Origin of the sequence: Stenotrophomonas maltophilia, assembly GCF_047497515.2 — a bacterium.
Taxonomy (GTDB): domain Bacteria; phylum Pseudomonadota; class Gammaproteobacteria; order Xanthomonadales; family Xanthomonadaceae; genus Stenotrophomonas.
Genome location: NZ_JAXAXL020000016.1, coordinates 62,200 through 119,870 on the forward strand (window position 1 = coordinate 62,200; position 57,671 = coordinate 119,870).

Annotated in this window: 46 protein-coding genes (1 of these 46 running past the window's edge); 9 read left to right on the plus strand and 37 right to left on the minus strand. The window is 66.1% G+C overall.

Annotated elements, in window-relative coordinates; genetic code table 11:
- Positions 1–101 precede the first annotated feature (101 nt).
- The 7 genes from ACMZPQ_RS18510 to ACMZPQ_RS18540 all read right to left on the minus strand — a co-directional run bounded on the left by ACMZPQ_RS18510 (position 102) and on the right by ACMZPQ_RS18540 (position 6,881).
- Positions 102–1,751 carry an MFS transporter gene (locus tag ACMZPQ_RS18510; RefSeq protein WP_197581715.1) on the minus strand — a complete coding sequence of 550 codons (1,650 nt, stop codon included), beginning with the start codon at positions 1,749–1,751 and terminating at the stop codon, positions 102–104.
- Positions 1,745–3,028 carry an alginate export family protein gene (locus tag ACMZPQ_RS18515; protein ID WP_197581717.1) on the minus strand — a complete coding sequence of 428 codons (1,284 nt, stop codon included), beginning with the start codon at positions 3,026–3,028 and terminating at the stop codon, positions 1,745–1,747. The genes ACMZPQ_RS18510 and ACMZPQ_RS18515 overlap by 7 nt, the downstream gene beginning before the upstream one ends.
- The gene (locus tag ACMZPQ_RS18520) at positions 3,007–4,854 is read right to left on the minus strand and encodes an amidohydrolase family protein (protein WP_197581768.1); all 1,848 of its coding nucleotides are present in this window, start codon (positions 4,852–4,854) and stop codon (positions 3,007–3,009) included. The genes ACMZPQ_RS18515 and ACMZPQ_RS18520 overlap by 22 nt, the downstream gene beginning before the upstream one ends.
- A gap of 119 nt (positions 4,855–4,973) precedes the next feature.
- Complete coding sequence (locus ACMZPQ_RS18525) at positions 4,974–5,399, minus strand: DoxX family protein (protein ID WP_197581719.1); 426 nt, start codon at positions 5,397–5,399, stop codon at positions 4,974–4,976.
- A 2-nt stretch (positions 5,400–5,401) separates the two neighbouring features.
- Positions 5,402–6,058: a hydrolase gene (locus ACMZPQ_RS18530; RefSeq protein WP_197581720.1), complete on the minus strand. Its 657-nt coding sequence runs from the start codon at positions 6,056–6,058 to the stop codon at positions 5,402–5,404.
- Positions 6,055–6,471, minus strand: coding sequence for a helix-turn-helix transcriptional regulator (locus tag ACMZPQ_RS18535; RefSeq protein WP_312648085.1), 417 nt, complete (start codon positions 6,469–6,471; stop codon positions 6,055–6,057). Before ACMZPQ_RS18535 ends, ACMZPQ_RS18530 begins: the two co-directional genes overlap by 4 nt.
- Before the next feature lie 77 nt (positions 6,472–6,548).
- Complete coding sequence (locus tag ACMZPQ_RS18540) at positions 6,549–6,881, minus strand: hypothetical protein (protein ID WP_197581724.1); 333 nt, start codon at positions 6,879–6,881, stop codon at positions 6,549–6,551.
- A gap of 96 nt (positions 6,882–6,977) precedes the next feature.
- On the opposite strand from ACMZPQ_RS18540, the gene ACMZPQ_RS18545 reads away from it, so the two are divergent.
- Both ACMZPQ_RS18545 and ACMZPQ_RS18550 read left to right on the plus strand, forming a co-directional pair.
- Positions 6,978–10,001 (plus strand): sensor histidine kinase, encoded by a 3,024-nt coding sequence (locus tag ACMZPQ_RS18545; RefSeq protein ID WP_197581726.1) that lies wholly within the window; start codon positions 6,978–6,980, stop codon positions 9,999–10,001.
- Positions 9,998–10,651 (plus strand): response regulator, encoded by a 654-nt coding sequence (locus ACMZPQ_RS18550; RefSeq protein WP_197581728.1) that lies wholly within the window; start codon positions 9,998–10,000, stop codon positions 10,649–10,651. The genes ACMZPQ_RS18545 and ACMZPQ_RS18550 overlap by 4 nt, the downstream gene beginning before the upstream one ends.
- 55 nt (positions 10,652–10,706) lie before the next feature.
- Here ACMZPQ_RS18550 and ACMZPQ_RS18555 read toward each other — a convergent pair whose 3' ends face one another.
- From ACMZPQ_RS18555 to ACMZPQ_RS18575, 5 genes are all read right to left on the minus strand, one after another.
- Positions 10,707–12,038, minus strand: a complete 1,332-nt coding sequence (locus ACMZPQ_RS18555) for an acyl-CoA thioesterase/BAAT N-terminal domain-containing protein (protein ID WP_197581730.1) — start codon at positions 12,036–12,038, stop codon at positions 10,707–10,709.
- 107 nt (positions 12,039–12,145) lie between these two features.
- The gene (locus ACMZPQ_RS18560; RefSeq protein WP_197581732.1) at positions 12,146–12,868 is read right to left on the minus strand and encodes a LytTR family transcriptional regulator DNA-binding domain-containing protein; all 723 of its coding nucleotides are present in this window, start codon (positions 12,866–12,868) and stop codon (positions 12,146–12,148) included.
- Positions 12,865–13,920 (minus strand): sensor histidine kinase, encoded by a 1,056-nt coding sequence (locus tag ACMZPQ_RS18565; RefSeq protein ID WP_312646931.1) that lies wholly within the window; start codon positions 13,918–13,920, stop codon positions 12,865–12,867. Before ACMZPQ_RS18565 ends, ACMZPQ_RS18560 begins: the two co-directional genes overlap by 4 nt.
- A 143-nt stretch (positions 13,921–14,063) precedes the next feature.
- Complete coding sequence (locus ACMZPQ_RS18570) at positions 14,064–15,521, minus strand: amidohydrolase family protein (protein WP_197581736.1); 1,458 nt, start codon at positions 15,519–15,521, stop codon at positions 14,064–14,066.
- 51 nt (positions 15,522–15,572) lie between these two features.
- The gene (locus ACMZPQ_RS18575) at positions 15,573–16,274 is read right to left on the minus strand and encodes an ankyrin repeat domain-containing protein (protein WP_197581738.1); all 702 of its coding nucleotides are present in this window, start codon (positions 16,272–16,274) and stop codon (positions 15,573–15,575) included.
- Between the two features lie 122 nt (positions 16,275–16,396).
- Here ACMZPQ_RS18575 and ACMZPQ_RS18580 point away from each other — a divergent pair, with 122 nt between their 5' ends.
- Together ACMZPQ_RS18580 and ACMZPQ_RS18585 are read left to right on the plus strand one after the other, a co-directional pair.
- Positions 16,397–17,278, plus strand: coding sequence for a LysR substrate-binding domain-containing protein (locus ACMZPQ_RS18580; RefSeq protein ID WP_197581740.1), 882 nt, complete (start codon positions 16,397–16,399; stop codon positions 17,276–17,278).
- 114 nt (positions 17,279–17,392) lie between these two features.
- Entirely contained in the window at positions 17,393–17,830 is a 438-nt protein-coding gene (locus ACMZPQ_RS18585) for a DUF3806 domain-containing protein (protein ID WP_197581742.1), read from the plus strand.
- A gap of 369 nt (positions 17,831–18,199) precedes the next feature.
- On the opposite strand, the gene ACMZPQ_RS18590 is transcribed toward ACMZPQ_RS18585, so the two are convergent.
- On the minus strand, positions 18,200–19,360 hold the full coding sequence (locus ACMZPQ_RS18590; RefSeq protein WP_197581744.1) for an amidohydrolase family protein: 1,161 nt from the start codon (positions 19,358–19,360) through the stop codon (positions 18,200–18,202).
- Between the two features lie 186 nt (positions 19,361–19,546).
- Here ACMZPQ_RS18590 and ACMZPQ_RS18595 point away from each other — a divergent pair, with 186 nt between their 5' ends.
- The gene (locus tag ACMZPQ_RS18595) at positions 19,547–20,191 is read left to right on the plus strand and encodes a hypothetical protein (protein WP_197581746.1); all 645 of its coding nucleotides are present in this window, start codon (positions 19,547–19,549) and stop codon (positions 20,189–20,191) included.
- Between the two features lie 80 nt (positions 20,192–20,271).
- On the opposite strand, the gene ACMZPQ_RS18600 is transcribed toward ACMZPQ_RS18595, so the two are convergent.
- Positions 20,272–22,998: a TonB-dependent receptor domain-containing protein gene (locus tag ACMZPQ_RS18600; protein WP_197581748.1), complete on the minus strand. Its 2,727-nt coding sequence runs from the start codon at positions 22,996–22,998 to the stop codon at positions 20,272–20,274.
- A 206-nt stretch (positions 22,999–23,204) separates the two neighbouring features.
- Here ACMZPQ_RS18600 and ACMZPQ_RS18605 point away from each other — a divergent pair, with 206 nt between their 5' ends.
- Entirely contained in the window at positions 23,205–23,804 is a 600-nt protein-coding gene (locus ACMZPQ_RS18605) for a GNAT family N-acetyltransferase (protein WP_312647138.1), read from the plus strand.
- Here ACMZPQ_RS18605 and ACMZPQ_RS18610 read toward each other — a convergent pair.
- The 11 genes from ACMZPQ_RS18610 to ACMZPQ_RS18660 all read right to left on the minus strand — a co-directional run bounded on the left by ACMZPQ_RS18610 (position 23,801) and on the right by ACMZPQ_RS18660 (position 38,078).
- Positions 23,801–24,580, minus strand: a complete 780-nt coding sequence (locus ACMZPQ_RS18610) for a CDP-diacylglycerol diphosphatase (protein WP_197581752.1) — start codon at positions 24,578–24,580, stop codon at positions 23,801–23,803. The genes ACMZPQ_RS18605 and ACMZPQ_RS18610 overlap by 4 nt on opposite strands.
- A 56-nt stretch (positions 24,581–24,636) precedes the next feature.
- Positions 24,637–26,334 carry a T6SS phospholipase effector Tle1-like catalytic domain-containing protein gene (locus ACMZPQ_RS18615; RefSeq protein ID WP_197581754.1) on the minus strand — a complete coding sequence of 566 codons (1,698 nt, stop codon included), beginning with the start codon at positions 26,332–26,334 and terminating at the stop codon, positions 24,637–24,639.
- On the minus strand, positions 26,321–26,818 hold the full coding sequence (locus tag ACMZPQ_RS18620; protein ID WP_197581756.1) for a hypothetical protein: 498 nt from the start codon (positions 26,816–26,818) through the stop codon (positions 26,321–26,323). Before ACMZPQ_RS18620 ends, ACMZPQ_RS18615 begins: the two co-directional genes overlap by 14 nt.
- Before the next feature lie 19 nt (positions 26,819–26,837).
- A complete protein-coding gene (locus tag ACMZPQ_RS18625) occupies positions 26,838–27,701 on the minus strand; it encodes a DUF4123 domain-containing protein (protein WP_197581758.1) in 864 nt (287 codons plus the stop codon).
- Positions 27,702–27,703: 2 nt separating this feature from the next.
- Positions 27,704–30,478: a type VI secretion system Vgr family protein gene (locus ACMZPQ_RS18630; protein WP_197581760.1), complete on the minus strand. Its 2,775-nt coding sequence runs from the start codon at positions 30,476–30,478 to the stop codon at positions 27,704–27,706.
- Between the two features lie 120 nt (positions 30,479–30,598).
- Complete coding sequence (locus ACMZPQ_RS18635; RefSeq protein ID WP_197581762.1) at positions 30,599–31,207, minus strand: decarboxylase; 609 nt, start codon at positions 31,205–31,207, stop codon at positions 30,599–30,601.
- 165 nt (positions 31,208–31,372) lie between these two features.
- Positions 31,373–33,205 (minus strand): T6SS phospholipase effector Tle1-like catalytic domain-containing protein, encoded by a 1,833-nt coding sequence (locus tag ACMZPQ_RS18640; protein ID WP_312646531.1) that lies wholly within the window; start codon positions 33,203–33,205, stop codon positions 31,373–31,375.
- A gap of 90 nt (positions 33,206–33,295) precedes the next feature.
- Positions 33,296–33,799, minus strand: coding sequence for a DUF3304 domain-containing protein (locus ACMZPQ_RS18645; RefSeq protein ID WP_258011022.1), 504 nt, complete (start codon positions 33,797–33,799; stop codon positions 33,296–33,298).
- 124 nt (positions 33,800–33,923) lie between these two features.
- Positions 33,924–34,403 carry a DUF3304 domain-containing protein gene (locus ACMZPQ_RS18650; RefSeq protein WP_230078895.1) on the minus strand — a complete coding sequence of 160 codons (480 nt, stop codon included), beginning with the start codon at positions 34,401–34,403 and terminating at the stop codon, positions 33,924–33,926.
- A gap of 10 nt (positions 34,404–34,413) precedes the next feature.
- Positions 34,414–35,295, minus strand: a complete 882-nt coding sequence (locus tag ACMZPQ_RS18655; protein ID WP_197581764.1) for a DUF4123 domain-containing protein — start codon at positions 35,293–35,295, stop codon at positions 34,414–34,416.
- The gene (locus tag ACMZPQ_RS18660) at positions 35,295–38,078 is read right to left on the minus strand and encodes a type VI secretion system Vgr family protein (RefSeq protein ID WP_312646527.1); all 2,784 of its coding nucleotides are present in this window, start codon (positions 38,076–38,078) and stop codon (positions 35,295–35,297) included. Before ACMZPQ_RS18660 ends, ACMZPQ_RS18655 begins: the two co-directional genes overlap by 1 nt.
- Before the next feature lie 234 nt (positions 38,079–38,312).
- Between ACMZPQ_RS18660 and tssA the strand changes: the two genes are divergently transcribed.
- Positions 38,313–39,377 (plus strand): type VI secretion system protein TssA, encoded by a 1,065-nt coding sequence (gene tssA, locus ACMZPQ_RS18665; protein WP_312646525.1) that lies wholly within the window; start codon positions 38,313–38,315, stop codon positions 39,375–39,377.
- Between the two features lie 54 nt (positions 39,378–39,431).
- Here the strand turns inward: tssA and ACMZPQ_RS18670 are convergent, their stop codons facing one another.
- The 6 genes from ACMZPQ_RS18670 to ACMZPQ_RS18695 all read right to left on the minus strand — a co-directional run bounded on the left by ACMZPQ_RS18670 (position 39,432) and on the right by ACMZPQ_RS18695 (position 47,647).
- Complete coding sequence (locus tag ACMZPQ_RS18670) at positions 39,432–40,211, minus strand: OmpA family protein (RefSeq protein ID WP_312646524.1); 780 nt, start codon at positions 40,209–40,211, stop codon at positions 39,432–39,434.
- Between the two features lie 2 nt (positions 40,212–40,213).
- On the minus strand, positions 40,214–41,197 hold the full coding sequence (tagF, locus tag ACMZPQ_RS18675) for a type VI secretion system-associated protein TagF (protein WP_197583212.1): 984 nt from the start codon (positions 41,195–41,197) through the stop codon (positions 40,214–40,216).
- Positions 41,194–44,910: a type VI secretion system membrane subunit TssM gene (gene tssM, locus ACMZPQ_RS18680; RefSeq protein WP_197583213.1), complete on the minus strand. Its 3,717-nt coding sequence runs from the start codon at positions 44,908–44,910 to the stop codon at positions 41,194–41,196. The genes tagF and tssM overlap by 4 nt, the downstream gene beginning before the upstream one ends.
- 15 nt (positions 44,911–44,925) lie before the next feature.
- Positions 44,926–46,362, minus strand: a complete 1,437-nt coding sequence (locus ACMZPQ_RS18685) for a hypothetical protein (protein WP_197583214.1) — start codon at positions 46,360–46,362, stop codon at positions 44,926–44,928.
- 42 nt (positions 46,363–46,404) lie between these two features.
- Positions 46,405–46,665, minus strand: a complete 261-nt coding sequence (locus ACMZPQ_RS18690) for a PAAR domain-containing protein (protein WP_197583215.1) — start codon at positions 46,663–46,665, stop codon at positions 46,405–46,407.
- A 100-nt stretch (positions 46,666–46,765) separates the two neighbouring features.
- The gene (locus ACMZPQ_RS18695; protein ID WP_312648032.1) at positions 46,766–47,647 is read right to left on the minus strand and encodes a M15 family metallopeptidase; all 882 of its coding nucleotides are present in this window, start codon (positions 47,645–47,647) and stop codon (positions 46,766–46,768) included.
- A 284-nt stretch (positions 47,648–47,931) separates the two neighbouring features.
- Between ACMZPQ_RS18695 and ACMZPQ_RS18700 the strand changes: the two genes are divergently transcribed.
- Positions 47,932–48,618 (plus strand): hypothetical protein, encoded by a 687-nt coding sequence (locus ACMZPQ_RS18700; protein WP_197583216.1) that lies wholly within the window; start codon positions 47,932–47,934, stop codon positions 48,616–48,618.
- Positions 48,619–48,706: 88 nt separating this feature from the next.
- Here ACMZPQ_RS18700 and ACMZPQ_RS18705 read toward each other — a convergent pair whose 3' ends face one another.
- From ACMZPQ_RS18705 to ACMZPQ_RS18715, 3 genes are all read right to left on the minus strand, one after another.
- Complete coding sequence (locus ACMZPQ_RS18705) at positions 48,707–49,756, minus strand: DUF6708 domain-containing protein (RefSeq protein WP_197583217.1); 1,050 nt, start codon at positions 49,754–49,756, stop codon at positions 48,707–48,709.
- Between the two features lie 76 nt (positions 49,757–49,832).
- Complete coding sequence (locus tag ACMZPQ_RS18710; protein ID WP_197583218.1) at positions 49,833–50,795, minus strand: DUF6708 domain-containing protein; 963 nt, start codon at positions 50,793–50,795, stop codon at positions 49,833–49,835.
- Positions 50,796–51,225: 430 nt separating this feature from the next.
- Positions 51,226–52,365, minus strand: coding sequence for a hypothetical protein (locus ACMZPQ_RS18715; RefSeq protein WP_197583219.1), 1,140 nt, complete (start codon positions 52,363–52,365; stop codon positions 51,226–51,228).
- 367 nt (positions 52,366–52,732) lie between these two features.
- Here ACMZPQ_RS18715 and ACMZPQ_RS18720 point away from each other — a divergent pair, with 367 nt between their 5' ends.
- Positions 52,733–53,644, plus strand: a complete 912-nt coding sequence (locus tag ACMZPQ_RS18720; RefSeq protein WP_312647131.1) for a formylglycine-generating enzyme family protein — start codon at positions 52,733–52,735, stop codon at positions 53,642–53,644.
- A gap of 63 nt (positions 53,645–53,707) precedes the next feature.
- Here the strand turns inward: ACMZPQ_RS18720 and ACMZPQ_RS18725 are convergent, their stop codons facing one another.
- The 3 genes in view from ACMZPQ_RS18725 to ACMZPQ_RS18735 are tightly spaced (at most 36 nt apart) and all read right to left on the minus strand, a layout consistent with a single transcriptional unit that may run on beyond the window.
- Positions 53,708–54,526 (minus strand): hypothetical protein, encoded by an 819-nt coding sequence (locus ACMZPQ_RS18725; RefSeq protein ID WP_495495853.1) that lies wholly within the window; start codon positions 54,524–54,526, stop codon positions 53,708–53,710.
- 34 nt (positions 54,527–54,560) lie between these two features.
- Positions 54,561–56,627: a hypothetical protein gene (locus tag ACMZPQ_RS18730; RefSeq protein WP_495495854.1), complete on the minus strand. Its 2,067-nt coding sequence runs from the start codon at positions 56,625–56,627 to the stop codon at positions 54,561–54,563.
- Positions 56,628–56,663: 36 nt separating this feature from the next.
- Positions 56,664–57,671, minus strand: the final stretch of a protein-coding gene (locus tag ACMZPQ_RS18735) for a type VI secretion system tip protein TssI/VgrG (protein WP_495495855.1). It continues 1,884 nt past the right edge of the window; only the last 1,008 of its 2,892 coding nucleotides appear in the window; its start codon lies off the right edge, out of view; the stop codon is at positions 56,664–56,666.

Genomic DNA, 57,671 nt, shown 5'->3' on the forward strand with positions numbered 1-57,671 from the left:
CCGCCCCCAAAAGCGCCCCCCCTCCTGCGGTAGTGCCGGCCACTGGCCGGCAACTTTGCCATCCTGTGCAGCCGGCCAGCGGCCGGCCCTACCAGGGCAGGTCAGATGTCGCTGTGGTGGTGCGGAACGCCGGCCTTGGGTAGCGGGTCATGGCCGCCCACGAAGTGACGCACCACTGGTGCCCGTTCGCCGCGATGCAGTTCGCGCAACACCTCTTGGATCGCCTTGTCATCGGCGGTGATGCGTTCGTGCTGGCGCAGGTGCTCCAGCCACGACGGGGTCACGAAATACTCCAGGTGGATACCCGGCGTCGCCACATCCTCGACCACGCCCCAGACCACGGCGCCATCACGGCGACGGATCGTTCCCAGCGCGCGCATCTGCGCCTGGAACGCACTGCGATCGGCTTCGTCGATGCGGTATTCGATGGTCACCAGCACCGGGCCGCGATCATTGGATACCGGTACTGAAAGTTCCGGCGCGGGCCAGTGCCCGGCCGGACGCAGGTTCAGGTCTTCAGTACCGGCGATGCGCACGCGCCAGACCAGCAGCCCGCCGATCACCGCACCGGCCGCTGCCACCAGCAGCGCCAGTTCCGGTGAGGTGCGCTGCGCCAGCGCGCCCCAGCTCAGGCCGCCAGCGGCCATGCCGGCAGAGAACACCATGATGTACAACGCCAGCGCACGCGCGCGCACCCACGCCGGCACCGCGGTCTGCGCCGCGATCTGCAGCGAAGAGAGTACGGTGATCCAGGCAAAGCCATTGACCAGCATCACCATCGGCAGCACGTACCAGCTGCGCGTCAGGGCCAGGCCAACCAGGCTCAACGCCAGCGACAGCGTGGCCAGCAGCACCAGCAGATCACGGTCCATCTGTGCGCGCAGCTTCGGCAGCAGCAGCGCGCCACCCACCGCACCGAAACCAATGCAACCCAGCAACATGCCGTACTGCCCCGCCCCGCCCTGCATCTGCCCGCGCACCACCACCGGCAGCAACGCGTTCATCGCCGCGGCGAAGAAGAAAAAGCCGACCGATTTGATCAGCACCGCCTGCAGCCGCCCGGCGCGGCTGGCATAGCGCAGGCCCGCTTTCAGGCCGGCACCGAAGCCTTCCGGTGGCAGGCTGGACTGCTTCGGGTCACGCTTCCAGCCCCACACCACGAACAGCATCGCGGCGAAGGTGATGGCGTTGAAACCGAAGGCCCAGACCGCACCCAGCTGCGCCACGATCACGCCGCCGATGGCCGGGCCGATCGAGCGCGCGATGTTGATGCCGATCGAGTTCAGTGCCACCGCCGAGGCCAGCATCGGCTGCGGCACCAGCTCGGATACGATCGCCGCCTGTGCCGGCATCGCCATCGCCGCGCCGCAGCCCATGCAGAAGGTCAGCAGTACCAGCAACTGCGGGGTCAGCAGGTCCATCGCGGTCAGCGCCGCCATCACCGCCGCCACCAGCAGCATCCAGCCCTGCGTGGCCAGCAGGTACCTGCGGCGGTCGACGATGTCGGCCAGCGTGCCGGCGGCCAATGCCAGCAGCACGATCGGCACCGTGGTGGCCGACTGCACCAGCGCCACCATCAACGGTGAACCCGTGCGCTCGGCCATCACCCAGGCGGCGGCCACATCATTGACCCAGGTGCCGATGTTGCTGGCCAGGATCGCCAGCCAGATCGAACGGAACATCCGGATCTTCAACGGTGACCAGGCCCCTGTGGCCGGTACGGAAGGTTGCGACGCGGTTGCGTTCACCATTGCCATGCTCCAACGATCGAGGCGAAAAGCGTGTCCTGGCCGCCGGCCTGCTTCAGTGCAGGACCGGCATCGACCCAGGCCAGCTGCAGCTGCCATTGCCAGTGTTCGCTGGTCTGCCAGCGGGTTTCGGATTTGTACTGGTTGCCGATGCGGCGCGCGCCACCGGCAGTGCCTGGCAACGCCACCAGCGGTGCCGGCGTGGTGTAGACCGCATCGGCGCGCCGATGTTTCCAGGCCATCTGTACGCCCAGTTCCGTCGTCACCGTGTCGTGCAGGCGCAGGCTCAGCGTGGGCTGGATATCCATCAGGTTGGCCGGCGCCAGCAGGCTGGCCTCGCTGAAGTAGGCCGATTTCGGGAACAAGGCGTTGAACGTTCCCAGCCGTCCATCACGCAGATTGCCGTCGCCGCTGGCGATATCGGCCTTCAGTCCCAGCCGAGGTTGCAGCGGGAGGTTGCTCCAGCGCCAGCCGGTATCGGTAGCCAGCGTCCAGGCACGGATGCCGAGGTCACCGGCGGGGGTGCGCAGTTCGCCGCCCTGCGCGACCAGTTCGCTGTTCCAGTCCAGCGCGTCGGCCTGGCCGAACCAGCGCACGCCGAGGGTCTGCCGCCGCTCGGTGCCGGAACCCGCCGCGAAGCGCGCGCCCTCGCGGCGATAGTCCAGCAGGTAAAGGTCCCACTGGCCCGTCGCCTGACCGCGTGCCGTCGTGGCGTACGCAACCCACAGGTGGGCACCGTGTTCGCCGCGGTCATCGAAGGCTCCCGGTCGGTTCTCCACAGGCCGCAGCACCATCAGGTCCAGCACGCCGAGACGGCCTTTCCAACCTGCACGTGCTCCGTCGAAGGCCAGGCGGATGTTCGGCCCATCGCGTACCGACAACAGCCGCGAGCTGCCGTAGCCGGCCTCCTGCCGCCCCAATTGAAGATGAAAGCCACCGCGTTGCCAGCGCCAGTACGCCTGCTGCACGTCCAGCGCGCTGCGATCGGTACGGCCGGGGCCACCGGCTTTGCCATCCTCCCCATGCACACCCAGCTGCAGCTTCGCCTGCCAGGTGTCTTCCACATAGGTGGCCGAGGCCAGCGCACGCAGCAGGCCGTAGCCATCTTCTGCGCCGCCGATGCCGAAGCGGGTCGGATCGTAGTACAGGCCACGCACGCGCAACGACGTATCCCATTGTAGTTGGCCGTCGCCCGCATCGCTGCAGAGACCGCCGTCGCAGGCCTGCGCCAGCGCCGGCATGGCCAGCAGCGCCAGGCTCAGAACGCGAAGCACGAGCATCCCATCGCGCCCCAGAACGCGGTCAGGTCGTCGGTCGGTGCCGCGTGCTGCGCGGCATGACCATGGGCGCCATGCGTAGTGCAGGCCGCACCGTGGTGATGGCGGTGGGCAGCGGCCAGCCCGGTCGCGGCGCCACCCACGTGGTAGCCACCGAACCTGTTGACCGGCGACCAGTTGGGCATCGCCGGCGGCAGCTGCGGCGCAAGCCCCGCATAGTCGGCGTCGGCATGCACGATGCGGCCACCCACCACGGTCAGCACGCTGGTGATGTCGGCAATCTGTGCATCATCGACGCGGAAGAAGTCAGCCGAGAGCAGGATGAAGTCGGCCAGCTGACCAGCCTTCAGTGTGCCCTTCACCGCTTCATCGCCCGAGAACCAGGCACTGCCCTGGGTCCACAGGCGCAGCGCCTGTTCGCGCTCCAGCAGGTTTTCATCGCCGTACAGGGCCAGGCCGCCAACGGTGCGCCCGGTCACCAGCCAGGACAGCGCCACCCATGGGTTGTAGCTGGCCACACGGGTGGCATCAGTACCGGCACCCACCGGCACGCCTTCGGCCAGCATCCGCTTCACCGGCGGCGTATGCCGCGCCGCCTGCACGCCATAACGCTCGACGAAGGCTTCGCCCTGGTAGGCCATGCGGTGCTGCACGGCAATGCCACCACCCAGCGCGCGGATGCGCTCGATGTTGCGCGGAGTGATGGTCTCGGCATGGTCGATGAACCAGTGCAGGCCATCGAACGGCACCTCACGGTTGACCTGCTCGTACACGTCCAGGATGCGGGTGATGCTTTCGTCGTAGGTGGCGTGGATGCGGAACGGCCAACGCTTCTCCACCAGCAGCTTCACCACATCGTGCAGCTCCGGCTCCAGCTCCGGCGGCAGCTCCGGGCGTGGCTCGTTGAACAGCTCGAAGTCAGCGGCGGAGAACACCAGCATCTCGCCCGCGCCGTTGTGGCGCAGCAGGTCATCTCCCTGGCGCGGCTGCAGGATCTCGCTCCAGCCACGGAAGTCGTCCACTTCCTTGCCCTTGTTCTGGGTGAACAGGTTGTAGGCAATGCGCACCGTCAGCTGATCGTCGCGATGCAACTGCTCGATCACCTGGTAGTCCTCCGGATAGTTCTGGAAGCCACCGCCGGCATCGATCACCGAGGTGATGCCCAGGCGGTTCAGTTCGCGCATGAAGTGGCGCGTCGAGTTGGCCTGGTATTCGATCGGCAGGCGTGGGCCCTTGGCCAACGTCGCGTACAGGATCAGCGCGTTGGGCTTGGCCAGCAGCAACCCGGTAGGATTGCCCAGTGAGTCACGCACGATCTGGCCACCCGGCGGGTCCGGCGTGTCCTTGGTATAGCCGCAGGCGCGCAGCGCGGCACGATTGAGCAGCGCGCGATCATACAGGTGCAGCAGGAACACCGGCGTATCCGGTGCGATGCTGTTGAGCTCCTGCAGGGTCGGAAGTCGCTTCTCGTTGAACTGCGCGGCAGTGAAGCCACCGACCACGCGTACCCATTGCGGCGCCGGGGTGCGATCGACCTGCGCCTTCAGCATCGCCATCGCGTCGGCCAGCGAACGCAGGCCATCCCAGCGCAGTTCCAGGTTGTAGTTCAGGCCACCGCGGATCAGGTGCGTGTGGCTGTCGTTGAGGCCGGGCAGCAGTCGCCGGCCCTGCGCGTCGATCAGGGTCGCTTCGTTGCCCCAGTCGCGCATGATCTGCTCATCACTGCCGACGGCGACGATGCGCCCGTCCTGCACGGCCAGCGCCTGTGCATGCGGCTGCTGTGGGTCGAGGGTGGTGATGCGGGCATTGCGGATGACCAGCGTGCTCATGCGACGCTCCTTGGAAGTGGAATCGAGTGCGGCACCGGCACCGCCGGCCAGGCCCAGCGCAACAGCGGCGCCGCCAGCCAGCACCACGTTGCGGCGGCCGTGATCGAGTGGATCGTGACTCATGCGAGGTCTCCTGGAAGGCGTTGGCCGTCCAGTGCCCAGGCGCCGGGCCCGGTCAGCGCGAGCGCCAGCAGTACCGTGGTCCACATCAACGGGTACTCGCTGCCGCCGCGCATCCAGAACCAGCCCCTGGGCAAGGCCAACACTACGGTGAAGCCAATGAAGGCGGCCGCCGCAAGCGCAGCGACGCGGGCCTGCCAGCCCAGCAGCACGGCCAGCCCGGACAGCACCTGCAGCAGGGCCAGCAGCAGCGGCAGCGGTGCCGCCGCTGGCAGGCCGAAGCCGCGCAGCTCGGTGGCGAAGCCGGCCAGCCCGGGGCCACCGAACCAGCCGAACAGCTTGCCCAGCGCGTGCGGCAGCAGGAAGCCTCCGGCTGCCACCCGCAGCATCAGCAGGGCCAGGTCGAGGCCATGGCCGGCCAGCATGCTCAGTGCCCGCCTTCCTGCGCGCCGAACATGCGCTTGGCGTACTGGATGCCGATGCCATAGCCACCGGCGTGGTCACGGGCGATGCCGGTGGTCAGGTCGTAGGTCTCACCGCGCGCCCAGTCGCGCTGCAGCTCAAGCAGGTACTGCACGCTGGTCATCGGCACCGCGCCGGCCTGTACCATGCGGGTGATTGCGCGTTCGTGCGCCTCTTCGCTGACGTCACCACAGGCATCGGTGATCACGTAGACCTCGAAGCCCTGCGCCAGCGCCGACAGCGCCGGGCCGACGATACAGACGCTGGTCCACAGTCCTGCCATGACCAGCCGGCGCTTGCCGATGCGGTTGATCTCATCGATCACCGCCGGGTCTTCCCAGGTATTCATCGAGGTGCGGTCGAACACCGGCTGGCCCGGGAAGATCTCCGGCAGTTCCGGGAACATCGGGCCGGAGAACGATGCTTCGGCCACCGTGGTCAGCAGCACCGGGACGTTGAAGCCCTTGGCACCCTTGCCGATCAGCGACACATTGTTGCGCAGCGCGGAGATGTCGATGGTATGGGTGGCGAAGGCCATCTGCGACTGGAAGTCGATCAGCACCAGCGCATGGTCGGTCGGCGTCAGCAGGGCCGGGGCGGGGGTGGCGGTAGCAAGGCTCATGGGTGGACTCCGTTGGAAAGAGGATCGGTGGGTAGCCGCAACGCGGTGTCGCCGGCCAGGTATTGCCCGGGGCTGCAGCCGGTCTCGGCGCGGAAGCTGCGCACGAAATGACTCTGGTCGAAGAAGCCCAGCTGCTGGGCGAGCGTGGACATCGGCAGCTGCGCGACGGGCAGCAGCTGGCAGGCGCACTCGATGCGCCGACGGCGTACATAGCGCAGCGGGCTGGCACCGGTGCCGCTGCGGAACAGGCGCACCAGGTGGAAGCGGCTGACGCAGGCGGCAGCGGCGAGGTCGGTCACACGCAGTGGCTGCGACAGGTGCTCGTCGACATAGCGCAGGGCGCGCTGCAACGCCGCCGCCTGATGCGGGGCCAGCGGTGCGGCAGGCGAAGCAGGCAGGGAAACGGTGGCCATCGGGGATGCTGCAAGAGGGTGACCCATGGTGCGCGGCGCAGGCGCGCCCCCCTACCCCCGTCGGCCGGGGCAAGCACCTACCCGAATGGGGGAGGCCGGCGACCGATCACACGGCGTCCGAACCATCGTGCGTCCAGCGAGTAGGCCCCCGGACCAAGCACCAGCAGGGCCGGCGGCAGCACCACCAGCGGCCACGGCGCTGCCTGGGCATGCAGGCCGACGACGGCAAGCGCAATCGCCAGCGGGGTCAACGCCCCCAGCACGAGCATCGCCACCGCCAGCAGGCACAGCGCCGCCATCGCTCCGGCCGGCACGTCCGGCAGGCACAGCGCGCCAGCCACGCATAACCGCAACCACAGCAGGCCCAGCCCCGGGCCACGGTCGGGAAACATCACGAACAAGCGCTGCATGGCCGGGCTCCACGGGGCATGCCGGCGTGATAGCCGATGGTCACGCGCGGCGCCTACCCCGTTCGGGTCACCCTGGCCTGACCCGCACCTGCCAGAATGCCCGCCATGCGTGGCCACCCCTTCCCGTTCCAGCAGCGCCTGCCGGCGCTGCTGACGTGCCTGCTGTTGTTGACCGCCCTGCCCGCGCTTGCCGTGCAGCATCCCGTGCTGAGCAGCGGCCTGCCGGGTTACGAGCACACCGCCTGGCGGGTCGGCCAGGGCGCGCCCGGTGACATCTGGGACATCGCCCAGGATCGCGACGGGCTGCTCTGGCTGGCGACAGGCTCGGGGCTGTACCGCTTCGACGGCCGTCGCTTCGGGCGGCAGCCGCCACCACCGGGCAGCAGCTTCCCGTCCACCAACATGGTTACCCTGGCGATCCACGATGACGCCATGTGGATCGGCTACTTCCAGGCCGGCATCAGCCAACTCGCGCACGACCAACTGCGCAACTACGGTCGCGGACAGGGCATACCGGTCGGCGTGGTGCCGCACTTCAGCCACGACCGCGATGGGCAGCTGTGGGCGGCGATCAATGGCGGACTGCGCCGCTTCGACGGTCAACGCTGGCAACCCCTGCCGGCCAGCGCCGGCCTGCCGGAGCGCCGCGTGCAGTGGGTGCTGCATGACAGCCACGGCACCTTCTGGGTGCTGGCCGACCTGAGGGTCTGGATGCGTGGACCACATCAGGCGACCTTTGTCGACACCGGTATCGCCGTTTCCCAGATGGCCTCGCTGGTAGAGAGCCCGCAGGGTGAGGTATGGCTGGCCGACCGCATCGGCGGCACCTCGCCGCTGGCCAACGCGCACGGGCTGCTGGGCGCCAGCGAACGCGAAGCGCGGCGCCTGCCGGAGCTGGTCGCCGCGCGCCTGCAGTTCACCGCCGACGGCGCCCTGTGGGCGACGATGAGCCCGCACGGCGGCGTGGCCCGGGTCACCTTCGAGGGCACGCGCGCCACCCGCATGGAGCGTTTCGATTCGCCACACGGCCTCACCGCCACCTCGGCGGTGCCGATCATTGCCGATCGCGAGGGCAATCTCTGGGTGGGCACCAACCTGGGCCTGAACCGCTTCCGCGCACGCAGCGTGCATACGCTCGCGGTTGGACCCAGCGATCCGTACCGTTCGCTGGTAACGGCCAGCGACGGACGCGTGTATGGCTACGGCGAAGACCTCAGGCCCTACGACCTGCGCCGCACCCTGCTGGAGGGCAGCGCAGCGCAGCTGCAGGCCGCAGCACGCGAGGCGCCCACGCCGATCTGGCAGTTCGACTGGGTCAACCTGGCGCGTACGGTGGCCGGTCGCACCACGTTGATCCCGCTGCCTGCTCCCTTCACTGGGCAACCCCTGCACGCGTTGCTGTTTCCCGACGATGCACAGGCCTGGGTCTGCACCGGGGAACGCGGTGTGCTGCATTACCGCGAGGGCCAATGGCAGCGCGAGCGTCGCCTGCCCGAACAGGCCTGCTCCTCACTGGCACTGGACGGCCATGGCCAGTTGCTGCTCGGCTACGCCGATGGTCGCCTGCGCCGCATGGGCGCCACTGCCGTGGAGTCCTTCGGCGTGGCGCAGGGGTTGGCGGTCGGGCCGGTGACCGCCGTGCTGCAGCACCAGGACCTGCTGCTGGTGGCTGGCGAAGCCGGGCTGGCCGTGCGTGTCGGCGAGGGTCGATTCGTTACGGTGCGCACCGACGTGGCCGGCGTGCTCGAAGGCATCACCGGCATGGTCGCTGATGCACGCGGGCACCTGTGGCTCAACGGCAGCCGGGGCCTGGTGCGCTTGCAGAGCAGCCAGCTGCGTCGCGCCCTGCCTGCCGGCCTGCAGGTGACACCGCGCCTGTTCGATGCCGTGGACGGCATGCCCGGCATCGCACTGCAGAGTGGGCCGATTTCCACCGCGGCCCTGGCAGGCGACGGCCTGCTGTGGTTGGCCACCAACCAGGGCCTGGCCTGGCTGGACACCACCCGTACCCACGTCAACACCACCCCGCCCAGCGTACGCATCGGCGACGTGCTGTATGGCAGCGAACAGCAGCCGCTGCGCGACGGCCTGCGCCTGCCGGCCGGCACCAGCCAGTTGCAGATCGACTATGTGGCCCTGTCGTTGGCGCGACCGGAGCGCAACCGCTACCGCTATCGCCTGTCCGGCGTCGATGAGGCCTGGCAGGACGCGGGCAGCAGCACGCGCGCGTATTACACCAATCTGGCACCTGGCAACTATCGCTTCGAGGTGGAAGCGGCCAACGAGGACGGCATCTGGAGCGCGTCCCCGGCCAGCCGCAGCTTCCGCATCGCGCCCACCTTCGTGCAGACCGTGTGGTTCAAGCTGCTGTGCGCAGCCGGGCTGCTGGCGCTGCTGATGATGGCGGTGCGCATCCGCAGCGGCCAGCTGGCGGCGCTGTTCCGCGCGCGGCTGCAGGAGCGCAATGGCGAGCGCGAACGCATCGCGCGTGACCTGCACGACACCCTGTTGCAGGGCAGCCAGGGCCTGATCCTGCGCCTGCACGCAATCAGCCAGTCGGCGCAGACACCGGAGCCGGTGCGCGGCCAGCTTGAAGCTGCCATGCAGCTGGCGGAACGCAACCTGGCGGAAGGCCGCGAGCGGGTCAACGCGCTCCGTGACGGCCCGTTCGCCGGCCGCGATCTGGCCTCGGCGCTGGCCGATGTACATGCCGAATATGCGGGCCATGGCACCAATCCGCTGCGCCTGACCGTGGAAGGGGCAACGCCCCCCCTACAGATCGACGCCGCCGAGGAAGTGTTCCTGATCGGCCGCGAGGCGATCCGCAATGCGCTGCGCCATGCCCAGGCCAGCGCCATCGAAGTGGAGCTGTCCTACGGCGCACGCTGCTTCCTGCTGCATGTGCGTGACGATGGCATCGGCATTGCCGATGAGAATGCCGGGCATGGCCATTGGGGCCTGCAGGGCATGCGCGAGCGCGCGCAACGGCTGGGTGCGGAACTGCAGCTGTGGACCCGCTCCGGGCTGGGCACCGAAGTGGCGCTCGCGGTTCCCGCACGGCGCCTGTATCAACGCCGCGCGCCACGTTGGCGCTGGCCCTGGAGTAGAACCGACGCATGACCGAGACCCCTTCCCCGATCGGCGTACTGGTGGTCGATGATCACCCCCTGCTGCGCGACGGCCTGGCGGCACTACTGGGTGCGCAGGGCGACCTGCGCCTGCTCGGTGAAGCCGCCGATGGCGAGGACGCGATCGCACGCTACCAGCAGCTGCGGCCGGATGTCGTGCTGATGGATCTGCAGATGCCACGCCTGGACGGTGTGGAAGCAATCGTGCGGATACGCGCAATCGACCCGCGCGCGCGCATCATCGTCCTCACCACCTACCGCGGCGACGTGCGCGCGGTACGCGCATTGCAGGCCGGTGCCAGCGCCTATCTGCTGAAGGACATGCTGCGCCACGAGCTGGTCGACACCATCCGCATGGTGGCCGGTGGCCGGCGCGCGCCGATACCACCGGCGGTGGCCGCCAGCATCGCCGCGCACGTGGTGGAAGACCGCCTGTCGCCACGCGAGACCGAGGTCCTGCGGCACGTCGCCAGCGGTCTGTCGAACAAGCGCATCGGCGAGCGCATGCAGATCTCCGAGCAGACGGTGAAGGCCCACATGAAGAGCCTGATGGACAAGCTTGGCGTCGGCGATCGAACGCATGCGGTCACCCAGGCACTGCGGCGCGGCATCATCAGCCTGGACGACAGCGGTCACGATTGACGCGAAGATCCCACGATCGGTAGATCCACGCCATGCGTGGATGAATCCCAGCCGGCTATAGGGCCTCCGCCAGGAAGGCCAGCACCGCAGGCCCCACCTCACGATCGGCGCGCGCGTGCCCCTCAGGCGTTCCGCCCACCTGCAGGTAAGGCCCCACATCGTGACGATGGGTGGTCGGTTGCAGGATCGGCGTGATCAGGTGACCGGCATCGCCGTAGTACAGGAACCGATCCCGATCTCCACGCCCTGCCGCGGCCAGCGTTCGCTGCGCAACCGCCAGCATTACACCGGAATCACCCAGCCGGTCGTCTCCGCCGCCCACCCACAATGTTCGCGCGGCGATCTTCCCGATCGGCAGCATGGCCGCGCGCAGCGCCGGTTCCCACTGTGGCCCGGGCCGTCCCCAGTCCACCTCCTCCCGATACGGCAGCCACGGCAGCGGCGTGCCCTGCCAGCTCAACGGCGAGCGATCCACCGCGCGGAAATCGGCCGGCGCCACGTCACGTGCGATGCCTCGGAACGGCGCCGGCGTCCCCACCCACGACACCGCCACGCGCAGTTGCGGCAGGTGCGCGGCCGTGGCCATGGTCACGATGCCGCCCCAGGATCCGCCCAGCAGGCCGACCCGCTGCCGGTCCACCTGCGGCTGGCGTTGCAGCCAGAGAACGGCATCACGCACCGTCTCCAGCGGCACTTCGATCAGGTCCTTCGGCACGCCCGGCCCGCGGTACCACGCAACCGACAGCGCGACGTAGCCATTGCTGGCCAACCAGGCGGCATAAGTGTCCCCGCCCTCGAACCCCCCTTCGGCACCGCCCAGGGCCACCAGCGCCGGCCCAGCTGTACCGGCGCGCATGTTCGCCGGCAGGTACAGGCGCGCCTCGCGTCCATCGATCTCGACGCGTTGCACCGTTACGCCGGGCAGCATCAGATGGCGCTTCAGGGTCCGTCGGGCGACCACGGAACCGGCGCGCTCCACTTCCAGTTCGAATTCGCGTGCCTGGAAGCCCAGCCCATCGGCCGTGCGCGGCCACTGCAGGGGCAAAGCGACGGCATGCCCCTGCTGCGGCTGCATCGACCAGATCAGGCCGGCGGCATCCACGCCACGGTAGCTGCCCTGCTCCGCACCGCTGCGGGCAGTATCAACGACACCGCGGAAGTCGGCACGCAGCCGCGCTTCTGATTGCCAGCGCTGGCCACGGTGGTCCCGCATGGACAGCCGCAGCTGCACCGTTTCGGCGGCGGCCAGGCCGTCGATGGTGATTGAAGGGACCCGATCGGAGCGCCCCTGGTGATCGTCTACTTCAACACGTACCGCGGCCATCGCGGGCAGCGCAAGCAGCGCCAGCACCGCCAACAACCCGCCCCAGCCCTGACGCTTTTGCATGCCCTGCCCTCACCCGGAAACGCGCAGCGTGACAAGCTCGCGGCCCTTGCCGCATGCGAAGCGCTGCCGATGGCATCAACCGTGCCCTCGCTGGCACCGGCCGTGGCTCAGGCGCGTGCCGCCAGCGCCGCCTCGAGCGCGCACCGGTAGCTGCGGCTGACCGGCACCTGCGCACCGCCGGCCAGTTCAAGCAGCGCATCGCCGTTGTGGCGCTCGATCAAAGACTGCACGCGCAGCGGATTGACCAGCACCGAACGATGCACGCGCAGCAGCCCGCCATCGCCCAACCGATCGGCCAGGTGCGCCAGCGACTCGCGCAGCAGGTGCAGCTGCGTGCCCACATGCACGCACGCGTAGTGCCCGGCCATGTCGATGTAGTCGATCTGTGCCAGCGGCAGATACTGCACCCCGCCGCTGCCTGGCACCGCCAGCGTCCTTGCACCGTCCTCCCCGGGTTCGGCCAGTCCGGCCAACCTCCGCACGCGAGCGATCGCGTCCTGCAGCCGTGGCAGCGCCACCGGCTTGAGCAGGTAATCGGCCACGCCCAGCTCGAAGGCACGCAGGGCATGCTGCGGCAGCGCGGTGACGAAGAGCGTGTGCGCGGCCAGCGCTGGCTGCTGCTGCAGCAGCTCCCAGCCGCGCCCATCAGGCAGCACCAGGTCCAGCACCAGCAGATCGAAGCGCCGGCCCTGCAAAAGTTGGCGCGCCTGGGCCAGGCTGGCCGCCTCGGCATCGACCCGTACCTGCGGCATCGCTGCCATCAGCACGCGCAGGCGATCGCGTGCCAGCGCCACATCGTCCACCAGCAGCACGCTCAATGGACGCGTCACGCTGTGCATTCCGGCACGCTCACACTGGCACGGAAGACTGCACCGTCACCACCGTACTCCAGATGCCCACCCATCATGGTGAGACGGCGCTGCAGCGCCGCCAGGCCGCTGCCGAGCCCATCGGCTCGCGAGGCGCGCAGGCAGGGATTGGACAGGGATACACCCAGCGCGCCATCGCGCACGTCGGCCCGCAGGTCGATCCGCAGAGGTGGGTCACCCGGCCGCCAACCGCTGTGCACGACCGCGTTCTCGATCAAGGGCTGCAGCAGCAGGCCCGGCACCTGCCAGGCCAAGGCGTCCGCGCTGGCCTGCAGGTGCAGATGCAGGGCTTCGTCGTGCAACAGCGAGTGCAGCGCGACATGGTCCTGCGCAGATGCCAGTTCGTCGGCAAGGGCGCGCCGTGATGGGCACTGCAGGGTATCGCGCAACAATGACGACAGCTGTGCCAGCGCGTTGTCAGCGACCGCCGGCCGCTGCAACGCCAGTCCGCCGATGGCATTGAGCGCATTGAACAGGAAGTGGTGCTGCAGATGCTGGCGCAGGGCCACGTCGCGAGCCAGCTGAAGGGCCTCTGATTGCGCCTTCAATCGTTGCAGCCACGCCAGTCCATGACCGACACCGGCCACAGCGATGAAGGTCGGCAACGCGAACAACGCAGTGATGCCGATCGCGCGCACCACCTGCGGCGGCGAGGGCGGTGGCTGGGCCTGCCATAGCTGCAGCAGCGAGTGGCCCAGCCCCCAGCCCAGTACGGTCAGAAGCGGGGTCAGCAGCAGGCCCGACAGCAACCAGCCAAGCAGGTGTCGCCGCCCGGGAAGCGGCCAGCGCCGGCACGCCGCCCACAGCGGCAGCGTCGCCAGCATCCATGGCAGCTCCGCGCCCAGGATGAACAAGGCCGCCGGCAACACACCGCCAGGCTGCTGGCTCAAATGCACCGCCGGCACCGCCGTAGCGATCAGCAACGCCCACAGCCCCAGCATGACCGCATACGGGCGCGGCAGCGACAGAGGTGCTTCGGGAGCAGGCAACAGGCAGGCAGGGGCAACGGACATGCACGGCGTCGAACGGGAACCGGCCACCATGCTAGGTGTCCGGCGCTCATCCTTCCCGTGCCGGAAGCAAGGGCTTATCCACGCATGGCGTGGATCTACTGCTGGTCAGCCACGCCATGCGTGGATTCGGTCCCACCCGGCAATCAGTCAGCTTTCACAGCCTCGGCATTCCAGGCCGCCACCTTGGCCTTGGTATCTGCCAGCATCTTGTCCAGCGCCGCTCGGTCGTACACGTTGCCGCGCAGGATCACGCTGTCGATCTTCCCGGTAGCGGCAATGTCCTGCAGCGGATTGGCGGTCAGCAGCACCAGGTCGGCGGCCTTGCCGGTGGCCACGCCACCGTAGCGATCGATCTGGCCGAACCAGGCCGGGCCGGAACGGGTCGCCGCCGACAGCGCCTGCGGTGCGCTCAGGCCCTCCTTCACGAACAGCTGCAGTTCCTGGTGCAGCGCAATGCCCGGGAAGTTGAACGAGTTGAGGAAGCCCGCATCGGTACCGGCAATGATCGTCACGCCGGCTTCCTGCAGCAGCGGCAGCACCGCGGCCACCTGGTGGTACTGCGCGTGACGGGCTTCGATCTGCGCGGGCGTGGCCTTGGCGGCGCGGTCCACGCGCCACTGGTAGGTCGCGCGCAGGCCCGGGCCGATGTAGGCCAGGTACGGGTCGTTGGCGTGGTCATCCTGGTCGAGGAAGTCGAGGATGCGGCCACCGTTGAGGGTCGGGGTCACGAACACGCCGCGCGTGGCGAAATCGCGGTAGGCGCGCATCGCGGTATCGCGGTCGAAGCTGGCGTCGATCCGCCGGTTGGCTTCGGCGCGATCGATGCGGCCGGCAGCGAAGTCGGCGGCGATCTGCGCCTCGTCCTTGCTGCCAGCCTTGAACGCATAGTCCAGGTGCTCAATCGAAGCCAGCCCGGCATCGACGGCCTGCTCCACGGTCAGCGCCATCGGGATATGGCCCGAGGCCTTGAAGCCGGCCTTGCGTGCGGCACTGGCCGAATACAGGAAAAGCTCCGGCTTCAGCGTGCTGTCGGTGATCTTCACGAAATCGACCTTGTCGTGCTGCAGTCGGGTGATCGCCTTGTCGACGTCCGCCTCGCTGCCCACTTCGATCGTGCCCTTCCAGACCGGCTTGATGCCTTCGATCTTCGCGCCCGAACTGAGCAGGCGCGGCCCGAACAGCGTGCCGTTGGCGATCTCGCCACGCCACTGCAGCACCTGCTCGGGCAGGTCGCCGGAGCAGTCACGCACGGTGGTGATGCCGTGCGCGATGTACAGCGGCAGCAGCGCCTTGTTCTCTTCGATCAGCGCCGGGCCGCCACCGAAGTGCACGTGCATGTCCCACAGCCCCGGGATCAGGTACTTGCCCTTGGCATCGATCTGGCGGGTAGTCTTCCACTGGCTGCGCAGCTGCGCGTCCGGACCAACGGCGACGATGTCCTCGCCGCGGATCACCACGCTCTGCCCAGGCAGCGTGCTGGCGTGTTCGACGTCCACCACGGTGGCATTGCGGATCAGCAAGTCGGCACGCTCGGCGGCCGAGGCCGACAGCGGGGCCACCGCAACAAGGACGGCAAGAGACAGCGAATGGAAACGGAACATGGACAGCATCCTGGTGGGCACGCCCAGCGTGCGGGTGGAAGGGGTCGGGCCTCAGCGCGCGGCGCCGTGCTGGCGCAGCAGGGTTTCAATGGCGGTGTAGCCACGCTGACGGGCATGCGCCAGCGGTGTCACGCCATCGCCGTCGGCCCGTTCGGGATCGGCACCGGCATCGAGCAGCAGCTGCACGATCTGCACATGACGCGGTCCGCCATCGCCGAGCAGGATCGCTTCCAGCAATGCGGTCCAGTGCAGGCGGTTGACATGATCCACCGCCACGCCTGCGCGCAGCAGCGTGCGCACGGTGGCGACGTGGCCGCGCTCGGCGGCCGGAATCAGCGCGGTACCGCCGTAGCGGTTGGTGCTGCGCAGATCAGCGCCGTGCGCCAGCGTCATCGCCAGGATTTCATCCAAGCCACGCGCACCGGCGTACAGGTAGGCACTGTCCTGCAACGCATCCTTGGCATTGACGTCGGCACCGGCCTCGATCAACTCGCGCGCAGCATCCACGTTGTTGCCGCGTGTGGCCAGCAGCAGCGCGGTGCGGCCCTGGCCGTCGCGTGCCTCCAGATCGGCGCCCTGCCCGATTGCCTCGCGCACGGCCTCGGCATCGCCACGGCTAGCGGCATCACGCAGGTGGGCATCGGCGTCCGCCCGGGAGGTGGCGGTGCAGGCGGGCGTGACCATGGCCAGCAAGCACACCAGCAGCACGCGCACGAACGGCGCAGGCCAGGCACGGCAACGATGGAAGCGCATGTCGGTGTCTCCTCCTGTCCATCACCGCAGCACGTCGCGCGGCGCTCGCAATGGCCGGGCATTGCCGGTGGTTGCTGCGCATGGTAGAAGTCGCCACGTGCATCCAGAAGTGAAATGTTCAAATGCCAGACAGTGCCAAATCGAATAGAACCCTGTTCGAACTGGACCTGCTGCGGGCGCTGGTGATGGTGGCAGACTGCGGCAGTTTCACCACCGCCGCCACGCGCCTGCATTCGACCCAGTCCACGGTCAGCCAGAAGGTGCGCCGGCTGGAGGAACTGGCCGGGCACCGCCTGCTCGAACGCGGCCACCGCGACGTGCATCCCACCGATGCCGGCCACACCCTGCTCGGCTACGCGCGGCGCATGCTCGACCTGAACGAGGAGATGGCCCAGGCGCTGGCCGGCGCCACCGTGGAGACCGCCGTACGCATCGGCGTGCCCGAGGATTTCGTCAATGCGCAGACCACCCGCATGCTGGCGGCCTTCAGCCGTCGCCATCCGCAGGTGAAGCTGGAGATCAGCAGCGGATTGAGCCGCGACCTGGCGCACGGCTTCGACCATGGCGAGCTGGACCTGGTGCTGGTCAAACAGCGTCGTAACACGCGCCAGGCCGTGCACTGCCGGCGTGAGCCCATGCACTGGATCGACAGCCTGCGCAGCAGTTGCCTGCACCAGGATCCGCTGCCGCTGGTCACCTTCCCGCCGCGCGGGCTGTACCGCGACGAGATGATCCACGCCGTGGAAGCACTGGGCCTGCGCTGGCGCATCGCCTTCACCAGCTCATCGCTCAGCGGCATCCAGGGCGCGGTGGCCGACGGCATCGGCATCAGCCTGTTGCCACGCCGCGCGGTCAATCGCGAGCACAGCATCATCGATGGCGAGCGCGGCCTGCCGGTGATCGACAACTACGAGATCGGCCTGCTGCATCGCGCCGATGCCGATGATGCGGTGCGCGCGCTGGCGGGCGAGTTGTGGCGGCAGGTGCAGCGCGAACCGGATTGATCGAGCCATATGGAACTCGCGCATTGATCATCGAAACATGATCAACCTGGCTGTGCGTCAACATCCCCCGCCCCCTACAGTGCCCACTGTTTCCGTGCTCCAACGCGCCCTGTCATGTCCGATGAGATCCCCACCCGTTTCGATCCCCTGCCCGCTGCCCTGCAGACCCATCTGCAACACCAGCGGTCGTTGATCGCTGCACGCGTGGCGGCCGGCTTTCCCACTCTGCCAGTGCAATGGCCGCTGCCAGCCAGCACGCTGCAGCGTGTGGTCGACGCCGAGCTGATCGACCGTGACGACGGCGACGGATGGGAAGCACTTGGCGTGGCGTTCGGCGACACCCTGGCCCAGCGCGTGCCGGGCCTGGCGTGGATGCAGGTCACCGACGCCTGGGGCATCGACGCGGTGCTGCGCTATGCCGACAGCAGCCTGCAGATCGGCGCCAGCACACTGCTGCTCAAGCGCGTCGAGCAGGGCGAGGTGATCGACATTGCCCACCTGCTGGCATGGCTGGAGGAGTTCGTCGCGACCCGCGCCGACGATTACGTTTGAAGCCCCGCCGGGCATGGCTCGGCGCTACAGGGATGGTGCGGCGTGGTGGTTCGATCCGCGCAATGGCACGGCACGCCGCATCCACGCATGGCGTGGATCTACTGCCAGCGCCGTCGACCACCGCGCATGGCTCGGCGCAACGAGGCACGGTGCGGCGAGGCGGCGCCATCCGCGCAATACCCTTGCACGGTAGATCCACGCCATGCCTGGATCCACAGCCAGCGGCCGTCCACCACCGCACATGGCTCGGCGCAACGACGCACGGTGCGGCGTAGCGGTGCCTTCCGCGCATTACCCTTGCACGGTAGATCCACGCCATGCGTGGATGCAGCCATCCCGCGGCCATGCTCATCCACGCATGGCGTGGATCTACAGCCAGCTGCCGTCGACCACCACGCGGCGTTCCGCGGGCACCCCTGCCACGGCCGCCGGGCCATGGTCGGCACGCACCGCCACGAAGGTGGCTGGAAGGCCCTCCGCAAGGCCGTACTGCGGTAACCCGATCACCTGAGCGGCATGGGCGGTGACCATGTCCAGCGCAAGTTTCAGATCGGCATCGGTGTAGAAGCCGGAGCGGTAGCCCAGCAGCATCGCCCGCTGCAGCAGGTCGCCATTGCCGTACGGCCACCAGCAGTCGCGGATGTTGTCATTGCCGGCGAACACGCGCACGCCGGCATCATGCAGCGCGCGCAGCGGCGGGAACGGATGGTCGCCCGGTGCATTGCTCATGATCGCCACGCCGGCCGTGGCCAGCGCCTCGCCGACCTGCAGCGCGCGCGCCAGCGGCACTTCACCCAACGAATAGGCATGGCTGACCGCCACTCTGCCCTGCAGGCCAGCCGCCCGGGTCCGCCCCGCGATGCGCAGCAACTGGGCCAATCCAATCTCACCGGGTTCATGCAGATGGATGTCCAGCCGCACGCCGTAGCGCTCGGCCAGCCCGAACAACAGTGCCAGCTGGCCCTCGGCATCACCATCCAGCGTGGTCGGGTCAACGCCCCCCAGCACTTCCACGCCCGCCGCCAGGGCCTGCTCCAGCACGGCCGCCGTGCCGGCACAGGACATCACCCCGGCCTGCGGGAACGCCACCAGCTGGATGCGCATGATGTCGGCGCAGCGCAGCGCCGCCTCACGCACCGCGTCCAGATGGCGCAGGCCGGTACTGGCATCGATGTCGACGTGACAGCGCATCGCCACCGTGCCGAAACCACTGCACTGGCGGATCAGCGCCTCGGCACGGTCGACCATCGGTGCGGCGCCCGCCACCGCCGCCTTCTCCACCGCCAGCCGCTCACGCAGGCTGCTCACCGGCTGATGTGGATGCCAACGGTCACCCACGAAGCTCTTGTCCAGGTGGATATGGCCGTCGACCAGGCCCGGCAGAACGGCAAAGCCTCTCAGATCGACGCTTTCTGCACCTTCACGCGGCGCGCCCTCTGCGTTCAGGCCACTGATACGTCCGTTGCGGATGTGGAAATGCAACGGCGCACCATCGCAGTCCACGCCTCCATGGACGAACTGAAGCGTCATCGGAAACTCCCGGAAAACCAAGTCATGGCGCCATCCTGCGCCCCCGGCATCTCCATCGGCCAACGAAATATCTGGATGCCTTGCATTCATCAGAACGATGAATGCCGTAGCCACGGCCCGACCGCTGCCACGCCGTGCACACGCCTGAACGGGTACCATAGGCGCCTGTTTCCGCTGTGATTCCGCATGGGCCCGTCCGACCGCCACGATCGTCTCCGCCGCTGGCAGGCCGCGTCCCTGCTCGCTGCCGCTCCGATCGCCAGCCTGTCCGCCACCGATGCCGCCGCCGCAGCGCCGTTGCAGGCGCCTCCGGGCCAGCAGCGCATCGCATCGGCCGCGCTGGTCGAACACCTGCACCAGCGCGTGCTGGCTGGGCAGAGTGCGACGGCCACCCTGGAACACTGGTGCGCCGAACACGGCCTGGCCGAACAGGCGCGGGTGCGGGCGGTGCGCGTGCATGGCCAGGACAAGGCCGCCCCGCCTGATGTGCTGCAGGCGCTGGGCGCAACGCAGCCGGGCAGCGCACTGCGCTACCGCCGCGTGCAGCTGGTCTGCGGCAGCCGCGTACTGTCGGAGGCGGACAACTGGTACCTGCCCGGCCACCTCAGTCCGGCCATGAACCAGGTGCTGGACAGTACCGACGAACCGTTCGGCCGCGTGGTCGGCCCGCTCGGCTTCCAGCGCCAGACCTTGGCCGACCAGACGTTCTGGCCGCCACGTGGTGAGGGCGACCACGGCGTGATCCTGGAGGTACGGGCACTGCTGCGCGACCGCCAGCAGCAGCCTTTCAGCTACGTCATCGAGTCGTACCTGGTGCAGGCACTGCCCTGAACCGGCGCCGGGTACAGCGGCACCCCCACGTGGAGATCGAAGAAGGCCCGGCAATGCCGGGCCTTTCGCTTGCAGCGGGATCAGCGGAACCGGTAGTCCAGCTGCAGCCAGTACTGGCGGCCATACGGGTCGTAGTTGCCGACCGGATAGAACGGCCAACCACCGCCGTTCCTGTCCGCTGGCGGGCGGCTGTCGCGCAGGTTGTTGACGATCACACCCACCGACAGGTTCTCACCGAACTGGCGGAACACGCTGGCGTTGTAGGTCATGTACGGTGCGATGCGACCACTGCCGTCGGTCTTCGGCAGTGAGCCGAAACGGTTGCCGTACAGCGTCGTGGTCCAGTCACCCTGGTTCCAGGTGACGCTGCCGTTGACCTTGCTGCGCCACTGGTAGTCATCCAGCGAATTGCGGATGTCGCGCTCCGGATCGTCCGAGAACTGCCGGTACGTGTGTTCCAGCACCACGGTGTAGGCCAGGCGCGTGGTGAAGCGGCCGTAGCGGCCGGCATTGAAGCGCCAGTTGCCCTTCAGGTCCAGGCCGCGCACCGATTCGGACGCCGCGTTGATCGGGTTGATCAGCACGCGGGTCACCTGGTCTGGTTGCACGGTAGCGTTGGATGGATTGCGGATCACCCGCGCCAGCGCGTCCTGGCACAGCGGCGAACCGATCTCGCGCGCCTCGCCGCCCAGCGTGCGGCCGAGGCGGCAGTCGGCCTCGTCACGCAGGATGCGGCTGGTATCGAGGCTGGTCACCTCATTGTCGATGCGGATGTTGTAGTAATCGGCACTGAAGTCCAGCCCGGCCAGCGGCGACCAGACCACGCCGAAGCCATAGGACTTTGCGGTCTCCGGTTGCAGCTGCGGGTTGGCGCGGTTGCTGTAGTCGATCGACAGGCCGTTGTAGTCGCAGTTGGCGTAGGGCTGGCCCGCGGTGCGGCAACGCCAGTAGTCGGTCATGCCGGGGTTGTAGCCGCGGGTCTCGGTGGCGAAGACATAGTTCATGTCGGGCGCGCGGAAGCTGGTCGCCGCCGAGCCCCGGACCAGCAGGCTCTCGATCGGGCGGAACTCCACGCCGAAGCTCCAGGTGGCCTTGCCGAGGTGCTCGCCGCCGGCACGATACTGGTCGTAGCGACCGGCCAGGGTGGTGGTCAACGACTGCAGCAACGGCAGTTGCAGTTCAACACCCGCCGCATAGCGATCACGATCACCGCCGGCGCCGATGCCGGCACTGGTGTTCCAGAACTCGCCGGTGCCCAGGCGCGGGTCGGGGCGATTGCGGTAACCCTGGCTGCCGGCCTCGACCACCGCCGCCAGTGCGGCGTCACCACCGGGCAGCGCGAACAGGCGGCCGTTGACGCTGGCGCTGAAGGTCTGCAGCCACGCCGCGTTGCGGCTCTCCTGGTAGCCGGACAGGCCCTGGTACTCGTTCGGCGTCAGCGGCTGGAACAGGCGCGCCGGGTCCGGCGCATAGACTTCCACGCCATTGCGCACACCCAGCTGCGGGCCGAGCAGGTATTCGTTGATGCCGGCCAGCAGCACCGGGCGACGGGTACGGTTCTCGTAGCGCGAACGGCTGTAGACCGCTTCGTAGTCCCAGCCGCTGTCGCCGATCTGGCCGCGTGCGCCGACGTTGAACGACCACGAATTTTCCAGGAAGCGATTGGCATTGCGCGGCAGGCCACCGATCTCCTCCGGCGCGAAGCGGCGGTACCAGCTTTCCAGGTTGCCGGTGGCCTGGTTGTAGAAGTAGTTGCGTGCCGAGGTCCAGCTCGGGGCACGGGTATTGTTGGTGATGCGTGCGCTGCCCACCGCAACGTCGGCGAACAGGTCGGTGCGCTCGTCCAGATGGAAGGTCAACAGGCCATAGCCGTTGAGGTTGCGTTTCTGGGTCTGCACAGTCCAGTAACTGGCCGCCGCCTCGTTGCTGCCGCAGTACCAACCCTGGCGCGGGTTGTTGGCGCGGAACACGCTGCCCCCATAGATGCTCGCCGCAGCATCGCACCCACCCACGCCCGGGTCGATGTTGCGGCCCGTGGCGGCATTGCGACGGTAGGCAACCGCCGTCGGCTGCGGCGCCTTTCCACTCGGATCATCGTCCAGCGAGTCCATGAAGTCGCGCTGGCGTGCATGGATCGCCTTGCGAACGTCGAATTCGAAGCCGAACAGGCCTTCCCAGCGTTCACCGGAGCTGCCACCGACCACCTGCACGCGCTGGTTGTCGCCGCCGCCCTGCTGGGTACCGCCGGCGCGCACGTTCACGTCCACGCCCTCGAAGCGGTCCTTGAGGATGATGTTGACCACGCCGGCGATGGCGTCGGAGCCGTACACCGCCGATGCGCCCGCTGCCAGCACCTCGATCCGCTCGATCAGCGCGCTCGGAATGTTGGCCAGGTTGACCACGTTCACCGAGCCTTCGTAGGCCAGCGGGTAGTCGGCCTGGCGGCGGCCGTTGACCAGTACCAGCGTCCGGTTCGGGCCCAGCCCTCGCAGATTGATGGTGTTGGCGGCCGGGGTGAAGGTATTGCCGAAGTCCTCACCCTGTACGTTTCCGGTGTTCTCGGTCAGCGCGCTCAACGCATCGAAGGCATTGCGGTAACCCTGCGCATCGATCTGCTCGCGGCTGATCACCGTCACCGGCGACGGCCCTTCGACACTGGCACGCGGAATGCGCGAGCCGGTGACCTTTACTTCCTGTAGCGAGGTGGGTGCGCTTTCCTGCGCGAAGGCCGGCAGCGAGACCAGCATCAGGGACGACAGCGCGAGCACCAGCGGACGCGGGCGCAGCGCCTTGGGGGAGGCGGACATGGGCTTCCTGGGGGAGTTGGGCGGGTGGTACGGGGCCAGCGACCTGTGCGGCGCATAACGATCCCGTAACGAAAGTGTCCTGAATGGATGGTTTCAACGGAAATGACCAGCCCTGATGGACTTATGCCTGAACCGAATCAGCCTTCCCCGGCGTTTTTGCAACGAATTGAATGGTTCCGCGTGCCATGCAATCGCATCGTGCCCGGATGAAAGACACTGCATACCACACCCACCTCACCCCGCTGCGTCCGGTCCTGCGCCGGCACCTGCTGCAACTGCCGGCCGCACCGGTCACCCTGCGCTCCTTCCAGCGCACCGACCTGCCGCGCTGGCGCGTCTTCGACGACCGCCGCCAACGCAGCCAGCCGCATCCGCCTGGCATCGACGAAGAAGCGCGGTTCCTTGCCAGCATCCATCGCTCACGGCTGGAGCAGGACAACGACCAGCTGGTGCTGGGCGTGTTCGACGATGCACAGGGCGCCCTGATTGACCAGCTGCATGTGCGCCTGCAGTCACTGCACTCGCGCTGTGCCGAACTGCAGTCGCTGCACCACCAGCATGTCTACCCACAGCAGGCCCTCCAGGCGCTGTGCCCGTTCCTGTTCGACAGTGTCGGCCTGCACCGTGTCTTTGTGCTGCTGCCGCCGGGCTGCACTACGCCCTTCGCCCAGGCCCTGCAGCGCCAAGGCTTCACCCACGAAGGTATCCTGCGCGATCACCACCTGGATGCGGAGGGATGGCACGACCGCCAGTTGTTGGCGCTCACCGCACCGACGTGGCGCAACTGCCAGCAACGGATCGGCTAGCGAACCCGCTCCAGCACCTTGCCTGCGCCGGTCAGCACCGCGCAGGCGTGGTCCTGCAGTTCTTCGCCGCTGGCCTCGTTGCCGCTGCCCGCATCCAGGCGGGTGGCAAGCAGGATGAAGCCTGGCGCACCCTGGACGTTGTCGCGGCCGGCCACCACCAGGCTCCACTGGCCGACATCGTCCACGCCGCTGAGACCGTAGGCCAACAGGTTGAGCGGATTGGCGGTCAGTTCCGCGCCGGGCAGCAAGCGTGCCTGGTACACGTGACCACGCAGCGGCACCGGCAGCGGCGCCCACTGCGTGCCAAGCGCATCGCTGTGTGCATCGAGTGCCTGCAACACGTCGGCGCGCAGGCAGTCGACATGGATGTGCAACTGGTGCTGCGAACGGCCGTGCGGCGAATTCAGCGCCAGGCTGGCCACCGCCCGCGGCAGCGGCTGGCCCAAGGCCTGCTCGGTATGCCCGCGCGCCTGCCAGGCCGCGGCGAAGTAGTTCGGCGCACCACGCTGGTATAGGCTGCGGTTCTCGATACCGCTGACCTTGTCCAGCGGCATCAGCAGAAACTGGTAGTCGCCATGCGCATCCTTGACCAGCACGTCGCGGCGATCGGCCGCCCGTTCCACCTGCAGGCAGTCACCGCGCGGCCCCTCGGCGCCACCGCAATCACGTTCGATCAGCCGCCACAGCGCATCGGAATGGGCCGGCGGCGGGGGCGCGCTGGCACAGCCCGCCAGCACGGGCAGCGACAAGGACAACAGCAACGGCAGACGGGGCACGGCACTCACATCGATGGCTCGGCCTGCGGCCGCGGCGCGTAGTGTAGCCTGCCTTCTCAGCCAGGCACCGCCTCGGTGGCCTCGGCCTTCTCTTCCACCTTGCCCGGCGTGTACTTGGTGGCACCGAAGTACAACACCCGCCACTGGCTCAGGTTGCCGATGAACCAGTGCGCTACCGAATCGTGGCCGTAGCCGTCGAAGAAGGCCTCCACCTCCGGCGGCAGCAGCGTGGTGTTGTCCCACGACTCCAGGGTCACCCGCTCGGCCATCGTCAGCGTCGCGCCACGCTCGCGGCGGCGGCGCAGGCCGACGATCTTGCCGAGCATCGTGTCGTTTTCCTTCTCCAGCCCGCGGCGCTGCTTGCTCACCGCCGAAAGCTCGTCGTCGCGGGCCTTCAGCTCGTCGGACACCCGGTTCCATTCGGCCGTCTTGTCCGCATTCCCTTGGTCAGCCAGATGCAGGTTGTCGTTGCTCCATGGGGATGGCAGCTGCGACTGGCGCCGCCGCAGGGTCCGCACCTGCTCGCGCAGCGCTTCCTCGCGCGCCGCCAGCCGCTGCATCGACGGCAGTTTATCACCGCGTGCCACGCGCACCCGCAGCCAGCGGTACAGCAGCTCCATGTGCGATGCCTGCACGTCCTCCATCCGCCCACGCTTGACCCGCAACGCCTGCAGGTAAGCATTGAACACTGCCTGCAACTCCGGATCCTGCTTGTCGAATTCGGCCTTGACGTGGTCTTCCAGCAAGCTGATCGGGTTGAACAGCACCCCTCCGGCCTGCGCCATGTCATACATCTCGTTCAGGGCAAAGCGCGCGATGCTGTTCTGGCGTCCCTGGTGTTGCGGGTCATAGCCGCCGCCCACATCCGAGTGCACGCCCGGGAACCAGATTTCCACCGTGTTGGCCGGGTAGAGCGCGTGCTCGCGCGTCGAATCCAGCGGGAACTGGCCACGCAGCTCGTGGGCGGCGGTCATGTGCACCGACTGCTCCACGATCTCCGGAACCGCCATGCCTTCGGCCCAGCCAGTATGCCCGTTGCGATAGTTCACCGCCGCCGCCGCCAGGCTGGGCCACACCGAGCACACCGTATCGAACACGCCCATGAAGCCGATCCGCAGCGGGATGCGTTCGCGGTACAGCCAGGTGCCATCGGCCTGACGGCGGCAGCGCGCGGCCAGGTCGCGTGCGAACGCGCGTGCCGACGCCGCCCCGCGCGAAAAACCCAGTACCGACACACTGACTACCAGGATGCGCATCGGCTCGGGCTGGCTGTCGATCAACTCGTCCAACGCCTGCAACGCGAAGTCGATGCGCTCGCGTCCGCCCTTGCCGATCGACAACCCGAGCAGGCCGCCACTGTCACCGACTTCCGGGCACGGCGTTCCTACGCCGGCCAGGTACTGGCGCTTGCTGTTGCGACGATCCTTCACATGCGCATCGTAGAGCCGGGCGATGTTGGAAAGCGCTCGCTCCGTTTCATCCTTGGCCAGCTCCTCTTCCCGATTGTTGCCGGTACCGTCGAAGAACATGCACAGATGCAGGCTCTGCGTGCAGCCGGTGGTGGCCGCTTCCTTGTCGGGCACCGTGCCGCACATCGCTTCCTGGCGACGGCGGCGCTCGGCATCGCTCAACGGACGCGTACCGCGCGCCAGCCGCGCCGTGCGCGCCGTGCCCTCGGCCTGTGCCACCGGATCGGGGGTACCAGGCTCGAGATCGACCTGGCCCGGAATCGCGGTCGGATCAGTACTGGTCATGGTCCTTGTGCTCCTTAGGCACCGGCATGCGTCGCACATCCCATTTGTTCACGCCCTTGTCCAGCAGCTCGGCCTCGACATGGCCGTCGGCGTAAAAATGCAGCAGCAGGGTGGCCGGGTTGGGCGGATACGGTGTCTTCAGCGGCACCACCGCTTCACGGGGCACGCGGTGCCCTTCGCTCAGGTAGCGGTTGGTGGCCAGATCGTAGCGGTTGGCCTCGATCCAGCGCACGCGCACGCTGTCCGGCCCCTTGCCGCGGGGGGCACGCGGCCCCATCCCGGAGCCGCCATTGGTGTAGCCGTCCAACCCTCCCAGAAACTGCCCATCGACCCGCACATCGGCCAGGTAGTACGGGCTGTAGTTGAACGCGAACAACGACATGATCGGCGTCTTGCCGCGGGCCATTGCCCGGCTGCAGCCGACGCCTACCACCAGCAGCGCGATCACCGCCAGCGCGCTCCACCACAGGTACTTGTTGCTCATCATCGCGATCTCGCTCCATTCAATCCCAGCTTTCTTCCAAGGGCCAGACTTCGTCACCGATGTCGGCCGCACTGCGCCGCCCACTGGCGAAGTCCTGCAGGCGCTGCCGCCAGGCCGGGTCCTCGCCAAGATCCACCCCGGCCAGCAGCGTCCAGGTCGCCACCATCACCACGCGACGGCTGTCTTCGATGCCGGCGGCGGCTGCCGTCGCTACCGCGCGCCGCAACACGGTGTACCAGCGCTCACGTGGCAGCCGTGCCAACAGCTCGGGGTCGCTCAGCTGGAAGTGGTCGATGAGCGTGTAGGGATAGCTGGCATCGATCAGCGCACGTCGCTGGTTGGCCTCCAGCACCCAGGGCGGGTCATGCGGATCCTGCACGGCGTCCTGCAGTTCCAGCTGCGCCCAGCGCAGATCGTGGCGCAGGTACCACCAACGCTCGCCCAGCGACAGAAAATCGCGGCACTGCGTTTCGTCGAGTACCTGCACCCACCACGGCAACACGCGTGCATCGAAGAAGCGCGCCAGGAACTCCTTGCCGTTGGGGAAGCGGGCGTCCAGCCGCCGCTGCAGCCGCTGCAGCAGCGCCTCGGCACCCAACGCCGTTTCGATCACGCTGAGCAGGCCCGGCGAACGTGCCTGCGCGGCAGCCCGTTGCAGGAAGCGGTCGATGTCGATGTGTGCCGGCAGCCGCGCCAGGAACACACTGGCATCATCAGTGCCGTCGGCCAACAGTCCGTCAAACAGCCGCAGCGGCGCCCACGGCAGCGCACGCAGCAGCTGCAACGGCTGGTCGCACTGCGCGCCGTCCAGCAACACGAAACGCTGCGCGTCCGCCTCCAGTGGCGGCAGCGCAAGCGGAGGGAAATGCCAGTCCCGGCGCATGCTCAGCCCCCCTTCGGCGTCAACGGTGCCGCCCGCTGCGCCGCCAGCAACAGGCACTCCTTGCAGACCGACTGCGGGAACATCGGCAGCGGGTAGCGACCGCCGCCACCGGGCAGGAACGACTTGCGCCCGGCATGCACGGTGATCCGCCCTGGCGCATTGAAAACGATGTTGCCCTCACTGATCGTGATGCTGGCACCGGCTGCGGTCGCTACCTGGATCGTGCGGCCAGCACCGATCTCGATGGCGGCCTGCGCACTGGCGGCCTGCAGCGATTGCCGGGCCTGCACGCCGACCTGATCCTGCTGCGCTTTGATGTCCAGCACCTGCGTTGCGCTGGCCAGTGTCAGCGTCGGCACCTGGGTATCGACGCCAGCCATGCTCGCGGCCAGCACACCGATCGCCTGCCGGCCATGCCAGCGCGCCTGCCCCATCACCGCCGCATCACTGTGCTGCCCACTGCCCAGTACCAGCGTTTCACCCGGTGTCCAGTGCAGGCCCTGACCCGCTACGATCACCGCCCCCGCCGGCGCGGACAGGCCCAGCAACGCGTCACCGGTATGCGGTACGCGATCGTCGGCAGCGTCACTGCTTCGCTGCGCGGCCGCACCCGCAGCCTCCTGCAGCGCCGTGCCGGGCACCGTGCTGGCCACGCTGGCCAACAGCACCGGCAACGGCGCGCGCGCACCGTCAAGCGAAGAGCGCTGAGGCGACTGTACGCCCAGATGCGACGCCGGCTGCACCGTCAGATGGCTGTGCGCCGCTGCGGCCTGGCGTTGCGCCAGCGACGCCAGCTGCTTCAGCAGCGCCGCCGGTTGCGGTGCGGCGCCCGCCGGCTCGTGGTCCCGGTGCGCATACGCATCCAGCCACAGCCCGCGTTGCCCGCGCACGCTGCCCCATGCGTCGCTGCGCAGTTCAAAACCCGTCCCGCGCAGGCTTCCGCGATGGTTGTCCGCCTGGTGCCGCAGGTGGCCCAGGCTCAACGCAGAGCCCTGCTGGCTGCTGGCCAGCTGCGCGCGCAGCTGCTGATCACTGTCGTCGAACTGCAGCCGGTTCCAGCCTTCGCCCTGCCATTCGCGCGACTGCACGCCCCACAACGCACCGGCATGCCGATGCGCCTGTTCGCCGCCGGCGGCTGCATGCCAGGCCGGCGCCTGGCCGCCGCCGAGGTTGGCCTGGGCACTGCCCGCACCATCGCGAGCCTGCGCGTATGCGCGGGTATCCGATTCGCTGCTGGCGCCTGCCGGGCTCGGTGCCACCCCTGCTTCGCCTCGCCCGTTGTACAGCGCGCCCAGGACCACCGGACGATCAATGTCACCTTCCAAAAAGCCGACCAGTACCTCCTGGCCGATGCGCGGCAGGAACTGGCTGCCCACGCCTGGCCCGGCGTAGCGCTGCGCCACCCGCAACCATGCGCTGTCCACGCCTTCCGCCCCCTGCTGGAAATGGAAGCGCACGCGTATCCGGCCCAGTGCATCGGCATGCAGCTCGTCGCTGCCGGCGCCCTGCCCGGCCACGACAATCGCGGTCTGGTAGCCGGGCGCCAAAGGCCGCGGATTGCGCCGCACGCCGGTGCCGTCCTCCAGTACCGGCCGCCAGCGGCGGTCACGTGCGATCGCAGTGAACAGGTTGCTGTAGCCGTGCGCTCGCGCCTCGGCCTGTAGTGTGTCGTTGTCCGCATGGATGGCGTCGAGCGCGGTCATCGCCCGGCGCAGGTCAACCGGCAGATTGTTGACGCCGGCATGCTCGATGCTCACCAGCAACAGTTCGGCCGGCAGCTCACCCGGCAGGCCAGTCAGCACCCAGGCCTGGCCCGCGTCGGCGCTGCGCACGCTACCCCGGCCCCGCCACTGCAGCGCCTGCGCCTCCATTGCCTCGGCGACCAGACGGGCGTGATGCTGCAACGCGTCCGCATCGGCGAAGGCGTACGCGCCGATGGCATCGTAATCCTCGCGAGGCGCTTCGCCACCGCCCTGCACCGGCAGCTGCCCCATCAACGACCGGACGCTGCGGTAATCGCTGCTGTGCAACTGCACCCGGGTACTGTGCAGCCGACGATGCTGTCCCAGCTGCTGCACGCCATCGCGCTGTTCGCTGGCATCGGCGCGATGGAAGCGGACCCCGCCGCCTGCATGCGACTCTTCGGACTCGGGCAGCACCGTCGAATCGGCGAACAGCAGCACGCCGTGCCCGGCCGTCGCCTCCCCGGTCTCCTGCACGCACCAGCCCAGCCCTTCTTCGGCAAGCAGCCGCTGCACGAAGGCCAGGTCGGTCTCCCGGTACTGCACGCAATAGCTGCGCGGCCGGGACGCAGCCGGCACCCCGTCGACGTCATCGCTCCAGCGCCAATGCGCGTGCTGCGGGTGCATCTGGAACACCGTGTCCACGATCTCGCGCACGCTTTTTTCCTGGAACACGCGGCTGCATCGGGCTTGGTCGAGCCACCAGGTCCAGTCACGCAGCGTGATGCGATAGCGCACCAATCCGCCGTCCCCTCCCACGCACTGCGCATCGGCAATCACGCCGTGACGCGGCCAATCCTGGCCATCGGCCAGGCGTACATGCAGGCATGCGGACTGCCCGGGCCAGTCAGCCAGTGGCAGCGAGACGTCCAGCGCGAGTACATCGATCTCCAGATGCCGCCCCTGCGACAGGGCATCACGCCCGTGCCACTGGTCGACCACGACCGTCGGCATGCCGGGTAGATCCAACCGATACAGGCGGCTGCCGGCATCAAGCCCAGCTGCCTGCACCATGAGGTTGCGAATCGCTTCCATGGCGTTCCCACCGTTGCTGCCCCACGATGCGGCGGGCAGGTCCTTCCCCTGTAGGACGACGGTAGCAGATGGAAAACGGCGGCGCACGCCAGCGCCGTCACGCCGGATTAACGTTCCGGATCAGTAGGTTCCGTAGGACACTTCGACGATCACCGGCTTGCCTGCGCCCTGCGCCGGTTGCAGGGTGAAGCGGTCCAGCGCACTGCTGTCATCGCCCAGCGGCGTGCTAAGGAACTGCAGGCGGTACGTCGCCCCGGCCTGCACGCTGCCATCGGGCAGCAGGCGCGCGTCGGCGGGCAACAGCAGGCCGCCCAGATCGCTGTAGGCCTCGGGCGCGTCGTTGAAGCCGTAGTCGACCAGTTCGCCAACGCGGCGCATTTCGTAGACCCGCGTCGGCCAGGGCCTTGCCGTGCTTCGGCCATTGCGCAGATCGGTAACCCACTGCTCGGGCAATTGATAGACCTTGCGCAGCGCCGTGTCATCCAGTTCGGCGCTGGCCACCTGCAGGCAGCACACCAGCCGCTTGCTCTCGCGGTCGTAGATCGAGAATCGCGCATCGCGCGCCACCGGCGTCGGCAACAGCGCGAACGGCACATCCCGCAACGCAGGCTCGGCGCCATCGCGCGAGCCCAGGTTGCGCCAGCCACCGAAGGTCGGCTCGGCCGCCTGTGCGGCCAGACAAAGCGTCAGCATGAGCGCGCCGGCCGCGGGTGCGATCCAGTTGTGCATGTTGTTCATCCGTCGATGGGACCAGGCCAATCAGTTTGGTGAGGATGCCATGAAGATGCAGCGGCTGCCATGTGGGGACGGGCAAGGGCGCGGCATCCAGATTCCAGCCATTGGTCAGATCGGTCACCCACGGGCCCGGAATGTGCAAGCGATCCTCTTCACCGGTCAGCCGCCCATTGCTGTTCCCAGCTGCTGGAACGCGCCGCCGATGGAGGGGATATTCGCAGGCGGCAGCGTGGCGGGATCGCGGCACTCCTGCGCCCTCCTGCCGGCGACGCTGAAGACCTCGCGATAGCGCAGGTAGCCGTAGGTATTGAGGCGCGGAATGTTCAACTCCGTCCACTTCATCATGTAGAAGCCGGCCAGCGAATCGTGCATGTAATTGTCGAACAGGTTGGTGCTGACATCAGGCACCGGCGTAGCGTTGAGCACCAGGTCCAGCAGGGTGCTGGTTTCGGCAGGAATGCCTGCGTAGGTGTAGGCCGCAGCGGACGCTCGTGGGGTCGGCTCGAACACCGGACGTCCGGCCTTGCGTCCGGCGTCCATGCGCTTCTGGCTTTCATCCAGCTGGCCGCGGTAAGCCGCCATGTCGCTCTTGCCTTGGGCCAGCTCGGTGACCAGATTGGCAAAGTCGCGCTGCGCGTTGGCCAGATCCACCTGATCCTCTGCATCGGACTGCTTGAAGAACGGCTGCTGCAGCAGGCTCTGTGGACCGTTGGGCAGGCGCTTGCCCTTCCAGGCCACGTACTGCCGGCAATGACCGCTGATCTGCTGCGTGTGCGCGCCTGCAGGTACCCCATGGCCGGTCAGCCAGGCGTTGTAATCGCGGATCAGCTGCGGGTGGCAGCCGAAATGCGTGGCAACAACTGGATTGGCCATGAGCTCATCCATGGTCCGCATCATCACGCCAGCCTTGATAGCTTCGTGATGCATGTCGATCAGCGGAATCTGTGACAGCTTGGCGTTGCCGTTCGCTGCGCCCGACACGAAATCCTTGCCCTGGCCGCCGGGCGAGTAGCCACCGCCGACATCGGAATGCATGCCGGGGTAAAGCACTTCCTTCCCGCTGGTCGCCAGATCCAGCGGGAAGTTGATGCGCTGCTCATGCAGGGCAGCGAAATGCACGCATTGCCGGGCTTCTGGGTGAATGCTCATCATGTCACCGGCGGCCCAGTCCCATTTGCCCTTGGATACCCGGCTCATGGCAGCAACGCCCACCGAAGCTACGGTGTCGAAGATACCCATGAAGTTTAGGTAGAGCGGAACACCGGCGATGTTGTAGCCACAGCCGCTGCCCCAGGCCTCGGCGGTTTCATACAGCCGATGCACGAACGCACGTGCCTGTGCGGCACCGCGCGAGAAACCGAAGACGGACACGTGCACAGAGGTGACGCGACGCTGGTGGCTTTTCACCACGCGCTCGAGGCGTTGCGCGATTCCGGTCAGCATGGCGCGGCGCGCCATACCTTCCAGCAGGCGCGTCTCGCTCATCGAACCGACCAGGACCTTGGCTTCAGCCGGCGTGATCAGATCATTGGATTTGAGGTACTGATGCACCGAGTTGATGACTTGCAGGATCGCCCAATGGATGCGATCGGCACCGTATCGTGCAGCCCCTCCTCCCAGAGTGTCGCCATCCTGGTTGGTATCGCCGACCTCGGAAAATGGCGTCCCCACGCCGGGAACATAGACGCTGAAGAAGCCATTCTCCGGCTCGGCCAGGCTGGCGTCGTACAAGCGTGCCACGTTGCTGTGGCCGTTGCGTGCAAGCTGAGTCCGGGTGGCGCGTGTCTTGCCGGTGACGAAGGTTCCTTCCCACTCACGGTTGTTGCCGGTGCCATCGAAGTAGATGCTCACATGCACCTGGCCCTGGCATTGCGAACCCTTCTCGCGCAGGCACGCCATCGCCTTCGCCCGCCGCTGTGCCTCAGCGCCGCTCAGGGCCCGCTGTCCGTTGGCGGGCATGGGCTGCGCGCCAGTCGCCGTGCGTTCATTCATGTCCTTGCCTCCTTGTTCCGATGTCCGTCCCTGCCGGATTGCTTGTCCCTGCCGGATTGCTTGTCCCTATCGATTCCACCCCGCTTACCATCAGCCAGCGGGCGGGCGCCGGAGGTGCTCCCACACGGGATTTTCCCCCTCACGCAACGGCGCCTCGGGTCCCGTCAACGGATAGTCCGGGTGCCCCAGTATCAGATTGGTCACGAACACCTTGACCTGACCATTGCGCAGGAAGTGAACAGCGAGACTGCCAACTTCGTTATACCTGGGGATTGATACCGTCGCCTTCTGGTAGGTTTCAAGGTCAGTCGTCCACTCGATCTCCACCTTCTGATCGGGTGCCCAGTGATCCGGCAACACTACGCAGCAGACGGTTCCACCTGCGGAGTGTGGCCACGCCGATCCACCACTCCCGCCGTTCACAAGGAACTGCGCAACATGGTTGTCGGTATGGTTATAGCCCCGCACTCCCACAGGTGTAGACGCGGGCTGGCCCTTGCAGGCCGCCAGTACGGGCAGCAGAAGCAGCACAACCAAGGCAGACAGCAGCGGAACACGCATAATGTGATGTGTACGCACGAATCGTGGGATCATTTCTTCTTGTCCTTGAGGGTGCAGCAGCGACCCGAGCAGCACGTCATGGCTGTTGCCTTCTGGTTTCCAGCATCTTCATTCCTGATGTAGTTGCTGACGTCATCATTCGCGCGTGTCCCTCTGATCAGCTTTCGAGGGGGCGACGAAGGTGCTCCCACACCGGATTCTCGCCTTCGCGCAAGGGCGCTTCAGGACCGGTCAACGGATAATCGGGATGACCCAGCACGAGACCGGTGACAAAGACCTTGACCTGTCCGTTGCGCAGGAAATGGACCGCCAGGTTTCCGAGCTGGTCGTACTTTGGAACTGCAACAGTCGCCTTCTGGAACGTTTCGAGATCCGTCGTCCATTCGATCTCCACCTTCATATCCGGTGTCCATCGATCAGGCAGCATCGCGCAGCACACCGTTCCGCCTTCCGAGTGGGAATCGGCCGACCCGCCACTGCCGCCGTTCACAAGGAACTGCGCGATGTAGGCATCGGTATGGTTGTAGCCCAGCACAGCCACCGGTGTGGAGGCTGTCCGCCCCTTGCACGCGGCCAGGGCTGGCACCAGGAGCAGCAGTACCAAGGCCGCCAGCAGTTGAGTGCGCATCAAACGCATGGTTGTTCCTCTAGTTCAGTGGTGTTGCCGCTTCGGCCGGCAAGGCCGTGGGGGCATCCCACAATGGAACGCCCATCAACCAGATATCGTCAGGCAAGGCCGACGCCCAATCCTGGAACGGCGCCTCAAAGGCATTGGCCTCCTGCGAAAACCGGGTCCGCACGGCGGAATGATCCCGGCATGCGCCTGAGGTGTACAGCGCCAGCAACAGGTACTGCACGTGATCGTCCACCTGGTCCACGCCGTGCGCGATCGTGTCCTGCATATGCTTGACGACGAACGGATACAGCGAGCGATAAGGCACCCGCTTCATCTCACCGGGAATGACCCGGCGGAGCTGGGCGATGGCCACATCCGCCTCGCACGCGTCCAGCAGGCGCGTGTACTGCTGCTGGTCCAGGCGCAATGGCGGCAGTGCAGGCAGGCCGGCATCGTCCACCTCGGCCAGCGGCCATTCCTGCAGATCGCCATAGCGGTCGAAGTACTGCAGGCGCTGCACGCCCTCCAGCAACGCGGCACGCTGCGCGGGCAACAGCAGTTCCAGCAGCGCAGGCAGGATGCGCGTGTCGTACCAGCGCAACAGCATTTCGCGACCGCCCTTCTCGGGCACCTTGACCAGATGGAAGGTCCGCAGCCGCTTGGCGAGCTCGTCCAGTTCCAGCGCACTCCACAGCAGGGTCACTCCTGGCCGCTGCGCCCCCATCTGCCGGATCTCCGCATCCAGCCTGGCGTGCACTGCCGTGTCCGGCCAGGCCACCAGCAAGGGAGCGATATCCAGCAAGCTCGCCTCGGCCGTGCCCTCGAACAGCGAGCGATAGTGCGCGCCCAGGCGCTCCAGCCGCTCATGGAAATGCGGCCGCTGCGCGCTGTCGATCACCGCATAGCGATTCATCACACCAGCACTCCCGGCGTGCCCTGGCGCATCGCGTCGAGAATGCAGCTCTTGCAGCTGCTGCGCGGGAACTGGGGAAGCGGATAGCCCTGTTGGGCCGGCCCAACAAATGACTTGCTGCCGGCATGCACGGTGATCGTGCCGGGGCAAGCGATGGTAATGCTGCCGCCAGCGATGGTCAGGCTGGCCCCTCCGGACGTCGCGACGTGGATCGTGTTGGCCGCGGCGAGCTCTACCGGTGCCTGTGCGCTGGCGCCACGCAGCGCACCACGCGACTGGATGCGCACCAGGTCTGCATGCGCCTGGATGTCCAGCGTTTCGCTGCCGGCCACCACGTCAAGTGCCGTCGGAGCGGCGGCTGCCCCTTCAACGACGGATGCAAGCACTCCGATCGCTTGCCCGGCATGAAGCCGCGCCTGCCCCATCGTGATCGCTTCACTGTGACTGCCACTGGCCAGCAGCAGGGCTTCACCGCTGCTCCAGTGCATGGCTTGGCCCGCCACCTGCACAACGCCCTGCGGAGCAGCCATCCCCAGGAGCGGGTCGCCCGAATGTGGAACCCTGCCCTGGCCCGCCTCGGACGCGCGCTCGGCCGCACTGCCCTTTCCTGCGCCGAAATCATCACCACCGGTGGTGGTACGCACGCTCGCCAGCAAGCCGGGGACCGGCGACTTGTCGGCCACCATCCTGGAGCGCGCCGCAGCCTTGGCACCCTCCTGCATCGCCAACGGACTCGTTACATGTGTGCGCGCGGCCTGGGTGAAGCGCTCGCCCAGGGCCTGCAGCTGGGTCAGCAGCGCGGCGGGCTGCACCGCCTCGCCTGCAGGTGCGGTCGATCGATGACCATAGGCGGTGAACCACACGCCCGCCGTCGCCCGTACCGCTCCCCAGGCATCGCTGCGCAGCTCGAAGCCGGTGCCGCGGACGCTGCCTACATAGTTGTCAGCCTGGTGCCGCAGGTGACCCAGCGACAGCTGCGACGCCTGCTGGCTGCTCGCCAACTGCGCACGCAGCTGCTGGTTGGAATCGTCGAACAACAGGTGGTTGCTGCCTTCACCGCCGTCCCATTCGCGCGAGCGGATACCCCATAGTGCTCCGCCCTGCCGATGCGCCTGGTCGCCCGCGCCTGCTGCATGCCATGCCGGCGCCTGGCCGCCACTGAGGTTGGCCTGTGCGCTGTGGCGCGCATCACCAGCCTGGCCGTAGGCAGAGACATCGCCCTCGCTGCTGGCACCAGCGGGCGTCGGCGTCACGCCGGCCTCGCCTCGCCCGTTGTACAACGCCCCCAGCACCAGCGGCCGATCGATATCACCGTCCAGGAAGCCGACCAGCACCTCCTGGCCGATCCGCGGCAGGAACTGGCTGCCGACGCCCGGTCCAGCGTAGCGCTGCGCCACGCGCAACCAGGCACTGTCATGGGCACCCTCGCCCTGCCCCTGCTGGAAATGGAAGCGCACGCGCACGCGGCCGTGACTGTCGGCATGCAGGTCCTTGCCGGCATTGCCCTGGCCCGCCACCACCACCGCGGTCTGGTAGCCGGGCACGGTCGGACGGGGATTCAGCCGCGCACCGGTGCCATCCACCAGCAACGGCCGCCAGGGCATGGCGCGCGGCACTGCTTCGAAACAATTGCCGTAGCCGACCGCTTCGGCCTGCTGCCACAGGGGCGCATCCCCGGCCTCGCCGCGCGCAATGCCCAGTGCATCATCAAGACTGCGCCGCAGGTCGGTGGGCAGGTTGTTGATGCCAGCGTGGTCGACGGCGACCAGCAGCAGCTCGGGCGGCGTCGAGCCCGGGGCCTGCTGCAATCGCAGCCAGTTGCCCGAGTGCAGGCCGCGCATCGTACCCTGCCCCTGCCAATGCCGGCTGTGCGCCTCGCGGGCCTGCGCCAGCAACCTGGCCTGGCGCGACGCGGCAGCACCATCGCTGAAGGCGTAGGCGCCCACGGCATCGAAGTCCTCGCGCGCAGACTCGTCGCCACCGCCGTCCATCGGCGACTGGCCCGCCAGCGCACGCACCTGGCGGTAATCATCACTCTGCAGGCTGACCGTCGTGCTGGCCAGGCGCCGGCACAGGCCGATAGCCTGCACGCTGTCGCTGGTTTCAGTGGCATCGCTGCGATGAAAACGCACACCGGTGCCGGCACTGATGGCATCCTCCGGCAAAGCAACGCTGTCGGCGAAGATTTCCATGCCATTGCCGCAGGGTGCTTCCTCATCGGCGTACAGCCGCCAGCCCAACCCTTCTTCGGCCAGCAGCCGCTGCAGGAAATCAGTGTCACTCTCGCGGTACTGCACGCAGTAACTGCGTACACGCGAGCCCAGGAAGGCATCGACGCCCTCGGCCCAACGCCAGCGTGCGATGTCGCCGTGTCCCCCGAGGACCGCATCGACGATGGCACGAACACCCTGCTCCTGGAACACGCGGCTGTGGCGCGCATGCTGCAACCACCAGGTCCACGACATCAGGCGCAACCGGTAGCGCACCAGCCCGCCATCGCCTCCCAGCCGCGCGGCATCGGCAACCAGGCCGCTGCGCTGCCACTGCCCGCCATCGGCGAGCTGCGTGACCAGCGTGGCGCGCGTGGCTGGCAACGACGCCAATGCGATGCCTGCATCCGTGGTGAGCACGTCGACTTCGGTCCACGCATCCTCGCCCAGCGCGTCGCGTCCACGCCAGCGCTCCACGGTGCACGCCGTGAATGCATCGCACTGCAAACGATACAGACGCTGGGCGTCGCCGAGACCGGCGGTCTGCGTCATCAGGTAATTCAGCTGATCCATGCCAATTCCAGAGTGAAGACGCCAGATCCAAGGGACGCGGTGTCGGTTTCCAGCTATTGAATCTACCAGATCGTGGTGTTCGTCAAAATCACGGCGCAAAATGCGGGGGTAAATTGGGGTTTTCGTCACATAATCGGCGGATCGTCGTATTCAGCCTCGGAGCGTTGCTGGAATCCCGTAACGGCATTCACATTCAACCGCTAGAATCAGCCTCAGTCCCCAACGAGACCTGCCATGCTGGATCAGGAAGCCCTGCTGGCCCCGATTTCGGACCACGCCCCGACCGGTGAAGACCTGTCGTTCTCGGCGGAGTTCGATCGGATCATCGAAAACCGTCGCGCCGACGACCCGACCCTGGACCAGGGCGCGTGGCAGACCGACATCAAGTACGCCGATTGGAGCAGCGTGCTGCGTGAGTCCAACGATCTGCTGCAGGCACGCACCAAGGACCTGCGCGTGGCCGGCTGGCTCACCGAGGCGGCCACCCAACTGGAAGGTTTCCAGGGCCTGACCGCCGGTTACCGGGTCACTGCCGGCCTGTGTGATCGCTACTGGGACGAGGTTCACCCGCAGGCGCCGGATGGCGACTTCGAGGAGCGCATCGGCAACCTGAGCTGGTTGCTGACCAATTCGCTGCAATGGCTGCGATCGGTGCCGATCATCGCCGCGCCGCAGGGGCGCTTCAGCCTGGCCGATTTCGAACACGCCCATGCCCGCGCGGCCAGTGGCGAGGACGATGACGGTCGCCCGGGACTGGAGATGCTCAATGCCGCCCGCCGTGACACCCAGCACGGGTTCTATCGCCAACTGGCCGACGACCTGCCCGAGTGCAGCCAGGCCCTGGCCGAACTGCAGGCCGCAGTGGATAACCGGCTCGGCTTGGACGGCCCCAGTTTCAGCGCGGTACGCGAGCAGCTGGAACACCTGCAGCGCACCGTGCTGCGCTTCGCACGGGAGGCGGGCGTTCTGCTGGACGGCCAGACCGAAGCGGCGGAGACGCCGTTCGACGAACCGGCGTTCAACACGGACATGCCGGGCTTCGATGCCACACCGGTGGTGACCACACCGGCGCGCGGTCCGGCCGGCGCCCCTGGTTCGCGCAAGGAAGCGTTGCAGCAGCTGCGCCAGGTCGCCGAGTTCTTCCGTCGCACCGAACCGCACAGCCCGGTGGCCTATCTGGCCGAGAAGGCGGCACGCTGGGGCGAGATGCCGCTGCATGTCTGGCTCAAGCGGGTCATCAAGGACAACAGCACGCTGGAGCAGATGGAAGAGATGCTGGACGTCAATCCGGAAGACTGAATCGCCTGCCGTTCTACCAGGGGGGAGCGGGCCCAGCCCGCTCCCCCCCTGCGCTTACTGGATCTTGAACTCGATTCGACGGTTGCGCGCGCGGCCCTCGTCGCTGGTATTGTCCGCCACCGGCTCGTCCGGCCCCTTGCCCAGCACGTCCATGTGACTGCCCGGGATGCCCTTGGACATCATGTAGTTCTTCACCGCCAATGCGCGCGCGTGGCTCAGCGTCAGGTTGGATTCGCGCTGGCCGACATTGTCGGTATGGCCGATGACCAGGAAGCGGCTGTCCGGCATCTGCGCCATCTTGGCCACCATCTCGTCGAGGATGCTCATACCGAACGGCGTCAGGCGGGCGCTGCCACTCTGGAATTCGATGATGCGGTTGGCCAGGGTCTGGTCCAGCACGTTCTGCTGCGAGCCGACCTTCAGTGCATTGGTGACCGTGTAGCTGGTGTTGCTGGCCAGGCTCAGGTCACTGGCGACCTGCTGGCGCAGTGCCTCGTTGCCGACTTCACCGGTGATGCGCACCGCTTGGCCGTTCACCTCCAGCTTGCCCGGCGACACCCGCTTCAAGCCCGGGTTGATCATGCCGGCAACGTAGTCCCCCCAGTTCGGCGGGGTCGCGATGGTTTCCACCTGGATGCGGTCAACCACGCGCTCGGCACCGTACACCGCGCGCAGATTGTTGAGCAGCTTGGCCTTGGTCGCCTGGTCGGGCACCACGCCCTCGATGACCACCGGCCGTTCACCGGCGGCCGCGGCCGGCGCGTTCTGCGCGGCCAGCGGCGCGGCGGCCAGCAGCAGCGGCAGCATGAGATGGAAAGGATTGCACAGGCGCATCGTCAGGTTCCCAGGAAAGTCTCGCCGAACAGCTTGCGTGCGGTGGCCAGGGCCAGGTCGTCACGGTCGAGGAAGCTGCCGAAGCGGTTGAGGTTGTAGTCGCCGCGCAGGTAGTCGTCCACCCACTCCGAATGCTGGATGCGGATCAGGAAGTCACCGGCTTCGGCCGGGTCCAGCACCGCACGCAGCGCCTGCCGATCGGCGCCATTGAAGCCGACGATCATGCTCGGTGCGGCGTCGTTGCGGATCAGCACCGCCAGTTCGAAATCGCCGCGGGCGACGAAGCTCGACAGCAGGTCGAGCCAGAACGCCGCCACCAGCGGGCGATAGGCCGGATCGCGCACCAGCGGGAACACCAGCGCCTTGTCGATGTTGACGTCGCCGCCGCTGAGCACCGGCTGCAGCAGCAGGCCCAGCGCCGGCAACACCTGGCGCAGCGCCACGTCACCATGGCCGGAATCGCGCAGGCGCTGTTCGAGGTCGGCCACAGTCGTGTTTTCCAGGAAATCCTGGAAGCTGCCGTTGTAGTCGCCCGGGTCGGTGCTGATGCTGAAGCGTGCGTCAGCCAACTGCGCCAGCGCCTGCGCGGCATCACTGTCCTGATAGGCCTGGCGTGCGAGACGGGCCAGCCCCGACCAGGCGTTGGACATCGCCAACGGGCTGCGGCCAATGAAAGGCAGCGGCTCGGGCGCGTCAAGCCGCAATGCCGACAGCAGCGGGAAGCGCCGCTCTGACGCATCGCGGCTGGCGAGGAAGTGACCGCACAGCACCATCTTGCTGCGCGAGCCCAGGAACGCGTAGTGGATTTCCGGCGCTTCGTCGTAACGCTGCTTCCAGTCCGGGCTCTGGCTCAGCAGCTCCAGGCTCTCGCCGGCCCAGCGATCGAGCCAGCCCAGCAACTGGTGGTTGTCCGCGGCGCGGACGAAATCACCGCGCGAGGGCACCTTGCCGAAGTACGACACGCCTGCGCTGACCACCCGGCTCATCGTGCACCTCCAGCGGCCGGGGCCGGCGTGGCCGACGTCGCTGCCGGCGTGGCAGCGGGCGCGGACGGCGCGGCGGGTTCGCCACCGGCCACCCGTTCAGGCAACTGCAGTCCGCGCTGCCAGTCACCGCCGCCCTGTGCGGCTTCACCGGCACGACGGACGATGCGCATCTCCACCGGAACCGACACGCCATTGCCCGTCCAGGTGATGCGGCTGGAATCATCCAGGCGCTCGACCTGACCGGCCGACATCAGGCGGTTGACGCCGTTCGAGCCCGGCGCGCTGAACACCTCCACCGTCCTGCCATCGCCGGTCACCGCTGTGATCTTCACGCCCGGCACCTGGCCGACGTTCGGGTACTGCATGGTGGTCCACTGCGGCGGCGTATTGCGGTAACGCAGCACCTGGCCATCGATCTCGATGCTGTACTCCAGCGCACCTGCGGCGGGTGCCGGCAGGATCTCGAAGATCGTAGTGTCCTGCGCCGCACCGGCTGCCGAACCGCTCACCCAGTTGCCGTAGTTGGCGACCAGGTCAGCCGACAGGTTCACGCCCTGCCCGGCCCAGCGACGGGTCTCCAGCAGCGGACCACGCTGGATCACCAGCGTGCCCAGCGCCTCCTTGTTGAAGGCGGCAATGCTGCCGCTGGCGCCGAAGATACCGGCGATGTCACTCGGCGCGGCGTCAACGTCGGAGTTCAGGTTGAACGGATACTGCTGGCCGATGCGCGCCTTGAACGGGTCGTAGACCTGCGCCTTCCAGGTCTTGTTGACCTCAGCCTCGGTCGGCGGGATCAACGCGCTGAAGGTCTGGGTCAGCGGGCGCAGCAGCAGCGGACGCAGGGCCTCGCGCTGCTTCTCGTCCAGGCCGGTCAGCACCTGCTCGTCAACCAGCGCCAGGCCCACGCTCAGCTCGGAGCCTTCGTTGCTGAAGGTGTCCTGCATCAGCTTGCGGGTGCCGACGCCGATCTCGCCCTGGCTCTTGATTGCGTTCAGGCGCGCGCGCAGCTTGGCCAGCGTTTCGAAATACGCCGTGATCACGGCCGGCTGGTCGCCGCGTTCGCTGGTCAGGCGGGCGATGCCTTCGAAGGCCTTGCCGATCGGGCCAACCCCCTGCGCCGCGGCCGTTGCCGCCGGGTCCTTGCGCAGGATGGTGCGCTGGAACCAGGCCACGAAGCCCTTGCGTGCCTTGCTCGAGCGCGCCAGTGCCGGCGGGTTGTCCCACACCGTTTCTTCGTTGATGCGCTCCAGCAGGATGCGCAGCGGCGAATTGCTGGCATCGCCCAGCTTATTGATGCGCGCCACCGCCTCGTCGAACGTGCTGAACTCGGCCACGCTCAGGCCCTGCACGAACTTGCTCCACTCACGCGCGTAGTCGTTCTTGTACAGGTTGACCAGCTCGCGCGAGACATGCTCCGGGCTGCCGGCCAGCGACAGATCGCTCTGCTCGGTGGTGCCCAGCACCCAGTCGGTGGTGCTGAGCTGGGTGTTGGCCGCTTCCTTGATCGCGTCCTGCACATAGTCTTCCCACGCCTTGCGCGAGAACGCACCGGAGATCGCGTAGCTGCCATTGATCATGCGCCCGTTGCGCTCCACGCCGACCAGGTTGTCGACCGTGGTCGTGCCAAAGCGGGCACCGGCGCGCGCCTTGATCTGCGCATACACGCGCTCCATCGCCGGCTGGCCCTTCATCACCTGGCCCAGTGCCTGGCGCGTATCGGCCACCAGGGTGACCTTGTTCTGCACCTGCGGCCAGCTCGGAGCGCCTGCCTGCGCCACGTAGAAGGTCATCAGCTTCTCGGCGGCGCGGACCATTTCCTCGCGGCTCATCTGGCCACGGTTGGCTTCCAGCCAGGTGCGCCAGAACAGCGTCAGCTGCTGTGACAGATGCGCGCCCTCCACATACTTGGGGTTGCCCAGCATGAGGTAGGTCTTGAGTGCGTTGTAGGCGTCGTTGGTACTGGTCGGCGAAGCGTTCTGGTACAGCATTTCGCTCTCGGCGGCGGCACTGTTGCCCTGGCCCAGCTTGTCACGCTCGGCCACCACCTGGCCCAGGTAGTTCTCCAGATTGGCCACGGTCGGCGCCAGCATCACCTGCTGCATGCCGTGGTTGTACTCGCGCAACAGCTTCTCGCGGATCGCCGTGCCCTGGTAAAGGCCCAGACGGGTGGTGATGCCACCGTCCTGGCCGTAGCGGTCCAGCTGCTCCATGCGGTCCTGCAGCAGCAGCAACGCATCGATGCGCGACTTCAGGTCCATGCGATCCTTCTGCACGCGCACGGCCTGGTCCAGGTCCTTGGTGGCATTGGCCACCAGCTGCGCGTTGGTGGTGTAGGACCACGTCCACAGGCCCAGCGCCAGCGCCAGCACACCCACCGCGCCAAGGAACACGCCATAGCGCAGGCGGTTCTGGTGCGGGCTGGAGTACTGCCGCACCAGTTCCTTGTCGGCGAAGATCACCTTGCGGAACAGGTCCTTCAGGAAGAACGCGGTGTGCCCGGTCGGCGCCTCGTCCACGTTCGAGCCGCGCTCCAGGTTGAACTGGCGGCCGACGCGCTCGGAGGCGTGATGCACCGAGCGCCCTTCCTGCAGCGCGCTGGAGAAGTAGAAGCCGCGGAACACCGGCTTGAACTGGTAGGGGTTGTCTTCGAACAGGGTGGCGATGAAGGTGCGCAGCGCCGGCTTGATGCCGACGAACTCCAGCGGCAGCGACAGCAGGCCCGGCGAGACTTCACGGCCGCGCTGCATCGCCATGTGGGTCAGGCTCATTTCCTTGATGCCTTCGGCCAGCTCATCGAAATGGGTGTCGAACGCGGCCAGCGCGTCACCCTGCTGCTGCACGTCGAACGGCAGCGTCGCGCCCCACACATGCTCGCGCTCGCCCGGGTCGAGGTTGCGGAAGAATTCGCTGAAACCGGCGATCAGGTCAGCCTTGGTGAACAGCACATACACCGGCGCGAACACTTCCAGGCGCTCGGTGATTTCCTGCACGCGCTGGCGCAGGTTCTTGGCCAGCTCGATGGCGAACTCCGGCTTGCTGCCGGACAGCTCGGCCAGGCTGGCGGCGATGATCACGCCGTTGATCGGTGCACGCGGGCGGTTCTTCTTCAGCAGGCCGAGGAAGGTCAGCCACTCCAGGCGGTCCTCGACGCTGACCGAGTAGCGGCCGGCGGTATCGAGCACGATGCCGTTGGTGGTGAAGTACCAGTCACAGTTGCGGGTACCGCCGATGCCCTGCACCACGTTGCCGCGGTTGTCCTCGAACGGGAACTGCAACCCGGAATTGAGGATCGCGGTGCTCTTGCCGGCCGCCGGGTTGCCGATGATCACGTACCACGGCAACTCGTACAGCGCGGCGTTGCCCTTCAGCACGCCCATCCGCGACGACTTGATCTGCTTGACCGCATCCATCATCCGCGAGCGCAGCGCCTCGGTGTCGGCGCGCTGCGCCGGCTGCGCCCCGGCCACCGCCTTGTCCGCCTCGTCCTTGACCATCGCTTCCACGCGCTTGGCGGCGCGCCGGGCGAGAATCCGCTTGATGATCCAGACCAGCAGCGCCAGTACCAGCAGGCCGGCCAGCACGATGGCCACCCAGATGCCGATCTGCCGCGCCTCGGCCTCACCGTAGTGGGCCAGCGCAGCGGCACCGACCAGGCCGATCACCATCCACAGGCGGTAATCGCGCAGGTAGTAGCTGAAATTGCTCAAACTCATGCAGGGATCCAGGGGTCAGGAGGCCGACGGCGCATCGGCCGCCAGCGTCGGGGAAGGAAGCGGGTCGACCAGTCCGAACAGGCGCTGCTGGTTGTCGGCAACGCCGAGCAGCAGCACAGGTTCGCCCTGGCGTTGCAGTTGTACGTGGGCCAGCGCCAGCTGGGCCACCGGCAGCACCGGGCCCAGCTCACCGGCGCTGATGGCCAGCGCCAGGCTCTGCGGACTGAAGTCGAGATCGGGTGACAGCGTCGCAGCGATGGCAGCGGCATCAACCATCAGGTCGCCACGGTGGTCAGCGTCGTGCAGCACGAACTGGGCCGGGCCGCTGTCAGCGCCCACCGTCGCATGCCACTGCGTGGCCAGCGTGGCGAGCTGGCGGCGCTGCTCGGCCGGGCGCTGGCCTTCAATCTGTTCGGCGCGCAGCAGCTGCGGTCGCCACACGCGGCCGGCGCCTTCACGCGCGGCACTCGCGCTGGCCAGCAACACGCCCGCCGCGCCCTCGCCCGGCACGCGCCCGTCGGGGTCCTTGGCGGTGGCCAGCACGCCGGTCGCCTGCCACGCCGAAATGATGTTGGCATCAATGCTCGACGAAGAGGCCAGCAGCAGGTGCCAGCGGGGCGTCGGCGATGCATGCAGCGCATCGATCACCCGCTGCAGGTGCGGCCACACGTCACGCGCGCTTTCAAGCGTGGTGATGCGCACGTCGAAACGGCGGGCATCCAGTCCCACCGCGCGCGCCTGTTGCAGCAGCCAGTCCTGCACCCACGGCCGCAGCGCATCGGACCAGCTGCCGGGTACCAGCAATTCAAGGGTGAGGACATTCTCCACGCGCTGCTCATCGCGGCGGCGCAGGCCGGCCACCACCACCTCTTCAGTGGCTTCGATCTCCGGCAGCGCCGTGAAGGCGGCCTCCAGCAGGCGTTCCAGCACCGGCTGCAACAGCGCCAGCGCACGTCGTTCATGCGCGGCGGTATCGATACCGTCCTGACGGGCCTGCAGCACTTCGAATTCGTCCAGATCCGGCGCGGCGCTCATCCGCACTGGCAGGTTGTAGTTGTCGCGGAAGCGGCCATCCAGCGACGGCCGCGGTGGCGCTGCCGCCGTCGCCAGCAAGGCCTCCGGGTCGAGGTCGAGGCCAAGCTTCAGATCACCGGCCAGCAGTGCAACCGCTGGCACCTGCGGGGCGCCCTGAGCGTGCTGTCCCGCCTCGCCCTTCGCGGGCGCCGAAGCATCGTCACCGGCCTTGGCCAGCGCCACATCGGCGCCGCGTCGCGCCGCACTGCGCAGCATGAAGCCGGCACCACTCAGGCCGACCGGCAGCAGGCCCAGATAGGCCAGCATCTGCATGCCGGTCGGTACCGTGCCGCTGTTGCGCCAGTAAAGAATCGTCGCGCCCCAGGTGGCGATGAAGACCATCACCACCGACGCTGCCTTGCCCAACCATCCCGCCATCAGTTGCCGTGCTCCATGCGCTGCTCCTGTCGACCGCGTCGTTCAGCGCAGGCCAGTGGTGGCCTGTGAGGCCATCAGCGTCGCCCCGCACGCCGTGCGATCGCCGTCGCGCGCCACCGGCTGGCCATCGACCAGCACCGTGGCATCGCCACTGACGATGGTGGTCGCACCATGCACGGCGCACACGGCACCGTCGCCCACCCGGGCCACCGCCTTGCCATTGATGTCGGTCTGCCCGGTGCCTGCCACCACGCTGCCGCCGTGGCTCAGCTTGTCACCGACGACGATAAACGGTCGTGCCATCCATCATGCTCCTTGATCCTGTGTGACCTGGCACTCCATCGCCTGTTCCCCGGCGACCCAGATCATCGTTGTTAACCATACCAGCACCGCCGTGGGGTTATCACCCTTGGCGTGACAGTTCTTCACGCTTGGCTGCACGCGCCGCGCGGCAACGCGCTGTCATTTCCACGTGAACATAATCCTTGATGCTGCGCCAGTTTCCGCCCCAATCCAGGCCCGCCTGTTCAGCCAGCTCGCCGTAGAGGAAATAACCGCGCTTGGTCCATTCATCGTTCATGTCCCACTGCAGCTTGCCGTCGCGGATCGGCGCACTGTCCACGCCCAGCCCATACTGGTGACAGCTCTGCCACGCGCCGGCGCGTGTCGCCTTGCCCCCGGCCATCAACTCCGCCTGCCGCTCGGGGCTGCGATAGCCTTCAATCAGCACCATTTCATAGCCGTATTGACGACGCATCACCTCATAGATGGCCAGCACACGCTGCTGCAGATCCGCATCGATCTGACCCCATTTGCGGTCCGCCGTCACGATTTCAGGCCGCAGGCGTCGCACTTCGGCGGTGGTGAACACCTCCGGCGGCGGCGGTGGCGGCGGGGTCAGGCGCTCGCCCCTTAATAGCTGGGCGACCATGGAACTCGACTCGGCAAGATCATCGCCGCGAAAATCGTCCAGCACCACCGTCTGACGTGTGATCAATATCACAGTTGGGGGAATCAACAGCGCCGCGGCCGCAATCGCCATAATCGGCCAATGCCGCCGAAGCGCGCTGTGTGCTGCGCCAGCTTCTTCACGAACCCCACTGCGCACCCGCGTCACACCGTGGCCGACTTTATCGCCGACCCGGCCCGCCCTGCGACGGAATCCACCCAGCCGGCGCGCCAGCGCTTCGCGCAGCGATTCCACCGTTTCGGGAAACAACAACACCCAGCACACCACGGCTACAAGCAGTACAGCCGCAATGGCAGCAACCACGATTGGCAACACCGGTCCTCCCTGACACGTAATCTGGTTGACGCCCCACCGCCTTTCACTAAGAATGCGGAAATTCGCTTCGGCAGATGCCGAGTCAAACCAAGGGCTGGATGCACTTGAATAATGGCGGAATCAATCGGCCAAGTCTGCTCTCAGGGGGAGCGCAGGCAAAGGGCCAGGCCCCGAATTCGGGCCGTATTCTGGCAGACATGGAGGGCCGGCAGGCAACCGCGTCGCCTCGTGCTGCGCGCGTTTCGTCTGGTGGCAACCGTCGCCTCGGGCTGTGGCTCGCGATCGTGAGCACCGTGGTGGTCATTGGCGGACTGACCGTATGGGGCCTGTCCGGCAACAGTGACTATCGCGAGTCCGGCGAATATTCGCTGGCCCCAGACTCCGTGCACGCCACCGGCCATCCGGATGTTCCGGCCAGCGCGCCGCGCGACGGGGCCGCGATGATTGTGGATGCGCCGGCCACCACTGGCGAACCGGCCCTGCCCGCGCCCGCATCGGCGCCGATGGAAACCGCGGCGGCCCCGGCCGAAACCGCTTCGGCGGCGACCACTGCAGGCGCCGCCGGTGCCGCAGCGGCAACAGGCGCGTCTTCACGCGCCGCCGCGCAGGCATCGCGCAGCAGCCGCGCTATCGCGCCGGCCGCTGGCAGCAAGGGCAAGCAGGACGAGAACCTGCTCGGCACCCTGCTCGGCATCATCAAGGAAGAGGACAAGGCCAAGACGAAGGCCAAGAGCCAACCGCAGAACATGGACGACCTGATCGCGCAGATCGAGTCCGACCAGCGCAAGCGCACCGAAGACGAGCGCGCCGCCTTCGAGCGCGTGGCCAGCAAGAAGTCCGCCTCGACCGAATCGAACATCCAGGCGCAGCTGCGCGCCTGCCCCAGCCCCGCGTCGCTGAAGGGCGTGGATTGCCGCCGCCGGATCTGCGCGGCGGTGAGCGGCAAGGACCCTGCCTGCCCGGCGATGTGACGCGACTTTGTAGAGTCGAGCCGTTCTCGACGCTCGGCCGTAACCGAAGACTTCTACCAGCCCGCACACGTTGCGGCGGGCAGTTTTGTCAGACCCGGCCCGTTGCCTGCAGGAGTTGCTGCCGCACTTCGTCGTTGCGGGCCTTCGCAGCGGCTATCGAGTCCTTCCAGAAGCGCTCCATTTGATCCGCCCGGCCGCGCGCATGATCCACCCGCCCGTATACGGCCTGCGCACGCAGCGGCGGCGTATCGGAAGGCTCGGATGTTCCGCGTCGGGTTACCGCCGCCGGCCAGACCGGCTTCCGGCACAGCTTCATCGCAAGGAAGCGGAACAGCGCCCAGGGCAAGGTGAGCGGCAGCGCGATCCACATCAGCCCAGCGCCCGCAGAAGAGACATGAATGATGAACGCATTGCGGAAGCTCGGCACCACCGAGGTGTAAAGCTGCAACGGCGGGAACGGAAGCGCGGAACGCCCCTGCTCCATGAAGCGCCGGATCATTTCCCAGTGCGCGAGCACGACGGCGGGGTTCGAACCGCAATCTGAGCCTACGGCGAATGTGTGCACAACCTGATCGCCGCGCATCACCAGCCCCCTGAGATCGTAGGTGTAGTCTTCACCGGGCCCAGCGGGTTTGTCCCTGTCAATGACGAAGCGGATATCCGACCAGGGCGCAGAAATCACCTTGTTGCGTCCGCCCGTGAAGACATGTACCTGGCGCGTGGTTCGATCAAAGCGGATGGGGTAGTACTGATGCCTGAAAATGTCTCTTCCAAGCAGCATCCAGTAGACGAATGCCACCAAGCCCAGCATCAGAGCACCCAGCACAGAGACGGTGGCAACCATCTCCGGACTGACGCTCCTCCCTTCCGCCTGCATCGTAACCGTCGCATGCGCGATTGCGGACACGAACAGTAGTACGAGGCTGATAACCACAAAGCCCCACATCACTGCCCATCCGCGATAGAGGAAGTGCCGATCAACGTACTCGATGCAGTTATCGTCGAGGTAGACAACACCTTTATCCAGCGGCATCAACGTTGACGCATCAAAGTTTCGAACGTCGGCAGCGACTTCATAGCCGGTCAAGAAGCGGTTGTTGCGATAGCGCTGGGCAAGCCAGCCGGCGAACTGACTCATCGCCTGTCTCCCATGTGCATGAAGGCAGAGTTGCGCCGGCGCGGCACCTGGTGACTCAGCGCGTCTTGATGAACAATCATCCCAGAGAGCGCTCGATCAAGTAGATGATATAAAGGCCCGCTCCAACGCCAAGCGCGGTACAGATCAGCGGCCATGTTCTCTCCAAGAAGCCAAGCCTGGGATTGTCGCGCCAGTCCCGGTACCAGCGATCCTTTGCAGTAGCAGCATCATGCTCGATCTCGTTCGGCCATATAGGAATACGACAGGTGGACATTGCCACCCAACGCCCGATAGCGATGAAGCTGAAAGGCAGGCATGCGACGAGGTGAAGCCATGGCCAATGGATCAGGCCCGCAAATGTACGAACCACGCCAAAGGAAAATCCTTCCTTGCGATCATGAACTGGAATGCAAATCGGAACTTTGGCGCAAAGCCGGGCGACCACTTCATCATTTCCCTCCATGTACTGGCGAATGAACTCCCACAGCTCAAGCAGATCCGGGCGACTTCCCATGTACTCATAGCCCAAAGAGAACGTCTCAAGGACAGTCTTTCCATCTTCAGACAGGAAGTGCGTCCTTAAATCATGCGTTGTTCCGATGGGCGGCGTGGTCGACTCGCCGATGAAGAAGAACAACCTGTCCCAATCTCCGGTTGCGACCGTACCGTTCTGACGGAAGAAGTGCACTTTGCGACTGACGCGGTCCAAGCGGATCGGGTAGTGCGTCCAGCGAAAGCACTCGCTCCGGAAGAGCCACACGATGCCAGCGAGAATGAACAGTGAAATTGGAGCGATGAACGTCCAGAAGCACCACAGAATCCAGCGCTCCTCTTCCTTGAAGGGCTCGCCAAAGATGATCAGGTTGATCAGGAGATAGGTAGAGGTCGGGACGAATGCCAGTGCGCCGAGCACCGAGAGCCAGACATTGAAGCCTTTCACTGGATACCAGCGGTCTACGAGCTCAAGGTAGGACGCGCTGATTCTGATCACGGACAAGCCGCTACGCACAGGCATACCAATGGGAGTGGAGATGTTCAATCGCTCTCGCTCCTCAGCCGCCGTCAGGGGGCGATTTATCTCGAAGCGAAGGTTCCTTGCATCGATTCCAGCGTAATCCACTACATTTCACCGAATGATGTAGACCCAAGGCACTACGAACGCCTCTGGCCTGGATGCAGGAAAAAGGTTCACTTTGGCCAATACGGCGGCCCCACTGAAGGGTGAGGCTAGCAGCATGGGAGATCCCTGGTGACAGATAGGAATGTACGCCTGAACACGGGGATCTCATCGATACTGGAGCGCAGGTCTTGGAGAAATTCGCGACTGACTCCGCTGCCAAGGTAGAACAATGCTTCATGACCTGAAGCAAACATCTCACCCAAGCGCTGGTGATCAACCCACTCCACCTCGTCGGCCGCCGCTTATGACCGCAGAGCGTCCCGCGCCAGGCTAACGAGATATCAATGGCTCAACCGCGCACCGCGACAGACAGGAGCAGGAAGAGCGGCACCCATACAAACACACCAAGCGCCAAAGAGATGATGATTATTCTCTTTGCCACAGACGTCACCTCTCCATAGTGCTCGGCCTTCGACTTCAGGATCGAGTCGCTCTTCAAGGCATCAAAGCGCCCGGCCCAAGGGCCAGACTCTTTCAATCCGTACAGCCCCTTGGAGATCCAGGCGCCGATCAACTCTGGCACTTGAAACGGCGCCAATAGAGCGATCCACAATACGCTTAAGAAAATGGTGAGTGGTGTCCAATCTCGTTCGCCCAGCAAGCGCTTACGCGTCACCTCCAACGTCCAAATGCTTACCGCCAGCCGCTTGAACCAATCCATGCGAAGCGCAGCCAACTGAAACTTTGGAAGGCTTGAAAGGGGACCGTCCATGAAGCGCTGAATGAAATCATACCGATTTGCGCCAGCGCCGATCAGATCGCCTTTACCAGCAACGAATTCCGAGCGGACAACGCCGGTCTCATCGTCGACCTCCGCTAGGATCAGCTGATACGCCACCGAGCCACCCGCGGCATGCACGATCTGAATGATGCGAATGAATGGTCTCAGTGCCTGCCAACTGTACGAAGCCGCCCCTGCTTGACTGTAGTGCGTGACCGTTTGATCAGCCCTGTTAAAGACTACAGGCTCCAATCGATTACCACTGCGCACAGCCCTAAACACGTTGACACTCACCGCCAGACCGAGGATGACTGTGAGAAAAATCAGAACTAATGGAAGTTTTAGCTCGGATGCATGCTCGAGAAAATTCGGAAGAAAACCTACCAGAACAGCGATGACTAGTGCTATCGCGAACAGCAGGATCACGGCCACACCCTTCCCCGCTGAAATTGCGTTGACATCAGGGGCAGTGACCAGAACCTCCTCATTAATGTCAAGAACAAAGTCAGGGCCACCATCCTCGGTACGACGGAGGAGCAGCGGGTACATCTTTCCACCGGGGCCGAGCACTGGCCCGTTCATATCCATTACTTCGATATTCATTCGGTCATCAACCAGATGGGCAACTTCCAGACCAGCTCTCTTGAACATGCGGCTCAACGAGGACATCACTCGAGAGCGCAGACGTGGCGAGAGCGCCATCTTCACGTTCGCTGTGCCTCCTACAGGGCCAAAGAACGGTACTGAGAAGGTCATCTGGGCAAACAATAGTCGTGACGGTGACTCACTCGCCTTTGTATCAATGCTCGTTACTCGAAACCATCGTCTTCCAGATCCTCCGAAGACAAAGGATACCGATGGGAGTGACATCGACTTCAATCAGAATAGAAGCAACGGACAGCACTGGGCCGCGCAGGACTAGGGTCTGACCATTCTCCTTTCTGGACTCGCCCTCACGGTAAAGATGCGGCGATCTTGAAGACGCCCGTCACAGAAGACCCATTGCCCGGCACAGCGTTCACTCACGGCAATGCGACCGTTGCTAATATGCGAGCCTCGGCCAAAGGAGTTCTTCATGTCTACGCTCTCACTTCGGACGGCTGTCCTGTTAGCCATCCTACCACTCACCACCTCGGCATGCGCCAAGGAAGAAGGGTCGTCTCCCCAGGCAAAAAACGGCTCCGGTGCTGAAACGCAGCAGAAGATCATTTCGGACCTGGTGCCGATCAAGGGTGGCTCGTTCCTGATGGGTGATTTTGGCCCCGTGCACAACGAGGACAAGCTGCCCTACAGTGGAGCGATGAATGATGACGTCCTACGCAAGATCACACTGGACGGCTTTTCGATCATGGCCCACAAAGTATCAATTGAGGATTTTGATGCCTTTACAGACGCTACCGGCCGTCCGAAAGTAGGCACGACGAAAATCGATGCCGATTTGTATCGCACGGATCTCAAGGCGGCCGCCGGAGTGAAGTGGCAGGACGCCATGGACTTCTGCACGTGGGCCGGGAAGGGATCGGGCCGCAAGCTCACACTCCCAACCGAGGCACAGTGGGAGTACGCGGCACGATCAGGAGGCAAGATGGTTTTGTTCGCGACCGATACAGGCAGTATCGATGATGGTCGCAATGTCGCGAGCTATTCTCAGTACGATGACGGCAGCGGAACCTCTCTGGGCAAATTCCCTGCCAATCCGGCCGGACTGTACGACATGACAGACCACGGTTATGAATGGGTACAGGATTGGTACGAGGAAAACTACACTGGAGGTGATGCCAAAAATCCTCTTGGCCCGAAGAAAGGTACCGACAAGGTAATTCGAGGGAATGACAGTCGTGGCGGTGATTCACTTTTATTTGTTGCCATGACGTTTGCGCGCGATCACCGGCCTCCGAATCCCCCCAAGTTCAAGAACGCCCATGGAAGTGACATTGATGCGAACCAGAATGCGAGCCACGGGTTCCGCTGCGTCAGTCAGGACTGAGCACTGAGAATTCCTCCCGGAAGTAGCAGGCGGGCGGCAGAATATTGCCGCCTGCCTGCTCTTTCAGGCAAGCATGGTCTGATCGTCCCGGTCCAGCCAGAGTCCTGGGGGATCCATCATTGCAAACGTCGGCGACTCAGTGCCATCCAGTGCAGCCAATTGGACCGGATCGTCGATGCTCATGATCTGAGCGACCTCATATCCCTTCGGGAATTCGTTGAGCAGCTTCGAGCGCTTCTCAAGGAACGATTGCAGATAAGAATTTCCCACATCTCCAACCTTGTCGCGAGAGTGCTTGTTCATCGTTCCGAACACACTCGGGAGATCGTTGTTCAACGAGTAGCCGTAGTCGAGGAAACGCACTACGTCACCTTCTGCCTTTCCACCGTCGGGCCGCCGCTTCCCTTCAATCGTCATGTGCTGCATGACATTCATCCACTCCGGCCTGGATGTGACAGGTTGCAGAATATTCAGCACCGCCTGCTTGTGCCCTGGTAGTGCTTGGATCTCGATGTCGCCCCAGCCCGGAGAAAACTCGGGAAGATTGCGTGCGTGGGATTCAGGGTAGTGCCGGGTAACGGCGTAGAGCAGCATCCCCCTGGTTTCGGGCGTCGCGTAAATGAGCCAATCCGGCTTACTGTTGATACGGTTGACGAGGGCATCACGGGCACTCGCACGCTCTAACCTGCCCTGAAGTTCCTTAAAGCTCGCATTTATCTGCGCGACGCTCTGGGCCAGTGATTTCCCCATATCGCTGTCCTCGGCAATTACCATGAACAGCAGTTTGGATAGCGCCTCGAACGCACCCTGCGCGATGTAGGTGAGCTGGATGAATCCAGAGTGGGCCAACTGATAGAAGACCCACTTTACAAACTCCTTCATCCCTCCCACGTCGACGGCAAACTCAACGGCGCCCTTAGCCCCCCCCCCCCCAGCACAGCCGCGCCGAGGCCTTGATGCGGAACCTTCCATTGTTGAAGAAGATATGCAATTGAGCACTCGCGCCAGCGCCAGCGTTCACTGCCACATCCAGGGCGATCTTTGCGAAGCTGACGGGATCTTTCCGATCTGGCGGCAACCAGCGCAGATCCCCGGACGGCGTGATTCCGCCTTCAACACCCGCAAAGACTTCCGCATTGATGTGGACGCCGACACCGCTCTCCTTCGCCGCTGACTCGTTCATCCCGAACATGCGGACCCGCCGGGGGTCCATCTGTGCACGCGGCAACCCTCGCTGCGTATCAAAATTTTCCGCCAGCGAGTCAGAGCGATCACGTTGAACCGCGGTAGCGACAGGCTTTTTCTGCACATACTTGATTTCGGCGGAGCCGGCCAGGGTGCCCTTCGCGCCGACGAATCCGTACAGGTCGCAGGACAGGACAAACACGATGGCGCCAAGATCCACGTCACCAAACTGCATCTGCCAGCCCTTGATGCTTGGCACGGAGTAGCTATGCGTCCATTTCCCCTCAAAGAGGATCAGCTTGGCAGACGCACTGGCCTCGGCTTTTGCCGAAGCAATACCTTTCTTGGGATCCCATTTTGCAGCACTGCTTGCGCCCGCACCGGCAACAAAGCGAAGCCATTGCGAAGCGCTCGCAACTTCATAGGAATCACTCTTCTTCACATGCTCGACGAATTCATTTCCACCTGACTCGATGATGTCGAAGACGAACGGATCCATCTTCGTCTCGGCCTTCGCAGAGAGCGTGATCGTACGGAGCGACTTCTTGAAGTCAGCCGCATCAAATGGCTTGGTTCCGGTGACCTCGTGCTTTCCCTCGCTCGAGCCACTGACCGGACCACCTTTGACCTTGGTGCCGACGGAGGTATTCACCGCCGTCGGAATTCCCATGATTCGGCGCTTCTTGATCTCTTCATACTTCTTGGCGGGAATGTAGCGACGGCGCAGACCCGAGCGATCCGCCATATTGCTTCCTGCATGACGCCCCTTGTCGTACGTCTCGAAAGTGACGACTTCCTTCAGGTCGGTCAACTTCGAGAAATTCTCATTGAGCATTTTCGCCACGTCGTCTTCGGCGATGCCCAACGCCTTCTCCGCAGCTGCGACTGCATTCGCATCCCGTCCCTGAAGCGCATTGTCGAGATTGGCGCGCGATCGGTGCAGACCGGCCATGGTGTTTTCGATCATACCGCTGAGCTCTTCGAACTCACTCCAGACATCCGGTGTCAGCAACAGCAGCTCCCGCGCCTCAGCGTTGAGGATCGCTGGCGCGCTGATCTTTCCGTCGACTCTTGCGGTGCGCCCCTGCCCGGATTCACTCATCGCGACCTGGCTCTTCATGCCCAGCACGTACAGCGTCGTCGATTGTCCCTTGACCAGGGGATCCAGCATGTCTGTGCTGCGGCCTACTTTCGTCCCGCCGAGATTGAAGTGGAACCGGCGACGACCATTGCAGGTGACGCGCGGCGTCATGCCGTTCTTGTCGGTGTTCCCCTTGATGGGACGGCCAGCCGCGTCGTGGCCTGCAACCTCGCGTCCCTTTGCATCTACCGCATAGGCGAGGTAGGGCGCATTCGGGACCGCCTTCTGGTCGGCCTGCATCTGGAACTTCACCCGGAAGTAAGGCTGCAGCTCAAGCGCACACTGGATCGGCGCCATCGTCATGATGGTGCTGTTGAGCTGAAGCTCGATATCGTGCGAGACCGCCTTCTTCTGACGGCCTGCGAAATCCGGCTGCACCCACTTGCGCTGATCAAAATCCCAGACTTCCAGTTGGAAACGTATGGTCGTGGGCGGAAGGAACGGAACCTGCGTGGCAGGCTTGACCCCCTTGTCCAATGGATTCTGTAACGGATTCGGCGTGGTATTCACGAACTTCGTGAGGCCCTGCGCATCGGTTGTTCCATTGACGACCTCGTTGCGATCGGGCAGCTGCAGAACCCGGTAGCGGACCTTTGCGGCAGGACGCTGCTGACCATTGTCGGCGAGGTAGTAGAGCCTGAAATTTCCAGTTGCCATGATGTCTTCCTTGTCGCGCGGCGATCGTCTGCGCGCTTACGCTTCGTCGTTGAGGTAATAGCCTTCGTGCCTGGTTTCACCGTCGCCGACGAAGAGATGAATGTTCTGCGGGCCCTTGGTCACCACCTGCTCGGTTTCGCCCTGCGCATTGGTGGTGCCTTCCCGCGTGCTGCCATCGGGCATGACCAGCACATAAGGCGAGTTCGGCATCGGCTGGCCTGCGAAATCGCGGAGGACATACTTGAGCTTGTAGGCATCAGCAGGATTCGGCAAAACTAGCGGCGCAGTAACACTCGCCGGCCCCACCCACTCCCGCTGGCTTGCCTTGAACTCCACCTTCCCCGGCGCGCCCAGCTCGATGTTGTCGCCCTCGATCCGAATGTAGGCCCCTGCCGCCGTCGCCAGAAGATGCTTGCTCGGCGCCGACAGCTGCACATCCGCTTCAGTACTGGCGATACGCACCTGGGTCTTGGCCGCCACGATCATCTGGTTCTTGTGCGCACGCGCACTCACCTTGCCCTGCGCGGCGTGCAGCGCGATGCCGCGCTCCTGGTTCGGGCTTTCACCGCTGGGCTGGACGCCGGCGGTGTACATCACCAAACCGCCAGCCACCGCCATCGTCAGCGAGCCCTGCGTCGTCCAGTTCAGCGCCACGCCGCTGGCCAGCGTAGTGTGGGTGCCACTGACCCAGACCTGGTCGGCCGGGGTCAGGCTCAGCACGCCGGCCACGCCGCTGCCCAGCAGCACCGGCGCGCTCCAGCCCGGTGCTTCGCCATCACCCCCGGCGATGCTGCCGGCAGCACTGCCGCTGTGGGTGGCGCGCAGCGCCTCCTGCAACTCGGTCAGCGTGGCATCCACCGGCAGTTCGGTCGGGTCGTCGGGCAACTGCGCCTGCTGGTTGACCGCCGATTCGGCCAGCTGCTGCAGCAGCTGCTGGCTTTCCTGCAGCTGGCTCAATGCCTGCGGCGCAGCCATCTGTGGCGTGCCCTGTTCGGTGGTCAGCAGCAGGCCGCGTCCGGCACGCAGTGCGCCCTGTGCCTGGGT

Coding starts and splice junctions, on each gene's coding strand:
- ACMZPQ_RS18635 (WP_197581762.1), bottom strand. CDS start 31,207: ATGCACAACTGGATCGCACCCGCGGCCGGCGCGCTCATGCTGACGCTT.
- ACMZPQ_RS18595 (WP_197581746.1), top strand. CDS start 19,547: ATGGGCCCGTCCGACCGCCACGATCGTCTCCGCCGCTGGCAGGCCGCG.
- ACMZPQ_RS18625 (WP_197581758.1), bottom strand. CDS start 27,701: ATGCGCCGGGACTGGCATTTCCCTCCGCTTGCGCTGCCGCCACTGGAG.
- ACMZPQ_RS18725 (WP_495495853.1), bottom strand. CDS start 54,526: ATGAAGGAGTTTGTAAAGTGGGTCTTCTATCAGTTGGCCCACTCTGGA.
- ACMZPQ_RS18670 (WP_312646524.1), bottom strand. CDS start 40,211: ATGCGCCTGTGCAATCCTTTCCATCTCATGCTGCCGCTGCTGCTGGCC.
- ACMZPQ_RS18690 (WP_197583215.1), bottom strand. CDS start 46,665: ATGGCACGACCGTTTATCGTCGTCGGTGACAAGCTGAGCCACGGCGGC.
- ACMZPQ_RS18630 (WP_197581760.1), bottom strand. CDS start 30,478: ATGGAAGCGATTCGCAACCTCATGGTGCAGGCAGCTGGGCTTGATGCC.
- tagF (WP_197583212.1), bottom strand. CDS start 41,197: ATGAGCCGGGTGGTCAGCGCAGGCGTGTCGTACTTCGGCAAGGTGCCC.
- ACMZPQ_RS18545 (WP_197581726.1), top strand. CDS start 6,978: ATGCCCGCCATGCGTGGCCACCCCTTCCCGTTCCAGCAGCGCCTGCCG.
- ACMZPQ_RS18575 (WP_197581738.1), bottom strand. CDS start 16,274: ATGCGCTTCCATCGTTGCCGTGCCTGGCCTGCGCCGTTCGTGCGCGTG.
- ACMZPQ_RS18580 (WP_197581740.1), top strand. CDS start 16,397: ATGCCAGACAGTGCCAAATCGAATAGAACCCTGTTCGAACTGGACCTG.
- ACMZPQ_RS18565 (WP_312646931.1), bottom strand. CDS start 13,920: ATGTCCGTTGCCCCTGCCTGCCTGTTGCCTGCTCCCGAAGCACCTCTG.
- ACMZPQ_RS18605 (WP_312647138.1), top strand. CDS start 23,205: ATGAAAGACACTGCATACCACACCCACCTCACCCCGCTGCGTCCGGTC.
- ACMZPQ_RS18620 (WP_197581756.1), bottom strand. CDS start 26,818: ATGAGCAACAAGTACCTGTGGTGGAGCGCGCTGGCGGTGATCGCGCTG.
- ACMZPQ_RS18570 (WP_197581736.1), bottom strand. CDS start 15,521: ATGTTCCGTTTCCATTCGCTGTCTCTTGCCGTCCTTGTTGCGGTGGCC.
- ACMZPQ_RS18510 (WP_197581715.1), bottom strand. CDS start 1,751: ATGGTGAACGCAACCGCGTCGCAACCTTCCGTACCGGCCACAGGGGCC.
- ACMZPQ_RS18645 (WP_258011022.1), bottom strand. CDS start 33,799: ATGATCCCACGATTCGTGCGTACACATCACATTATGCGTGTTCCGCTG.
- ACMZPQ_RS18730 (WP_495495854.1), bottom strand. CDS start 56,627: ATGGCAACTGGAAATTTCAGGCTCTACTACCTCGCCGACAATGGTCAG.
- ACMZPQ_RS18705 (WP_197583217.1), bottom strand. CDS start 49,756: ATGAGTCAGTTCGCCGGCTGGCTTGCCCAGCGCTATCGCAACAACCGC.
- ACMZPQ_RS18515 (WP_197581717.1), bottom strand. CDS start 3,028: ATGCTCGTGCTTCGCGTTCTGAGCCTGGCGCTGCTGGCCATGCCGGCG.
- ACMZPQ_RS18650 (WP_230078895.1), bottom strand. CDS start 34,403: ATGCGTTTGATGCGCACTCAACTGCTGGCGGCCTTGGTACTGCTGCTC.
- ACMZPQ_RS18590 (WP_197581744.1), bottom strand. CDS start 19,360: ATGACGCTTCAGTTCGTCCATGGAGGCGTGGACTGCGATGGTGCGCCG.
- ACMZPQ_RS18555 (WP_197581730.1), bottom strand. CDS start 12,038: ATGCAAAAGCGTCAGGGCTGGGGCGGGTTGTTGGCGGTGCTGGCGCTG.
- ACMZPQ_RS18530 (WP_197581720.1), bottom strand. CDS start 6,058: ATGAGCCTTGCTACCGCCACCCCCGCCCCGGCCCTGCTGACGCCGACC.
- ACMZPQ_RS18600 (WP_197581748.1), bottom strand. CDS start 22,998: ATGTCCGCCTCCCCCAAGGCGCTGCGCCCGCGTCCGCTGGTGCTCGCG.
- ACMZPQ_RS18525 (WP_197581719.1), bottom strand. CDS start 5,399: ATGCTGGCCGGCCATGGCCTCGACCTGGCCCTGCTGATGCTGCGGGTG.
- ACMZPQ_RS18720 (WP_312647131.1), top strand. CDS start 52,733: ATGTCTACGCTCTCACTTCGGACGGCTGTCCTGTTAGCCATCCTACCA.
- ACMZPQ_RS18535 (WP_312648085.1), bottom strand. CDS start 6,471: ATGGCCACCGTTTCCCTGCCTGCTTCGCCTGCCGCACCGCTGGCCCCG.
- ACMZPQ_RS18640 (WP_312646531.1), bottom strand. CDS start 33,205: ATGAATGAACGCACGGCGACTGGCGCGCAGCCCATGCCCGCCAACGGA.
- ACMZPQ_RS18550 (WP_197581728.1), top strand. CDS start 9,998: ATGACCGAGACCCCTTCCCCGATCGGCGTACTGGTGGTCGATGATCAC.
- ACMZPQ_RS18615 (WP_197581754.1), bottom strand. CDS start 26,334: ATGACCAGTACTGATCCGACCGCGATTCCGGGCCAGGTCGATCTCGAG.
- tssA (WP_312646525.1), top strand. CDS start 38,313: ATGCTGGATCAGGAAGCCCTGCTGGCCCCGATTTCGGACCACGCCCCG.
- ACMZPQ_RS18540 (WP_197581724.1), bottom strand. CDS start 6,881: ATGCAGCGCTTGTTCGTGATGTTTCCCGACCGTGGCCCGGGGCTGGGC.
- ACMZPQ_RS18520 (WP_197581768.1), bottom strand. CDS start 4,854: ATGAGCACGCTGGTCATCCGCAATGCCCGCATCACCACCCTCGACCCA.
- tssM (WP_197583213.1), bottom strand. CDS start 44,910: ATGAGTTTGAGCAATTTCAGCTACTACCTGCGCGATTACCGCCTGTGG.
- ACMZPQ_RS18685 (WP_197583214.1), bottom strand. CDS start 46,362: ATGGCGGGATGGTTGGGCAAGGCAGCGTCGGTGGTGATGGTCTTCATC.
- ACMZPQ_RS18660 (WP_312646527.1), bottom strand. CDS start 38,078: ATGGATCAGCTGAATTACCTGATGACGCAGACCGCCGGTCTCGGCGAC.
- ACMZPQ_RS18655 (WP_197581764.1), bottom strand. CDS start 35,295: ATGAATCGCTATGCGGTGATCGACAGCGCGCAGCGGCCGCATTTCCAT.
- ACMZPQ_RS18585 (WP_197581742.1), top strand. CDS start 17,393: ATGTCCGATGAGATCCCCACCCGTTTCGATCCCCTGCCCGCTGCCCTG.